At 67.8% G+C, this 56,978-nt stretch carries 49 protein-coding genes (1 of these 49 running past the window's edge); 31 read left to right on the top strand and 18 right to left on the bottom strand.

Going from position 1 to position 56,978, the window contains the following annotated elements; all coding sequences use genetic code 11:
* Nucleotides 1-320: 320 nt before the first annotated feature.
* From ACOQFS_RS10720 to ACOQFS_RS10730, 3 genes are read right to left on the bottom strand one after another with little or no spacing between them, the layout of a single operon-like run.
* Complete coding sequence (locus ACOQFS_RS10720; protein WP_421562864.1) at nucleotides 321-1,247, bottom strand: Fe-Mn family superoxide dismutase; 927 nt, start codon at nucleotides 1,245-1,247, stop codon at nucleotides 321-323.
* A gap of 36 nt (nucleotides 1,248-1,283) precedes the next feature.
* The gene (chrA, locus tag ACOQFS_RS10725) at nucleotides 1,284-2,705 is read right to left on the bottom strand and encodes a chromate efflux transporter (RefSeq protein WP_421562865.1); all 1,422 of its coding nucleotides are present in this window, start codon (nucleotides 2,703-2,705) and stop codon (nucleotides 1,284-1,286) included.
* On the bottom strand, nucleotides 2,702-3,691 hold the full coding sequence (locus tag ACOQFS_RS10730; protein WP_421562866.1) for a chromate resistance protein ChrB domain-containing protein: 990 nt from the start codon (nucleotides 3,689-3,691) through the stop codon (nucleotides 2,702-2,704). The genes chrA and ACOQFS_RS10730 overlap by 4 nt, the downstream gene beginning before the upstream one ends.
* Nucleotides 3,692-3,865: 174 nt before the next feature.
* On the opposite strand from ACOQFS_RS10730, the gene ACOQFS_RS10735 reads away from it, so the two are divergent.
* Nucleotides 3,866-5,812, top strand: coding sequence for a propionate--CoA ligase (locus ACOQFS_RS10735; RefSeq protein WP_421562867.1), 1,947 nt, complete (start codon nucleotides 3,866-3,868; stop codon nucleotides 5,810-5,812).
* A gap of 106 nt (nucleotides 5,813-5,918) precedes the next feature.
* Here ACOQFS_RS10735 and ACOQFS_RS10740 read toward each other — a convergent pair whose 3' ends face one another.
* From ACOQFS_RS10740 to ACOQFS_RS10755, 4 genes are all read right to left on the bottom strand, one after another.
* Nucleotides 5,919-9,755, bottom strand: a complete 3,837-nt coding sequence (locus ACOQFS_RS10740; RefSeq protein ID WP_421562868.1) for an EAL domain-containing protein — start codon at nucleotides 9,753-9,755, stop codon at nucleotides 5,919-5,921.
* Nucleotides 9,756-9,951: 196 nt separating this feature from the next.
* Complete coding sequence (locus ACOQFS_RS10745; RefSeq protein WP_421562869.1) at nucleotides 9,952-10,887, bottom strand: DMT family transporter; 936 nt, start codon at nucleotides 10,885-10,887, stop codon at nucleotides 9,952-9,954.
* Nucleotides 10,884-11,441: a methylated-DNA--[protein]-cysteine S-methyltransferase gene (locus ACOQFS_RS10750; RefSeq protein ID WP_421562870.1), complete on the bottom strand. Its 558-nt coding sequence runs from the start codon at nucleotides 11,439-11,441 to the stop codon at nucleotides 10,884-10,886. The genes ACOQFS_RS10745 and ACOQFS_RS10750 overlap by 4 nt, the downstream gene beginning before the upstream one ends.
* Nucleotides 11,442-11,514: 73 nt before the next feature.
* Nucleotides 11,515-13,086, bottom strand: coding sequence for a DNA-3-methyladenine glycosylase 2 family protein (locus tag ACOQFS_RS10755; protein WP_421562871.1), 1,572 nt, complete (start codon nucleotides 13,084-13,086; stop codon nucleotides 11,515-11,517).
* A 190-nt stretch (nucleotides 13,087-13,276) separates the two neighbouring features.
* Here ACOQFS_RS10755 and ACOQFS_RS10760 point away from each other — a divergent pair, with 190 nt between their 5' ends.
* The 3 genes from ACOQFS_RS10760 to ACOQFS_RS10770 all read left to right on the top strand — a co-directional run bounded on the left by ACOQFS_RS10760 (nucleotide 13,277) and on the right by ACOQFS_RS10770 (nucleotide 16,928).
* Nucleotides 13,277-14,665, top strand: a complete 1,389-nt coding sequence (locus ACOQFS_RS10760; RefSeq protein ID WP_421562872.1) for a phosphomannomutase/phosphoglucomutase — start codon at nucleotides 13,277-13,279, stop codon at nucleotides 14,663-14,665.
* Between the two features lie 102 nt (nucleotides 14,666-14,767).
* A complete protein-coding gene (locus tag ACOQFS_RS10765) occupies nucleotides 14,768-15,550 on the top strand; it encodes a carbon-nitrogen hydrolase family protein (protein ID WP_421562873.1) in 783 nt (260 codons plus the stop codon).
* A gap of 13 nt (nucleotides 15,551-15,563) precedes the next feature.
* Nucleotides 15,564-16,928, top strand: a complete 1,365-nt coding sequence (locus ACOQFS_RS10770; protein ID WP_421562874.1) for a 3-deoxy-D-manno-octulosonic acid transferase — start codon at nucleotides 15,564-15,566, stop codon at nucleotides 16,926-16,928.
* Between the two features lie 31 nt (nucleotides 16,929-16,959).
* On the opposite strand, the gene ACOQFS_RS10775 is transcribed toward ACOQFS_RS10770, so the two are convergent.
* From ACOQFS_RS10775 to ACOQFS_RS10800, 6 genes are all read right to left on the bottom strand, one after another.
* The gene (locus ACOQFS_RS10775; protein ID WP_421562875.1) at nucleotides 16,960-18,297 is read right to left on the bottom strand and encodes a TolC family outer membrane protein; all 1,338 of its coding nucleotides are present in this window, start codon (nucleotides 18,295-18,297) and stop codon (nucleotides 16,960-16,962) included.
* 84 nt (nucleotides 18,298-18,381) lie between these two features.
* A complete protein-coding gene (locus tag ACOQFS_RS10780; protein ID WP_421562876.1) occupies nucleotides 18,382-18,723 on the bottom strand; it encodes a rhodanese-like domain-containing protein in 342 nt (113 codons plus the stop codon).
* Between the two features lie 28 nt (nucleotides 18,724-18,751).
* A complete protein-coding gene (locus ACOQFS_RS10785; RefSeq protein WP_421562877.1) occupies nucleotides 18,752-19,468 on the bottom strand; it encodes a protein-L-isoaspartate O-methyltransferase family protein in 717 nt (238 codons plus the stop codon).
* A 26-nt stretch (nucleotides 19,469-19,494) separates the two neighbouring features.
* Nucleotides 19,495-22,680 carry an efflux RND transporter permease subunit gene (locus tag ACOQFS_RS10790; RefSeq protein ID WP_421562878.1) on the bottom strand — a complete coding sequence of 1,062 codons (3,186 nt, stop codon included), beginning with the start codon at nucleotides 22,678-22,680 and terminating at the stop codon, nucleotides 19,495-19,497.
* A 7-nt stretch (nucleotides 22,681-22,687) separates the two neighbouring features.
* Nucleotides 22,688-23,869, bottom strand: a complete 1,182-nt coding sequence (locus ACOQFS_RS10795; RefSeq protein WP_421562879.1) for an efflux RND transporter periplasmic adaptor subunit — start codon at nucleotides 23,867-23,869, stop codon at nucleotides 22,688-22,690.
* 5 nt (nucleotides 23,870-23,874) lie between these two features.
* The gene (locus tag ACOQFS_RS10800; RefSeq protein ID WP_421562880.1) at nucleotides 23,875-24,624 is read right to left on the bottom strand and encodes a TetR/AcrR family transcriptional regulator; all 750 of its coding nucleotides are present in this window, start codon (nucleotides 24,622-24,624) and stop codon (nucleotides 23,875-23,877) included.
* Between the two features lie 264 nt (nucleotides 24,625-24,888).
* On the opposite strand from ACOQFS_RS10800, the gene ACOQFS_RS10805 reads away from it, so the two are divergent.
* The 24 genes from ACOQFS_RS10805 (at nucleotide 24,889) to ACOQFS_RS10920 (ending at nucleotide 49,875) form a co-directional block, all read left to right on the top strand.
* Entirely contained in the window at nucleotides 24,889-25,701 is an 813-nt protein-coding gene (locus ACOQFS_RS10805; RefSeq protein ID WP_421562881.1) for a GntR family transcriptional regulator, read from the top strand.
* Between the two features lie 45 nt (nucleotides 25,702-25,746).
* Entirely contained in the window at nucleotides 25,747-26,949 is a 1,203-nt protein-coding gene (locus ACOQFS_RS10810) for an ABC transporter substrate-binding protein (protein WP_421562882.1), read from the top strand.
* 95 nt (nucleotides 26,950-27,044) lie between these two features.
* Entirely contained in the window at nucleotides 27,045-27,917 is an 873-nt protein-coding gene (locus ACOQFS_RS10815; RefSeq protein WP_421562883.1) for a branched-chain amino acid ABC transporter permease, read from the top strand.
* On the top strand, nucleotides 27,914-28,885 hold the full coding sequence (locus ACOQFS_RS10820) for a branched-chain amino acid ABC transporter permease (protein ID WP_421562884.1): 972 nt from the start codon (nucleotides 27,914-27,916) through the stop codon (nucleotides 28,883-28,885). Before ACOQFS_RS10815 ends, ACOQFS_RS10820 begins: the two co-directional genes overlap by 4 nt.
* Nucleotides 28,875-29,636: an ABC transporter ATP-binding protein gene (locus ACOQFS_RS10825; protein WP_421562885.1), complete on the top strand. Its 762-nt coding sequence runs from the start codon at nucleotides 28,875-28,877 to the stop codon at nucleotides 29,634-29,636. Before ACOQFS_RS10820 ends, ACOQFS_RS10825 begins: the two co-directional genes overlap by 11 nt.
* A complete protein-coding gene (locus ACOQFS_RS10830) occupies nucleotides 29,633-30,370 on the top strand; it encodes an ABC transporter ATP-binding protein (protein WP_421562886.1) in 738 nt (245 codons plus the stop codon). Before ACOQFS_RS10825 ends, ACOQFS_RS10830 begins: the two co-directional genes overlap by 4 nt.
* A gap of 53 nt (nucleotides 30,371-30,423) precedes the next feature.
* Nucleotides 30,424-31,386, top strand: a complete 963-nt coding sequence (locus ACOQFS_RS10835; protein WP_421562887.1) for a tripartite tricarboxylate transporter substrate binding protein — start codon at nucleotides 30,424-30,426, stop codon at nucleotides 31,384-31,386.
* Complete coding sequence (locus ACOQFS_RS10840; RefSeq protein WP_421562888.1) at nucleotides 31,383-32,669, top strand: 3-isopropylmalate dehydratase large subunit; 1,287 nt, start codon at nucleotides 31,383-31,385, stop codon at nucleotides 32,667-32,669. Before ACOQFS_RS10835 ends, ACOQFS_RS10840 begins: the two co-directional genes overlap by 4 nt.
* A complete protein-coding gene (locus tag ACOQFS_RS10845; RefSeq protein WP_421562889.1) occupies nucleotides 32,666-33,166 on the top strand; it encodes a 3-isopropylmalate dehydratase in 501 nt (166 codons plus the stop codon). The genes ACOQFS_RS10840 and ACOQFS_RS10845 overlap by 4 nt, the downstream gene beginning before the upstream one ends.
* Complete coding sequence (locus tag ACOQFS_RS10850; RefSeq protein WP_421562890.1) at nucleotides 33,159-34,859, top strand: hydantoinase B/oxoprolinase family protein; 1,701 nt, start codon at nucleotides 33,159-33,161, stop codon at nucleotides 34,857-34,859. Before ACOQFS_RS10845 ends, ACOQFS_RS10850 begins: the two co-directional genes overlap by 8 nt.
* Nucleotides 34,856-36,928, top strand: a complete 2,073-nt coding sequence (locus tag ACOQFS_RS10855) for a hydantoinase/oxoprolinase family protein (protein WP_421562891.1) — start codon at nucleotides 34,856-34,858, stop codon at nucleotides 36,926-36,928. Before ACOQFS_RS10850 ends, ACOQFS_RS10855 begins: the two co-directional genes overlap by 4 nt.
* Nucleotides 36,925-37,560, top strand: a complete 636-nt coding sequence (locus ACOQFS_RS10860; RefSeq protein ID WP_421562892.1) for a cysteine hydrolase family protein — start codon at nucleotides 36,925-36,927, stop codon at nucleotides 37,558-37,560. Before ACOQFS_RS10855 ends, ACOQFS_RS10860 begins: the two co-directional genes overlap by 4 nt.
* Before the next feature lie 8 nt (nucleotides 37,561-37,568).
* Entirely contained in the window at nucleotides 37,569-38,996 is a 1,428-nt protein-coding gene (locus ACOQFS_RS10865) for an FAD-dependent oxidoreductase (protein ID WP_421562893.1), read from the top strand.
* A gap of 4 nt (nucleotides 38,997-39,000) precedes the next feature.
* On the top strand, nucleotides 39,001-39,864 hold the full coding sequence (locus tag ACOQFS_RS10870; protein WP_421562894.1) for an isocitrate lyase/PEP mutase family protein: 864 nt from the start codon (nucleotides 39,001-39,003) through the stop codon (nucleotides 39,862-39,864).
* 90 nt (nucleotides 39,865-39,954) lie between these two features.
* Nucleotides 39,955-40,497 carry a peptide-methionine (S)-S-oxide reductase MsrA gene (gene msrA, locus ACOQFS_RS10875; RefSeq protein WP_421562895.1) on the top strand — a complete coding sequence of 181 codons (543 nt, stop codon included), beginning with the start codon at nucleotides 39,955-39,957 and terminating at the stop codon, nucleotides 40,495-40,497.
* Nucleotides 40,498-40,720: 223 nt separating this feature from the next.
* Nucleotides 40,721-41,146 carry a Fur family transcriptional regulator gene (locus tag ACOQFS_RS10880; RefSeq protein ID WP_421562916.1) on the top strand — a complete coding sequence of 142 codons (426 nt, stop codon included), beginning with the start codon at nucleotides 40,721-40,723 and terminating at the stop codon, nucleotides 41,144-41,146.
* Nucleotides 41,143-41,817 carry an ATP-binding cassette domain-containing protein gene (locus ACOQFS_RS10885; protein ID WP_421562896.1) on the top strand — a complete coding sequence of 225 codons (675 nt, stop codon included), beginning with the start codon at nucleotides 41,143-41,145 and terminating at the stop codon, nucleotides 41,815-41,817. The genes ACOQFS_RS10880 and ACOQFS_RS10885 overlap by 4 nt, the downstream gene beginning before the upstream one ends.
* Before the next feature lie 5 nt (nucleotides 41,818-41,822).
* A complete protein-coding gene (locus ACOQFS_RS10890; protein WP_421562897.1) occupies nucleotides 41,823-43,061 on the top strand; it encodes an FtsX-like permease family protein in 1,239 nt (412 codons plus the stop codon).
* A gap of 96 nt (nucleotides 43,062-43,157) precedes the next feature.
* Nucleotides 43,158-43,412, top strand: a complete 255-nt coding sequence (locus ACOQFS_RS10895) for a hypothetical protein (protein WP_421562898.1) — start codon at nucleotides 43,158-43,160, stop codon at nucleotides 43,410-43,412.
* Nucleotides 43,413-43,479: 67 nt separating this feature from the next.
* A complete protein-coding gene (locus ACOQFS_RS10900) occupies nucleotides 43,480-44,058 on the top strand; it encodes a hypothetical protein (protein ID WP_421562899.1) in 579 nt (192 codons plus the stop codon).
* Nucleotides 44,059-44,108: 50 nt separating this feature from the next.
* Nucleotides 44,109-44,576, top strand: a complete 468-nt coding sequence (locus ACOQFS_RS10905; protein ID WP_421562900.1) for a hypothetical protein — start codon at nucleotides 44,109-44,111, stop codon at nucleotides 44,574-44,576.
* 223 nt (nucleotides 44,577-44,799) lie between these two features.
* Nucleotides 44,800-46,905, top strand: a complete 2,106-nt coding sequence (locus tag ACOQFS_RS10910; protein WP_421562901.1) for a TonB-dependent receptor domain-containing protein — start codon at nucleotides 44,800-44,802, stop codon at nucleotides 46,903-46,905.
* A 173-nt stretch (nucleotides 46,906-47,078) separates the two neighbouring features.
* The gene (locus tag ACOQFS_RS10915) at nucleotides 47,079-48,704 is read left to right on the top strand and encodes a diguanylate cyclase domain-containing protein (protein ID WP_421562902.1); all 1,626 of its coding nucleotides are present in this window, start codon (nucleotides 47,079-47,081) and stop codon (nucleotides 48,702-48,704) included.
* A 214-nt stretch (nucleotides 48,705-48,918) separates the two neighbouring features.
* The gene (locus tag ACOQFS_RS10920; protein WP_421562903.1) at nucleotides 48,919-49,875 is read left to right on the top strand and encodes an AEC family transporter; all 957 of its coding nucleotides are present in this window, start codon (nucleotides 48,919-48,921) and stop codon (nucleotides 49,873-49,875) included.
* A gap of 61 nt (nucleotides 49,876-49,936) precedes the next feature.
* Here ACOQFS_RS10920 and pdxH read toward each other — a convergent pair whose 3' ends face one another.
* A complete protein-coding gene (gene pdxH, locus ACOQFS_RS10925; protein WP_421562904.1) occupies nucleotides 49,937-50,575 on the bottom strand; it encodes a pyridoxamine 5'-phosphate oxidase in 639 nt (212 codons plus the stop codon).
* A 127-nt stretch (nucleotides 50,576-50,702) separates the two neighbouring features.
* On the opposite strand from pdxH, the gene ACOQFS_RS10930 reads away from it, so the two are divergent.
* The 3 genes from ACOQFS_RS10930 to ACOQFS_RS10940 all read left to right on the top strand — a co-directional run bounded on the left by ACOQFS_RS10930 (nucleotide 50,703) and on the right by ACOQFS_RS10940 (nucleotide 54,375).
* Nucleotides 50,703-51,275 (top strand): TetR/AcrR family transcriptional regulator, encoded by a 573-nt coding sequence (locus tag ACOQFS_RS10930; RefSeq protein ID WP_421562905.1) that lies wholly within the window; start codon nucleotides 50,703-50,705, stop codon nucleotides 51,273-51,275.
* 171 nt (nucleotides 51,276-51,446) lie between these two features.
* The gene (locus tag ACOQFS_RS10935; RefSeq protein ID WP_421562906.1) at nucleotides 51,447-51,911 is read left to right on the top strand and encodes a (2Fe-2S)-binding protein; all 465 of its coding nucleotides are present in this window, start codon (nucleotides 51,447-51,449) and stop codon (nucleotides 51,909-51,911) included.
* Nucleotides 51,912-52,092: 181 nt separating this feature from the next.
* Nucleotides 52,093-54,375 (top strand): molybdopterin cofactor-binding domain-containing protein, encoded by a 2,283-nt coding sequence (locus ACOQFS_RS10940; protein WP_421562907.1) that lies wholly within the window; start codon nucleotides 52,093-52,095, stop codon nucleotides 54,373-54,375.
* Here ACOQFS_RS10940 and ACOQFS_RS10945 read toward each other — a convergent pair.
* The 4 genes from ACOQFS_RS10945 to ACOQFS_RS10960 all read right to left on the bottom strand — a co-directional run.
* Nucleotides 54,362-54,640, bottom strand: a complete 279-nt coding sequence (locus ACOQFS_RS10945) for a hypothetical protein (protein ID WP_421562908.1) — start codon at nucleotides 54,638-54,640, stop codon at nucleotides 54,362-54,364. The genes ACOQFS_RS10940 and ACOQFS_RS10945 overlap by 14 nt on opposite strands.
* Nucleotides 54,641-54,816: 176 nt before the next feature.
* Entirely contained in the window at nucleotides 54,817-55,719 is a 903-nt protein-coding gene (locus ACOQFS_RS10950; RefSeq protein WP_421562909.1) for a haloalkane dehalogenase, read from the bottom strand.
* A gap of 38 nt (nucleotides 55,720-55,757) precedes the next feature.
* On the bottom strand, nucleotides 55,758-56,729 hold the full coding sequence (locus tag ACOQFS_RS10955) for an alpha/beta fold hydrolase (RefSeq protein ID WP_421562910.1): 972 nt from the start codon (nucleotides 56,727-56,729) through the stop codon (nucleotides 55,758-55,760).
* Nucleotides 56,726-56,978: the 3' portion of a hypothetical protein gene (locus ACOQFS_RS10960; protein ID WP_421562911.1), read on the bottom strand. It continues 149 nt past the right edge of the window; 253 of the gene's 402 nt are visible here — the last part of the coding sequence; its start codon lies beyond the right edge, outside the window; it ends in the stop codon at nucleotides 56,726-56,728. Before ACOQFS_RS10960 ends, ACOQFS_RS10955 begins: the two co-directional genes overlap by 4 nt.

A 56,978-nucleotide genomic window follows, 5' to 3' on the forward strand; every position in this document is an offset into this window, starting at 1 on the left:
CCCATGCGGCGCATCCGAGGCATCCACTCATCCCGATTGCGCTCCAACGCGATCCCCTGCGAGATCGTAAACACGTTCTGAGCGCAGCTGCGCACCCGGGCGGTTGCTGAACCGGCATCGTGAAACGGTCGAGGTGGGGCGCCTCGGAGCGAGCCAGGACATGGCACATGCAATGGGCCCCCACACGACGGGTGTTGCGCACCGGCTGTGATGAGGAAATATGGGTATTTTTTGCCTCCAGCGCTTATCCAGTAAGCGCTGATAGCTATCATTTTTATAGAATCAGCCAGGCTGTGGACCGGTGTGCGGTCGGTGGCATCTCAACCAGCGGGCAATGCGGAGGCTTTGACCTGCACCGGTTGGCCTGCCGCGATCCAGCCGTCGATGCCACCTTGCAGATAACGCGCCGGGATGCCTGCGGCACGCAGGCGCAATGCGGTGGAACGGCTGACCTCGTGGCCGTAGACGCAGTACACGACCACCGCTTCGTCGGTCGGTAGATCTCCCGCCCAGGCGTCGACGGCCGCGGGGTCGCGCCAGGGGGCATGGGGCAGGGTGGTGGTGGCCGCGTCGTATACCCCCGCGCGGCGCACATCGATGCGATGGCGGGCCTGCTGCGCGTCTTGTACCGATGCTTCCAGGCCCATGCTGGCGGCGTGGACCGCGCGCTGGTAGCGCTCGTACACGGCAGCCCAGTCGATATTGGCCATGAACGCATCGACATACGCGCCCGCCGCAGCGCCGTGGTCGAGGTGGTAGGCATGTTCATACATGTCCAGCGCGAGGATGGGCACCCCACCGGCAGCCGCCTGGGTGTGGTCGCTGGCCCACTGGTTGACGAGCGAGCCATCGCGCGGCTGAAACACCAGCAGCACCCAGCCCGAACCACCCCCCAGCGCCTTGCCCAGGGCCATGAATTCTTCGCGCCACCGCTCAGCGCTGCCGAAGTTGGCAGTCAGCGTCAGCAGCATTCCGGGTGCGGGAGCGGCGCCACCGCCGCCCAGGCTGCCAAAGTACAGCTCGTGCAGCAGCATGGAGTTGCCTGCCATCAGCTCCTCGCGCTTGAGTCCATTGAGCACAAAGCCGGGCGCAGATGCGAAGTCCAGCCCCGAAAGCTGCGCGCGGATGGCATTGAGCCGCGACACGGCGCCACCATAGTTGTTGTGGTGGTGACTGCGCAGCAGCTTTTCGGACAGGCCGGGCAGCGTGGCCGGGTCGAAAGGAAGGGCTTGGGGGTGTGCTGGCATGGCGAGGCTCCAAGAAGACGTTGGGTGAAAGGCAGCTCAGGCCAGCCAGGGTCGGATCAGCGTCACCGCCAGCCCCACCGCCGCGCAAAGGCCCAGCAGGGGCATCACGCCGAGCTTGAAGCGGAACAGCGCCACCAGCGCGCCCATGGCAATGGCGGCCGACACGGCGTCGAACGCCCCGCCGAAGCCCTGCGGCCACAGCAGGTGGTAGGCAAAGAACAGCGCCAGGTTCAGGATCACGCCCACCACGGCGGCTGTGATGGCCGACAGTGGCGCCGTGAAGCCCAGCTTGCCGTGGGTGGCCTCCACCAGCGGGCCACCCGCCAGGATGAAAACGAACGAGGGCAGGAAGGTGACGAAGGTCACGACCGCAGCCGCTGCGGCGGCGCCCGCGAACAGCGCATCGGGCCCCCACACCTGCTGCAGCCAGCCGCCGACAAAGCCCACGAAGGCCACCACCATGATCAGCGGGCCCGGCGTGGTTTCGCCCAGGGCCAGGCCGTCGATCATCTGGGGGCCGCTGAGCCAGTGGTAGTGCTCCACGGCGCCCTGATAGACATAGGGCAGGACGGCATAGGCGCCGCCAAACGTGACCAGCGCGGCCTTGGTGAAGAACCAGCCCATCTGCGTGAGCGTGCCCTCCCACCCCTGGGTGGCGACCAGCGCCGCCATGGCGGCCAGCCACAGTGCCGCCCCCGCCGCCAGCACCCGCGCCAGGTGGCCGCGCGAGAAGCGGGCATGGGCCGGCGGCGGGGTGTCGTCGTCGATGAGTGCCGGACCATAGCCCTTGTGCCCGTTGGCATGGCCGCCGCCCAGCGCAAACACGGCGGGCCAGCGGCGGGCGCCGAAGTAGCCCATCAGCCCGGCGGCCAGCACGATGGCCGGGAACGGCGTGTTCAGCGCAAAGATGGCCACAAACGATGCGGCGGCGATGCCCCACATCCATCCGTTCTGGAGCGCGCGGGTGCCGATGCGGTGCGCGGCGTGCAGCACCAGGGCCGTCACGGCAGGCTTGATGCCGTAGAAGATGCCCGCCACCAGGGGCACATCGCCAAAGCGCAGGTACACCCACGACAGGCCGATCAGGATGAACAGCGAGGGCAGCACGAACAGCGCCCCGGCCACGATGCCACCCCACGACCGGTGCAGCAGCCAGCCGATGTAGGTGGCCAGCTGCTGGGCTTCGGGGCCCGGCAGCAGCATGCAGTAGTTCAGGGCATGCAGAAAGCGCTTCTCGCTGATCCAGCGGCGGCGCTCCACCAGCTCGGCGTGCATGATCGCGATCTGGCCCGCTGGGCCGCCAAAGCTGATGAAGCCGAGCTTGAGCCAGAAGCGCAGGGCCTGGCCGAAGCCCACGGGGCCGGGGCGGTCATCGGGGGGCGAGGCTGCCGTGCTGGTGGGAGCCGGCGCGGTCTCGGTCGCGGATTCGGGCACTGCAGCAGGTGTGTCGTGGGTCATGGCGTCGCCCTGGGTGTGGCTGGAGTGCGGGGGGCGGCGGCGGAGGCCGATGCGGGGGGCTGGCAGGGCAGCGCGTGCAGCGCGTCGAACACCTGCGCGGCCGCCTGGGCCAGGGCGTCGTCGTCGGCATGCACCTCGCGCAGGCCGGCGAGCACGGCCTCCAGGCCCGCTGCCTCCGGCACCGGAATGCCGCCCACATCCAGATAGTGGACGGCACGGGCCATGCGCTGCAGGCGGGGATCGGTGTCCAGCCCAAAGCTGGCCATCAGCACCTCGAAGGTCACGAGCGCGCCCACGTGGGTGAAGCGGGCACCGTCATAGTCGAACCCCAGCACGTCGTCCGGCGCCAAGGCAGGGTCGTCCAGCCAAACCAGCGTGGCGCCCGGGTCAATGAAACGCCGGATCAGCCATGCGCTGGCGAGGCGGTCCACCCACGGGCGCGCGCGGGTGGCCCAGCGACGGTTCTGAAACTGCTGGGCCTGCAGCTGCGGCAGGCCGTGCGCAGGGAGCGGGGCGGGCTCGCCCCGCGAAAAGCAGGCATCGAACGCCTGGCGCAGGCCCGCCAAGTCGGCGTCGGCCTGCGTGGCGGCGGCGTTGGGGTAGTAGTCGATGCGGTGCAGGGCCTGCAGCGCGTCGCCCACGCTGCGCAACCGGCGCCTCGCCTCGGTTTCGCTCAGCGCGGGCAGGTCGGCTTGCACGGCAGCGGCCGACTCGCGCCATTGGGCAAAAGCGTCGGTGCGGTCGAACAGGGCTTGTACCTGCTCGCGCTGCTGGCTGTCGGTGGCAGACAGGGTCATCAGCAGGGCGGTGCCGCCATGCGCACGCACTTCGTCAGCGATGGGTGCCAGCAGCCCAGCATGGTCGAGCGGCAACACGTAAGCGCCGTCCCTGAGCGCCGCACAGCCCAGCGCCTTCAGGTTGCGCCAGACGCGCAAGCGCACGGCGCTGGGCTGCGTGGGCAGGGTCAAGATCAGAATGGACCACATGTATTGAAGTATATGTATTGCCACATGAAACATCGATATCTAATTTTGACGATCCAAAGGTTGCGCGGCGCCGATATTCGTCATACAACCGCCAGCGGCATCTGCCGCCCCAGGCTCGCACACACGGTGCAGCGCCTGGAGCGTCAGCTTGCCGCAAGTCCGTCATGAATAATTATGAATTCAGAAACCGTGCATGCACGGGCCCATGATGCCGAGGAGACCACCATGACCGCCTACGCTGATTTCTATCGCCAGTCGCTCGACCACCGCGACCTGTTCTGGAACGAACAGGCCCGGCTGATCGACTGGCAGACGCCGCCCACGCAAATCTGCGACTACAGCAACCCACCGTTCGCCCGATGGTTTGTGGGCGGAACCACCAACCTGTGCCACAACGCGGTCGACAGGCACCTGGCCACGCGGGCCGACCAGGCGGCGCTGGTGGCGATATCCACCGAGACGGGCTCCGAGCGCAGCTACAGCTTCGCCGAGCTGCATGCCGAGGTGCAGCGCATGGCGGCCGTGCTGCAGAGCCTGGGGGTGAAGAAGGGTGACCGGGTGCTCATCTACATGCCCATGATTGCCGAGGCCGCGTTTGCGATGCTGGCCTGCGTGCGCATCGGGGCGCTGCATTCGGTGGTGTTCGGTGGCTTCGCCGCGGGCTCGCTGGCCTCGCGCATCGACGATGCCGAGCCCGTGGCCGTGGTCAGTGCCGATGCGGGGTCGCGCGGCGGCAAGGTGGTGCCCTACAAGCCGCTGCTGGACGAAGCCATTGCCTTGTCCAAACACAAGCCCGCCGCTGTGTTGATGGTGAACCGGGGCCTGGCCCCCATGCACCTCCAGCCGGGCCGCGACCATGAATGGGCGCCGCTGCGCGAGCAGCACCTCAACACCGAGGTGCCCTGCGTCTGGGTGGAATCCACCCACCCCAGCTACACGCTGTACACCAGCGGCACCACCGGTAGACCGAAGGGCGTGCAGCGCGACACGGGCGGCTACGCCGTGGCGCTGGCCGCGAGCATGAAGCACATCTTCGACGCCAAGGCGGGTGACACCTACTTTGCAAGCAGTGACATCGGCTGGGTGGTGGGGCACAGCTACATCGTCTATGGCCCGCTGATTGCCGGCATGACGACCATCATGTACGAAGGCCTGCCCACGCGGCCCGACGCGGGCGTGTGGTGGAGCATCGTCGAGAAATACCAGGTCACGCACATGTTCTCGGCGCCCACAGCGGTGCGGGTGCTGAAAAAGCAGGACCCGGCCTACCTGGCCAAATACAACGTGAAGAGCCTCAAGGCGCTGTGGCTGGCCGGCGAGCCGCTGGACGAGCCCACGGCGCAGTGGATCAGCGATGCCCTGCAGGTGCCCATCATCGACAACTACTGGCAGACCGAAACCGGCTGGCCCATCCTGACGCTGGCCAACGGCGTCGAGAAGCAAAGCGCGCGCTTCGGCAGCCCTGGCAAGCCCATGTACGGCTACCACGTCAAGCTGATCGACGAGATCAGCGGCGAAGAGCTGACCGGCGCGAACCAGAAAGGTGTGGTCGCCATCGAGGGCCCGTTGCCCCCGGGCTGCATGCAGACCGTGTGGCGCGACGACGCCCGCTTTGTGAACACCTACTGGAAGAGCATTCCCGGCCGCCTGATCTACAGCACCTTCGACTGGGGCATCCGCGACACCGATGGCTACCACTTCATCCTGGGTCGCACCGACGACGTGATCAACGTGGCCGGCCACCGCCTGGGCACGCGCGAGATCGAGGAAAGCATTGCCTCGCACCCCAACATCGCCGAGGTGGCGGTGGTGGGCGTGGCCGACAGCCTCAAGGGCCAGGTGGCCATGGCGTTCGCCGTGGCGCGCGATGCCTCGGGCCTCTCGGACGACGCGGCGCGCCTGAAACTGGAAGGCGAGGTGATGAAGCTGGTGGACAGCCGCCTCGGCGCGGTGGCTCGGCCCTCGCGCGTGCACTTTGTGACGCTGCTGCCCAAGACCCGCAGCGGCAAGCTGCTGCGCCGCGCCCTGCAGGCCGTGGCTGAGCGGCGCGACCCGGGCGACCTGACGACGATGGAAGACCCGGCGGCGCTGCAGCAGGTGAAGGACCTGGTGGGCCCGTGAACCCGGCGCAAGATCAGCGCAGTATGCTATAAAAAATATAGCTTCAAGCGCTTACCCAGTAAGCGCTGAAGCGTGTTTTGATGATTGCCTTGGGTGTAAAACCCGATCACACCGGCCGATTCCGCTGCCACCCCGCTGGCGGCTGCCACGCCGGCACCCAGGCCACAAAGTCGGCCAGCGGCATGGGCCGTGCAATGCAATAGCCCTGGGCCTGCGTGCAGCCCAGTTGCAGCAGCATCTGGCCTTGCTCCACGGTTTCTACGCCTTCGGCGATCACGCGGTAGCCGAACGAGCGCGACAGGCCAATCACGCCCTGCACGATGGCCAGGTCGCCGGGGTCGCCCATCATGCCGTGCACAAAGCTCTGGTCGATCTTGAGCGTGTCCATGGGCAGGCGCCGCAGGTAGGTCAGTGACGAGTAGCCGGTGCCGAAGTCGTCCAGCGCCACGGTGAGGCCCAGGGCGCGCAGGGCCGTGAGCGCGGCGGCCACGGCAGCCAAGTCATACAGTGCGGCGCTTTCGGTGATCTCGATCTCCACGAGGTGCGGCGCCACCTGCGGGTGGCGCTGCAGGCATGCGGCCATCCATGCGGCGAAGGCCGGGTGCTGCAGTTGCTGGGCGGCGATGTTGATGCTGACCGGCAGGGGCATGGCCTGCGCCTGCAGCCGCTCCAGCAGCACCAGGGCGGCCTCGATGACCCATTCGCCAAAGCGGATCTCCAGCTCGGTGCCTTCGAGCAGGGGCAGGAATTCGCCCGGCGGCACCACGCCGCGCGCCGGGTGCTGCCAGCGGGCCAGCGCTTCGGCGCCCACCACGGCGCCGCTCTTCATGTCCACCTTGGGCTGCAGGAAGAGGACGAACTGTTCTCCCTCCAGCGCTTCGCGCACGTGGCGGCCCTGCTCGCGCAGCGTGAGCAGCGCACGCTCTTGCGCAGAGTCGAACTGGTGGAACCGGTTGCGGCCGGCCTGCTTGGCGGCGTACATGGCCTGGTCGGCGTGGCGCAGCAGGGTGTCGGCATCGGCATCGTCCTGCGGGAACAGGGTGTAGCCGATGCTGGCGGTGACCACCACGCGCTCGGTTTCCAGCGTGTAAGGCGCAGAGATGCTTTCCATCAGCCGGTGCAGCCGCTCTTCGCAGTCGGCCACCGAAGCCAGCTCGGGCATCAGGATCACGAATTCGTCGCCGCCCAGCCGGGCCACGGTGTCCAGCGCGCGCAGTGCCCGCGTCAGGCGGCCGGCCACCACCACCAGCAGCCGGTCGCCCGCGCCATGGCCCAGGCGGTCGTTCACGGGCTTGAAGCCGTCCAGGTCGAGGTAGGCCACACCCAGCAGGGTGCCCTTGCTGCGCGCCACGGCCATGCTCTCCTGCAGCTTGCGCGCCAGCAGCACGCGGTTGGGCAGGCCCGTCAGCGCGTCATACAGCGCCAGGCGCTGCAGCAGCACCTCCTGCTCGCGCTGGGGCGTCACGTCGATGGACACGCCCAGCATGCGTTCGGGTTGTCCCTCCCCATCGGTGCTCACGATCTTGCCCAGGTTGCGCACCCAGCGCGCGGTGTCGCCCGTGGCGATGCGCCAGGTGACATCGAACGGCGTGGCCGGGCGGGCCGTGTGGCGCGCAAGCTCGGCGGAGATGCGCTCCAGGTCTTCGGGCGCCACGTCGCGTGTCCATTGCATCGGGGGCAGGGGGCCGTCCGTGGGCACCAGGCCGCGCATGGCCTGCCAGCGCGGGTCGCCGGTGATGGTGCCGGTCTGCAGGTTCCAGTCCCACAGCCCCAGCGACGCGGCCGCGATGGTCAGCGACAACAGTTCCTCGCGCTCGCGCACCTGCATCTCGTTGCGCTTGCGGTCGGTGATGTCGTGCACCGAGAACAGCCAGCACGGCTCGCCGTCGAATTCGGTGGCGCGCATGGACTGCAGCACGGTACGGGTGCCGCCACCGCGCACGGTCAGCGTCAGCTCATAGCCGCTGAGCTGGCCGTCCGGGTCGGTCGCGTCCATCATCCGCTGGCGGTCTTCGGCGCTGAAGAGCCCCATTTCGACCGCGGTGCGGCCGATGGCTTCCTCGCGCGAAATGCCCATCATCTCGACCCACGCAGGGTTGATGTCCACGTAGCGGCCGTCCTTGCGGCGCGACAGGCCCATGGGGTAGGGCATGAGGTGGAAGATGCGCGAAAAGCGCTCTTCGGACTGGCGCAGCCGCTGCTCGGCACGCTTGGCTTCGTCGATGTCCTGCATCACGCCGCGCACGTGGGTCACGCGGCCGTTGTCGATCACCGGCTCGCCCATGGCACGCACCCACACCAGCCGCCCGCTGGTGTGCAGCACCTCGATCTCCATGCTCCACTCGCGCCGCTCCAGGATGCTCAGGCGAAGGTTGTTGCGCAGCGGCTCGCGGTAGGCGGGGGCCACATGGCGGTCGATGTAGTCATGCGGCAGGGGCGAGCCCGGAGGCAGTCCGTGGATGTCGAAGCACACGTCCGACCAGTACACCAGGCCCTTGCCGCGCTGGTCTTCCCACGCGCCCAGGCGGGCCAGGCGCCCGGCCTGCTGCAGCAGGCTGTTCAGGGCGCGCAGCTCGTCGCTGGTGCGGTGCGCTTCGGTCATGTCGTTGAAAACGAAGACAAAACAGTTTTCGCCATCCACAAGCACGGAGCGTGCCGACATCAGCCCGGGGATGCGCGTGCCCGCGCGCTGGGCCACCAGCGGCAGGCGGTCCACCTTGCCGTCGCGCCGGAAGGTGGCCAGCAGCCGCTCGCGCTCGTGCTCGGTCGCCCAGATCCTGAGCTCGGTGGACGTGCGCCCGATGACCTGTTCGCGCGCCAGGCCCAGCACTTCGCAGAACGCGGGGTTGATGTCGATGTAGCGGCCGTCCGAGATGCGCGAGATGCCCGCCGGGTCGGGCAGCGTCTGGTAGAAGGTGGTGTACTTGGCCTCCGAGTCGCGCAGTGCGTCTTCCACCTCGCGGTGGGCCGTGATGTCCACGTCCATGCCGATGAGGGCCGTGGGTCGGCCCTGGGCGTCACGCCGCGCCACCGTGCCGCGCGACATCAGCCAGCGCCAGCGGCCTTCGGTGTCCTTCACGCGGAACTCGGCTTCGTAGTTCTCGTCCAGGCCATCCATGGCCAATGCGAGACGGGCGGCGTTGCGTTCGGCGTCCAGCGGGTGGCGCAGCGCATACCAGCGCTGCCACAGGTCGGGCGCCTCTTCGTCGTCGGCCTCTATGCCGAAGGTCTGGTAGAAGCTGCCGTAGCACCGGAACCGGCGTTGCTCCACGTCCCATTCCCACCGCCCGCCACCCAGCGAATCCAGGGCCAGGCGCAGTTGCTGCTCGCGCGACTCGAGCGTGTCGTGCGCCGCCTGCAGGGCCACGGCGGCGTGCGCCTTGGCCGCCAGCAGCTGCCGCCCCGTGCCGAGGATCATGATCCCGGCGCCGTGGTACCACGGCAGTTGCACCAGCCAGTCGGTGACCGAGGCTGGCTGCGCCGCGCCGCCCGACAGCATGTGGCACAGGCTGATCACGGCAGGCAGGCTGATGGCCATGCCGGCCATGGTGAGCCAGGGCTGGTCGGGCCGTTTGGCATCCACCAGCCGCCAAAGCACCGCCAGGGCAAACGCGCCCGCCAGCACGCACAGGGCGGCCGTCCAGTCGGGCGCAGCCCCGGTCCAGCCGAGGGCCAGCAGGGCAATGCCCGCCGTCACCAGCGCCGACAGCGGCCCGAAATACAGGCCCACGAACGCCGTGGCCGTGGGGTAGGCCACCACGCCGAGCTGCGGTGCATTGAGCGTGAGCACCAGCAGTATCAGGGCCGACACCGCCCCGCCCAGCAGCCCCACCAGCAGCTGCGTGGGCAGCGACGGACGCAGCAGCTCCCTGGGCGGCAGATGCGCCAGCGCCAGCACCATGAGAATCAGCAGGCCACCGGCCAGCAGCGCGTTATGGGCCATCGACAGCAGGGTGGAGGATGGCGGACGGGGGCGCGGACAAAGGCGGTGACGAGCGCGGTGTTGCCGTTGCAGCGCTGTGGTGGCAGGGGGCGGTGGCCGCACCCAAGGCAGCCCGAGGCGCTGTGAAACCCGCCCCCCAGGGCGGCTGAGTGGCCTCGGTGAGGGGGTGAACCGGCGCTGAATCCATGCGCCGAGTTTAGGTCCTCTGCACAGGGGCGGCGCGGGCGCGCGCCATACTGACAAGTCCCGTTGACAACATCGTGCCGCAGACGATCACCGCCGCGCAGCCCACCATCCAGGGCGTGATGGTTTCGCCCAGGAACAGCGATCCGTACAGCACGGCAAACACGGGCGTGATGAACGTGACGGCCAGCGCACGGCTGGGCCCCGTGTGCGCGATGAGCCGAAAGAACAGGATGTAGGCAATGCCGGTGCACAGCACCGCAATGGCCACGACGGCGCCCCAGGCGCGCGGACCCGGCATCTGCGCCGGCCACAGCCAGAGGGTGGGCAGGGCCAGGCCGAGCGCGGCGCCCAACTGGCTGCCGGTGGCGGTGGCCAGCGGCGGCACGCCCGTGAGGTGGCGGCGCGTGAAGCTCGCTGCGATCGCATAGAACGCAGATGCCAGCAGGCAGGCGCCAATGGCCCAGTGCGCGCTGTCGGTCTTGAAGCCCGTGCCGGCGGGTGCCCGCCAGGCCAGCAGGGCCACGCCCACGAAGCCCAGGGCCAGGCCCGCCCAGCGCAGGCGGTTGATGCGGTCGCCCAGCCAGATCCAGGCCACCAGCGCGCCGAACAGGGGCACGGTGGCGTTGAGGATGGAGGAGAGCCCCGTCTGTATGTGCAGCACCGCCCACGAAAACAGCGCGAACGGGATGGCGGAATTGATGACGCCTGCAAACATGATGGGCCGCCAGTGCGCCTTGAAAGCGGCGTAGTGGCCCTGGCGCAGCATGATGGGCCACAGGAACACGGTGGCCAGTGCCACGCGCAGCCCGGCCGTGGGCAGCGGACCAAACTCGGACGCGCCCAGCCGCATGAACATGAAGGATGCGCCCCACAGCGCGGCCAGCAGAACGAATTCGCCGATCCAGGTGGGGGCGGGGTGGTGGGAAACGGTGGCGGGGGTGCTCATTGAATTCCTTGGGTAGCGGCTGCGAGGGGGGTGCGCGCGCAGAGGGGCGCATTCTCCAGGGTCAGCAAGGCCCTTTTGCGGTCAAGGCCACCGGCATAGCCGGTCAGGCTGCCGTCGGTGCCCACCACGCGGTGGCAGGGCACGACCACGCTGAGCGGGTTGCGCCCCACGGCCGCGCCCAGCGCGCGCACGGCGCGGGGGCAGCCCAGCTGGCGGCTCAATGCGCCGTAGCTGGTGGTGGCACCGTGGCCGATGGCCAGCAGGCCGCGCCACACGCTCTGCTGAAAGGCCGTGCCGCCCGACAGGTCCAGCGGCAGGTCGACGAACGTGCTGCGCTGTCCGGTCAGGTACTGCTGCAATTGCAGCGCGGCGGCCCGCAGCACCGGGTGCGCGGGGGCCTGCGGCCAGGCGCGCACGCCGTAGAGGCGCTCGGCCGGTTCGTGGCACTGGCCCTCGAACCAGACGCCGCACAACCCGGCAGGCGACGCGGCCAGGCGCACGGGGCCCAATGCGCTGCCGGTGGAGAGCTGAACGGTGTGGGGGTGGAACTGCATCACTGGAATCCGTCTGGATGGGAAAAAATTGAATAAAAATCGCCTTCAGCGCTTTATGGATAAGGGCTTGCAGCTATGTTTTTGATAGTTCCTGGGGGTGCACGGCACCGGCCGACCAGGCGCGCAGCACGGCGTAGCTGCGCCAGGGCCGCCAGGCCTGCGACGCCTCGGCGGCGGCGCGCGCGGGGTTCTTGAGGCCCGACACACCCAGCGCCTTGTGCAGCGCCACGTCCCCGGCCGGAAACGCGTCGGGCCAGCGCAGCACGCGCATGGCGATGTACTGCGCGGTCCAGTCGCCAATGCCGGGCAGCGCGCACAGGGCGGCGGTGGTGTGCCCCACATCGGCGCCCGGGTGCAGGGCCAGCGTGCCGCCATCCACCGCGCGCGCCAGCGCCACGATGGCGGCTTGCCGCTGGCGCACGATGCCGAGCTGCCCCAGCGTGTCGCCGCTGGCCGCGGCCAGCGTGGCCGGTGTGGGGAACAGGCGGTTCAGCGTGGGCCACGGGGTGGCCAGGGGCTCGCCCAGGCGTTCCACCAGGCGCTGGCCCAGGGTGCGTGCTGCCGCCACGGTGATCTGCTGGCCCAGCACGGCACGCACGGCCAGTTCAAAGCCGTCGAACGCGCCGGGCACGCGCAAGCCGTCGCCGTCCGGAAAGTGCGGGTGCAGCACGGCGTTGATGGCGGCAGGGTCGGCGTCCAGGTCGAGCATGGCGCGCACGCGGCGGATCACCAGGGGCAGCACGGGGTAGAGGCTGTCGCTGGTCTGCAGCAGCACCTGGTGGCGCGCCAGGTCAAAACGCGCGCTGAGCCAGCCCGTGGTCTCCTGCGCAAGCCCGGTGCAGGCCGCAGACAGGCGCACGGTGCGCCGCAGCGTGGCCTCCTGGGGCAGCACCCACTCCACCCCGTGAAACTGCCGCCGCTCGAAGAACGCGAGCAGGGCGGCTGCATCCAGCGGCGGCCGCCACCCCAGGCGCAGGGTGTTGGCACCGTGCATTCCAGCGGCCGCGCCGCTGCGCCGCAGCTGCGTGGGGTTGAGCCCGTAGTGCTGCGAAAACGCGGCATTGAACCTGCGCACGCTGGCAAAGCCGCTGGCCAGCGCCACCTGGGTCACGGGCAGCAGGGTGTCGGTCAGCAGCTGCTTGGCCGTCAGCAGGCGCCGGGTCTGCAGATACTGCAAGGGCGACACGCCCAGCGCTGCCTCAAAGATGCGGCGCAGGTGCCGGTCGCTCACCCCCAGGCGCTGGGCCAGGCGGGCCACGGTGGGGCCCTCGCCCGGTGTGGCCGCGCCGGGCCACAGGTCGGGCGCATCCAGCAACCGCACCGCCTGCTGCACCAAAATGCCGCTGGCGTCCTGCACCGACCACACCACCGCGCCCGGTGCCAGTTCCGGTCGGCAGCGCAGGCAGGGCCGAAACCCCGCCAGCTCGGCCTGGGCCGCCAGCGCGAAGAAGCGGCAGTTCTCCCGCCGTGGCGCACGCACCGCGCACACCGGGCGGCAATAGATGCCGGTGGAGGTCACGCCCGTGAAGAACTGCCCGTCAAACCGCGCGTCGCGCGCCAGCACGGCCAGGTAGCGGCCCTCGTCCGCAGCGGCTTCGGCAGCGATGGCAGCGGTGGGAGCAACAGGCTGCGTCGGAGAGGTCATGGCGCCGATGATAGGAGCCCGACGCGCCAGGACTGGCCGTTTTCGGACCTGTGCCTGAGCGGCCATGCGGCGTTGGCCGACACGGGCGCCACCAGCGCGCACCTACAATTTGGCGGCTTCGGCCAGCCCCTGTGCGCCCCCCTGCGGCCACCCCTCGTGCCCGCACCTCCTCCTTGAAAGGCTCCTCTCCGTGCAAGTGACTCCCGCCATCTTCAAAGCCTATGACATCCGCGGCATCGTGCCGAGCACGCTCACCGAGGATGTGGCCCGCGCACTGGGCCGCGCGTTCGGCACGGCTGCCCGTGCCGAGGGGCAGGGCACCGTGGCCGTGGGGCGCGACGGCCGCCTGTCGGGGCCCGCGCTGTCGGCGGCGCTCATCGCAGGGCTGGTGGACGCGGGCCTGGAAGTCATCGACGTGGGCATGGTGACCACGCCGATGCTGTACTTTGCAGCCAGCACACTGTGCACCAGTGGCATCCAGGTCACGGGCAGCCACAACCCGCGCGACTACAACGGCTTCAAGATGGTGCTGAACGGCCGCGCCATCTACGGTGACGACATCCAGGCCCTGCGCCGCACCATGGAACAGGAAAGCTGGCAGCTGGCGCCCGGCGGCTCGGTGCGCAGCGCCGACGTGCTGCCGGCGTACACCGAGCGCATCGTGGGCGACATCCGCCTGGCCCGGCCCATGAAGATCGTGGTGGACTGCGGCAATGGCGTCGCAGGCGCATCGGCCCCGGGCATCTTCCGCGCCCTGGGCTGCGAGGTGGTCGAGCTGTTCTCCGAGGTGGATGGCAACTTTCCCAATCACCATCCCGACCCGAGCAAGCCCGAAAACCTGCGTGACCTGATCGACGCCCTGCAAACCAGCGGCGCCGAGCTGGGCTTGGCGTTTGACGGCGACGGCGACCGCCTGGGCATCGTCACCCAGGACGGCCACAACATCTTCCCGGACCGGCAGATGATGCTGTTTGCGCAGGATGTGCTCAGCCGTGTGCCGGGCGGCGAGATCATCTTCGACGTGAAGTGCACCCAGCGCCTGGCCCCGGCCATCACGGCCGCAGGCGGCGTGCCCGTGATGTACAAGACCGGCCACTCGCTCATCAAGGCCCGCATGAAGGAGACCAATTCCCCCCTGGGTGGCGAGATGAGCGGCCACATCTTCTTCAAGGAGCGCTGGTACGGCTTTGACGACGGCACCTATGCCGGCTGCCGCCTGCTGGAGATCGCAAGCCGCAGCAGCGACCCGAGCGCGCTGCTGAACGCGCTGCCCACCAGCCATTCCACCCCCGAGCTGAACGTGGCCTGCGCCGAAGGCGAACCCCACCGCCTGACGGCCGAGCTGCAGGCCCTGGCCGCCGACGCCTTTGCCGCGCCCGCCGCCATCAACACCATCGACGGCCTGCGCGTGGACTGGCCCGACGGTTTCGGCCTGATCCGCGCGAGCAACACCACGCCCGTGCTGGTGCTGCGCTTTGAGGGCCACACGCCCGAGGCGCTGGCCCGCATCGAGGCGGCCATGCTGGCGCTGCTGCACCGCGTGAAGCCGGACGCGCACGTGGGGGCGGCCAGCCACTGAGAGGCTGAGAGTCCCGGCCCACTGCGCCGTCGGGAAAGCAGGCAGGCACAATCCGGCCTGCTTTTTCTTTTGCGCCATCTCTTTTTTCCTTCGCTGTCCGGCATGTCCCTTCCTGCCTCTCCGCTGCGCGTCGCCGCAGCCCAATGTCCTGCAGCGCCTGGCGATGTGCAGCGCAACCTGCAGACGCACCTGCGCTTTGTGCACGCTGCCGCGCGGCTCGGCGTGCAAGTGCTGCTGTTCCCCGAGCTGTCGTTGATGGGCTATGAGCCCGACCTGCTGGCCGCCCACGTGATGGACCCCAGCCACCCCGCGCTGCAGGCCTTGCAGCAGGCGGCCCGCGACCACCGCATGGCCCTGGTGGTGGGCGGCCCGGCGGCGCCGCTTGCGGCGGGGGCACACCCCGCGATCGGCGCGTGGATGCTGGAGGCCGACGGAAGGGTGGCCCTGTACCGCAAGCGCCACCTGCATACCAGCGAAGAATGCTTTGCCAGCCCGGGTGCCGACGACGCCCTGGTCCTGCCCCTGGCGGGCGAGCCTGTGGGCCTGGCGGTGTGTGCCGACCTGACCCATGCCGCGCATGCCCAGGCCGCGCGCGCCGCTGGCGCCACGCTGTACGCGGCGGGTGCGCTGATCTCCGCCAATGGCTACCCCGCCGAATCCGCCCTGCTGCAAGGCTATGCGCGCGACCACGGCATGGCCGTGCTGCTGGCCAACTACAGCGGCCCTTCAGGGGGCTACGTAAGCGCGGGCCGCAGTGCCTTCTGGGCACCCGGTGGCCGGTGCGTGGCCGCCGCGCCGGACGATGCGCCCGGTGTGGTGTGGGCCCAGCGCAGCAGCCAGGACGAGTGGACGGGCGGCGTTCTGGGCGTGGCCCTTTCGGCATGAGCGCTGCACCCGCATGAACGCCACACGGGCCTTGTACTCGCTGCTGACCTGGTGCGCCCAGCCGCTGCTGCGCCGCAAGCTGCGGCGCCGCGCCGCGGCCGAGCCCGGCTATGCCCATGCCGTGGGCGAGCGCTTCGGGCGCTATCCACCCCCTGTGGACAGCCTGGTGCCCCACAGCACCACCGACCCGCTGGCGCGCTTTGTGTGGATCCATGCCGTCTCCCTGGGCGAAACCCGTGCCGCCGCCATCCTGCTGGCGCAGTTGCGCCAGCAACTGCCCGGCATGCGCCTGCTGCTGACCCATGGCACGGCCACCGGCCGCGCCGAGGGCGAGAAGCTGCTGCTGCCCGGCGACATGCAGGTGTGGCAGCCCTGGGACACGCCCGGCGCGGTGGCCCGGTTTCTGCGCAAGTTCCGCCCGGCCATCGGCATCCTGATGGAGACCGAGGTGTGGCCCAACCTGGTGGCGGGGTGCCGCGAGCGCGGTGTGCCGCTGGTGCTGGCCAACGCGCGCTTCAATGCCAGGTCGCTGGGCCGTGCGCTGCGGCTGGCGCCGCTGGCGAAGCCGGCCTATGCGGGCCTCACAGCCGCCTGGGCGCAGACCGACGACGACGCCGGGCGCCTGCGCGCTGTGGGCGCTCCGGTGCGCGGCGTGTTTGGCAACCTCAAGTTCGACGTGGTGCCCGACCCCGCCCAGATCGAACAAGGCCGCCAATGGCGTGCCCGGCTGGCGCGCCCCGTGGTGCTGCTGGCCAGCAGCCGCGAGGGCGAAGAGGCCTTGTGGCTTGAAAATTTCAGGAAAAAAATGGCTTCCGCGCTTACCAGTAAAGCGCCGACAGCTATCAATAGTGAAGCAGATGGCGCTGCAGCGCCGCTGGCCGGCGTGCAGTGGCTCATCGTGCCCCGACACCCCCAGCGCTTTGACGAGGTGCACCAGTTGCTGCAGCAAGCGGGGCTTTCGGTGTCGCGCCGCAGCAGCTGGGCCGTGCAGCCCGATGCGGCCGATGTGTGGTTGGGAGACTCGCTGGGCGAGATGGCGTTGTATTACGGCCTGGCCGACGCCGCCCTGCTGGGTGGCAGCTTTGCGCCGCTGGGCGGGCAGAACCTGATCGAAGCGGCGGCCTGCGGCTGCCCGGTGGTGCTGGGCCCGCACACCTTCAACTTTGCCGAAGCCGCAGAGCTGGCCTGCGCCGCCGGCGCGGCGCAGCGGGTGCCCGACATGGCAGTGGGGCTGGAGGAGGCCGTGCGGCTGGTGTCAGACCCCGCCGCACAGCTGGCCGCCAGCGAGCGGGCCACCCGGTTTGCAGCGGCCCACCGGGGTGCGGCAGCGGCCACGGCCCGGGCGGTGCTGGACGTGCTGACGCGTCAGCAGCCGTAGCCCGACCGCAAGGTTGGGCTCGCGGCCAAGCTCAAGGCCGCGCCAGCAGCGCGTTGATGGCCTCGATGTCCTGCTGCGTGAGGGTGCCCGCCGCCTGACGCAGCTTGAGCGTGCCCAGCAGCACGTTGTAGCGGGCCACGGCCAGGTCGCGCTTGGTCTGGAACAGCTGGCTTTGTGCATTGAGCACGTCGATGTTGATGCGCACGCCCACCTGGTAGCCCAGCTTGTTCGCGTCCAGCGCGCTCTGGCTCGATGCCTCTGCGGCCTGCAGCGCCTGCACCTGGCCCTGGCCGGACTGCACGCCGAAGAAGGCGCTGCGCGTGGCCTGCGCCACGTTGCGCCGGGTGGTCTCCAGGTCGGCAGCGGCCTTTTCCTCCAGCGCCAGGGTTTCCTTGATGCGGTTTTGCACCGCGAAACCGGCAAACAGCGGCAAATTGAAGGCCACGCCCACGCTGGCGCTGTTGGTGCGGCTGTTCACGCCGGGCGACGAAATAGTGCCGTGCGGGTTGCGGGTGACGTTATAGCCGGCCTGCAGGTCCACCGTGGGCAGATGCCCGGTCTCGGCCTTTTTGGTTTCGAGCCGCGCAATGTCGAGCGCCACCTGGGCCTGGCGCACGCCGGGTTGCAGCTCGCGGGCCGTGTCCACCCAGGTGTTCACGTTGTCGGGCTGCACGGTGGGCAGGCTCACGGGCAGGGCCAGTGGCCGGGGCTGGGTGCCGGTGATGCCCACCAGCTGGTCCAGCGCCAGCCGTTTCACGCGCAGGTCGTTCTCGGCCGCAATCTCCTGCGCGATCACCAGGTCGTAGCGGGCCTGGGCCTCGCGCGAGTCCGTCACCGTGGTGGTGCCGACCTCGAAGTTGCGCTTGGCGGCCGCCAGCTGTTCAGACACGGCTGCCTTCTGGGCCTGCACGAAGGTGAGCGTGTCCTGCGCGGCAAGTACGTCGAAATAGGCCTGGCTCACGCGCACCAGCAGGTCTTGCGTGGCCGCATCCAGCTGGGCCTGGGCCACGTCCACGCCGCGCTCGCCCTGCTGCAGGGTGATGCGGTTGGCGGGGCGAAACAGCGGCTGCGAGGCCTGCACGCCCACGGTCTGCTGCGTGCCGGTGTTCTCCACGGGCGGGCGGCTCAGCTCCACATTGGCGCGCGACAGGCCCGCCGTGAGTCCTGCGGTGGGCAGCAGGCCGGCGCGGGCCTGGTCGGCGCGGCGGCCGGCGGCGTCGAGCTGTGCGCGCGCGGACTGCCAGGCGGTGTCGTAGGTGCGGGCCGATTCCACCATTTCCAGCAGGCTCTGCGCCTGTGCGGGGGCGGCCAGCACGGCGCCCAGTGCCATGGTCAGAAGCGGCAGGGAGAAAGGCCGGAACGGGGTCATGAATGTCCTTCGGAAGGGGCTGCGGATGAGGGGAAAGCGGGGCGGGCAGGCACCGGCCTTTACACAGGCCATGCGCGACTCAACTCAATAGCGGGGCACGCCGGGGTCGCTTTCATGCGACCAGGCGTCGATGCCGCCGGAGATGTTGGCCAGATGCTCAAAACCGTTGTGCTGCAGGAACGCGGCCACCCGCAGGCTGCGTGCGCCGTGGTGGCACAGGCAGGCGATGGGGCGGGCGGGGTCCAGCTCATCCAGCCGCGTGGGCAGCTCGCCCATGGGGATGGCCACGAGGTCAAAACCCTCAGCGCGCACGCTGGCGGTCTGCAGCTCCCAGGGTTCGCGCACGTCCAGCACCAGGGGCCGGCTGCCTGCGGGCGCAGTGGCAAACCAGGCAGACAGCTCGGCGGGGCGGACGTGATCGATCATGCAGAACTCCGAAGGGCGAGACGAAAAATCAGAAGGTGAAGCCCGAAGGCTCGGGGAAGTGCGCGAGGCGCGGCGCGATGGTGTCCCAGGGCGAGGTGGTCTCGAACCGGTCGCCCGTGCGGCGCGTGACGGTGAAGCGCATGACGGGGTCATTGCCCACGATGGCGCCCAGGCGGCCACCGTCCTTGAGCAACGCCAGCAGGCTGTCGGGCACCTCGGCCACGGAGCCGCTGAGCAGGATCACGTCGAAGGGGCCGTCGGCAATGCCCACGTCGCGCGCACCATCGGCCTGGCGCACCTCGGCGTTCTGCACGCCGGCGTCGCGCAGGTTTTCGCGGGCCATTTCTGCCAGCTCGGGGTGGATTTCGAGCGACACCACCTGGTGGGCGCGGTGGGCCAGCAGTGCGGCCATGTAACCCGAGCCTGCGCCGATCTCGAGCACGCGGTCGGTGGGCAGAACCTGCAGGTCCTGCAGCATGCGGGCCTCGACGCGGGGCTGCAGCATGCTGTGGCCGCGGCGCACGGCTTCTTCGGCATCGGTGCCCAGCAAGGGCACCTCGATGTCCATGAACGCCATGCTGCGGTAGGCCGGGGGCACGAAGTCCTCGCGGCGCACCACGGCCAGAAGGTCCAGCACATCGGCGTCGAGCACGTTCCAGGGGCGGATCTGCTGCTCGATCATGTTGTAGCGGGCCTGGGCGACGGGGTCGCTGGTGTTGGCGAGGGTGTTCAGGGGCAGGTTCATGGAATTTCTCCCGGGGAGGGCGTGGGTCAGGACAAACCCTCGATTTTAGGGGGCGTTGCGTGTGCCGACCCGAACTTGCGGCGCGCCCAGGCGGCCAGGTCGTCCATGTAGCAATACACCACGGGCACCACCACCAGGGTGAGCAGCGATGACGTGATGACCCCGCCGATCACCGCCTGCCCCATGGGGGCGCGCTGCTCCGAGCCTTCCGACAGCGCAAACGCCAGCGGCACCATGCCGAAGATCATGGCCAGCGTGGTCATGAGGATGGGGCGCAGCCGGACGCGCGCCGCCAGCAGCAGGGCGTCGGCGCGGGGCAGGCCGGGCACCATGCGGCCCTCGTCGTCCAGGTGTTCCTCGCGGGCGCGGATGGCAAAGTCCACCAGCAGGATGGCGTTTTTGGTGACCAGCCCCATCAGCATCACCACGCCGATGATGGAGAACATCGACAGCGTGGAGCCGAACATCAGCAGCGCCAGCACCACGCCGATCAGCGTGAGCGGCAGCGAGGTCATGAGCGCGAGCGGCTGCAGGAAGCTCTTGAACTGGCTCGCCAGGATCATGTAGATGAAGATGATGGCCATGGCCAGCGCCGAGATGGCGTAGCCAAACGATTCGGCCATGTTCTTGGTCGAGCCGCCAAACTGGTAACGGTAGCCGGGCGGGAAGGCCACGGTGTCCAGCGCCTTCTTGATGTCGTTCGACACCTCGCCCGCAGAGCGCCGCGCCACGTTGGCGTTCACGGCCACTTCGCGGGTCAGGTCGCGTCGGTTGATCTGGTTGGCGCCGGTGGACTCGGTCACCGTGGCCACTTGGTTCAGGCGCACGATGCGCGTGCTGCCGTCGGCGCCCGTGAGCGAGAACGGCAGGCGCTCCAGGTCCTGCGGCGCCGTGCGGGCCTCGGGTGCGAGGCGCACGTTCACGTCGTAGGTCTGGTCGTCGGGCGCGCGCCAGTTGCCCACCGTGCTGCCTGCCACCAGCGTGCGCAGCGACGCCGCCATGGGCGCCACCGACAGGCCCAGGTCCGACGCCACGTCGCGCTTCACTTCCAGCGCGATCACCGGCTTGTTGGGCTTGAGGCTGGTGTCCAGGTCCACCAGGCCGGGGATGTCGCGGATCTTTTCGGTGACCACCTGGGTCAGGCGCTCCAGCTCCTGCAGGTCCGGGCCCTGCAGCGAGAACTCCACCTGCTTTTGGCCGCCCACGGCGTCCAGCAGTCCCACATGGGTGATGGTGATGCCGGGCACGGTCTTCAGGCGTTCGCGCAGCACGTCGGACATCTGGTCCACGCTGCGGCTGCGGTCCTTGCGGTCCACCAGGCGCACGTAGATATTGGCGTAGATCTTGCCCTGGGCGCTGCCGGTGTTGATGGTGGCCAGGGTGTAGCGCACCTCGGGCATCTCGCGCAGGATGCCTTCCACCTGCTTCGCCTTGGCCTCGGTGGCCTCCAGCGACGAGCCCACGGGGGTGTAGAAATTGAGGCTGGTCTCGGAAAAATCGGCCTTGGGCACGAATTCGGTGCCCAGCAGTGGCACCATGAAGATGCTCAGCACAAAGATGGCCAGCGCGATGCCCATGGTGGCCAGCTTGTGCACCAGTGACCACCGCAGGATGTGCTGGTAGCCCTCGGCCAGCGAATCTGTGGCGCGGTCGAACCAGCCGGTCACGCGCCCGACGGTCTTGTCGTAGAAGGTGACGGGCTGGGTGCGCTGCCCGTGCGCGTGGATGCTCGGGTCATGCCACACGCTCGACAGCATGGGGTCGAGCGTGAAGCTCACGAACATCGAGATCATCACCGCCGCCACGATGGTGATGCCGAATTCGTGGAAAAACTTGCCGATGATGCCGCCCATGAAGCCGATGGGCATGAACACCGCCACGATGGACAGCGTGGTGGCCAGCACCGCGAGGCCGATCTCCTGCGTACCGTCCATGGCGGCAGCGTAGGCGCCCTTGCCCATCTGCACGTGGCGCACGATGTTCTCGCGCACCACGATGGCGTCGTCGATCAACAGGCCCACGCACAGGCTCAGCGCCATCAGCGTGATCATGTTGATGGTGAAGCCGAACATGTTCATGAACAAAAAGGTGCCGATCAGCGCGATGGGCAGGGTGAGCCCCGTGATGACGGTGGAGCGCCAGGAGTTCAGGAACAAAAACACGATGAGCACCGTGAGCACCGCGCCTTCGATCAGCGTCTGGCGCACGTTGTTCACCGCCACGCGGATGGGGCGCGAGCTGTCGCCGATGGTTTCGAGCCGCACGCCCGGGGGCAGCTGGTTCTTCAGCTCGGCCACGGCCGCGTTCAGGCCGTCCACCACCTCGATGGTGTTCTCGCCCTGCGACTTCTGCACCGACAGCAGCAGCGTGCGCTGGCCGTTGTAGAGGGCCAGGCTTTCCACCTCTTGCGCACCGTCGTTCACGCGGGCGACCTGGTCCAGGCGCACCGGGGCCCCGTTCTTGCGGGCGACGATGATGCGGCCGAAGTCCTCGGGACGCTGCATGCGTGCGTCGATCTGCACCACACGCTCCTGCGCCAGCGAGCGGATCGCGCCCACGGGCAGGTCCTGGTTTTCGCTGCGCACGGCTTGCGCGACCTGGTCGGGCGTGACGCCGAAGGCTTCGAGCGCCTGCGGGTTCAGATAGATGTTGATCTCGCGCTTGGTGGCACCCACCAGGTTCACGGCGCCCACGCCGCGCACGTTCTCCAGTCGTTTTTTCAGCACCTGCTCGGACCAGGTGGTCAGCTCGACAGCGCTGCGGCCGGAGTCCGCTTCGGGCAGTACGGCCAGCGACCAGACGGCGCGGCTCGCGGGGTCAAAGCGCAGCACGCGCGGCTCCTTGACTTCGGTGCGCAGGGTGGGGCGCACGGTGGCCACCTTCTCGCGCACGTCCTCGGCGGCCTTGCGGCCGTCGATGTGCAGCTGGAACTCGATGATGACGACGGCCGTGCCCTCATAGCTGCGCGAGGTGAGGGCGTTGATACCGGCAATCGAATTGACGCCTTCCTCGATTTTCTTGGTGACCTCGCTCTCCACGATCTCGGGCGAGGCACCCGGGTAGTCCACGGTGACCACCACGACGGGGAAATCGATGTTGGGAAACTGATCGACCTTGAGGCGCTGGTACGAAAACAGGCCGAGCACGACGATGGCAAGCATCACCATCGTGGCGAACACGGGGTTCTTCAGGCTGACTTGGGTGAACCACATGGCGCGGTCAGGGCTTGGCGGCCGATGCTGCCGCACTGGCGGCGGGGCGCGCTGCGACTGCGGCCCCGGCGGCCACGGCAGTGCCTTCACGCAACGGGCCGATGCGCCCGGCAATGGCCTGGGTGCCCGCAGGCGCTCCTTCCACGGCCACCAGCGTCTGGCCGTCTGCCACCGTGCGCAGGCCCAGCTTCACGGGCACATGGGCCACACGGCCGTCTTGCACGGCCTGCAGGTACGGGGTGGGCTTATCGGTGCGCACGGCGTCCAGCGGCACCGCCAGCACCTCGGCGCGGCCGGTGGCCAGCGTGCCTTGCACAAACAGCCCCTGGCGCAGGGCTGCAGCGCCCGCCGGCTGTTCGATGCGCAGAAACACGGGCACGGTGCGGCTGCCGGCCTGGGCGCTCGGGCTGATGCGGGCCACGGTGGCGGTCACGGGCGCGGGGACGCCCTCGATCGACAGCTGCGCCGTCTGGCCCACGCGCACGGCCACGGAATCGGCCGGGGTGATCAGCGCTTCAAGCTCCAGGCGCGACAGGTCGACCACCTCGACGATGCGTGCGTCGACCGACACGCGCTCGCCTGGCTGGGCCAGGCGCTGCGCCACCTGTCCGCTGATGGGACTCCTGAGCACCGTGTCCTCCAGCGCCTTGCGCGCCACGTCTGCGGCCGCCACGGCGGCCTGGTAGGTGGACTGCGCCGCTTCGAGGCTGGCCTGGGAGGTGACCAGCGCCGTGGGCGAAATGAATCCCTGGTCCACCAGGGCGCGGTTGTTGGTGTACTGGCGCTGATTGATGTCCACCTGCGATTTGGCCGCATCGGCCTGCTGCTGTGCCTGGCGCAGCCGGGCCCGTGCCTCGGTGGGGTCGATGCGGGCGATCTCCTGGCCTGCCTTCACGGGGTCGCCTTCGCGCAGGGTCAGCCCCTGCAGTTCACCGCCCACCCGGGCCTTGACCATGGCGGTTTCGACCGCGCGCAGCGACCCGGAAACCGGCACCCCCAGGTTCAGCGTGCGCTGTTGCACCGTCACCAGTTCGTCGGCCGCCAGTTGCAGCGGTGCGGCGGCCGCAGCGCGGGCTGCAGAGGCCGCCTGGGCCTGCTGTGCCTGCCGCGCCGCCATGGCACGCCACACGCCAGCGCCCAGCGCTGCCAGCACGGCGGCAGCCACCACCCAGGAGATCCAGCGTTTCATGGTGTTCAGAGCGAAGAAGAAGAAAGAGGGGGGGGAGAAGAAGGGGAAAGCGGCGATGCGGGCACGACGCCGGTCCCGTGCGGTGCGGCGCACAGGCCGTGCAGCAGGGCTTCCAGATGTGCGGCGATGTATTTCTCCGGCACGAACCCGGCGCCCTCGGGCACGCAGGCGCCCACCGAGTGCTTCCACATCATCAGGAAAATCATGGGCGCCACCACCACATAGGCGACATGGGTCAGATCGAGGGCGCGGAACTCGCCGCTGTCGATGCCGCGCTGCAGGATGCGGCGCAGCAGCGCCTGCGCGGGCTGGATCACCTCGTGCTGGTAGAACAGCGTGAGTTCGGGGAAATTCTGGGCCTCGCTGATCATCAGCTTGGTGATGCCCGACGCCTTGGTGCAGCCGATGCGCTCCCACCACACTTTGTAGCAGTAGCGCAGCAGGTCGCTGGCGCTGCCTTCGAAGCTCTCCAGCTCGTCATTCCATTCGGCAAAGCGGCCGGCGATGTTTTCGCGCACCACCGCCTTGAACAGCTCTTCCTTGCTGGGAAAGTACAGAAACAAGGTGCCCTTGGACACGCCGGCGCGCGATGCCACTTCGTCCACGCGCGTGGCAGCAAAGCCCTTCTCGACAAAAAGCTCCAGCGCCGCTTCCAGCAGCTCGCCGGGGCGCGCTTCCTTGCGCCGCTCGCGCTTGGAGGCGGCCGCAGCGCCCGTCGGAACGGTGGAGGAGGGGGGTGGGGCAGAGGAAGGCAACGCGGGTGTTCTTAATGACTGACCGGTTAGTAATGTAGTCAATGTGCCGAACAGCGTCAACGGTGCGTCTGGCGTCTACCGAAAAATACCCCTCAGCGTCGTCGCTGCGAGGCGTGGCAATTCGCAGATAGTCCGCTTTGGCACGAGGGTTGCTTCAGGTGGCAGGTCCGCCGCGCTGAAATCGGACGCATTGCAAATGTCTACCCCACAACGAACATTTGCCCTTAAATGTCTTATTGACAGGACATTAGAACTATTTCTACTATGACCGCCATGTCTGCCAAGAACCTGCCGCTGCCCAAGTACCACCAGATCTATCTGGTGCTGCGCGAGCAGCTGCAGGAGGGGCAGTTTGCCGATGGCCTTCCCGGTGAGCTGGCGTTGATGCAGCAGTTCGCTGTGGCGCGTGTGACGGTGCGGCGGGCGCTGGAGTTGCTGGAAGGCGAGGGCATGATTTCGCGCGAGCCCGGCAGAGGCACTCGGCCATTGGCGCCAGCGGCGGCACCGGCCACCGTGGACGGTACCGACGGGCAAGGCAGCCGCGCCCGTTTGACCGGACTGCTGGAGAACCTGGTCAGCATGGGTCTGCGCACTTCGGTAAAGGTGCTGGATGTAGATACCGTGACGGCATCCCGTGCGGTGGCTGACGCGTTGCAGCTCGCTGTGGGCGATTCCGTGCAGAAAGCGGTACGCGTGCGCAGCACCAAGGAAGGGCCACTGTCCCACATCACCACCTATGTGCCCGCTGAAATCGCCCGCCAGTTCGGGCGGCGTGAACTGGCACGCAAACCCATCCTGTTGCTGCTGGAAGAGTCCGGCGTGAAGGTCGGTCGCGCGCACCAAACCATTTCGGCCAAACTGGCCGATGCCGTGGTGGCGCGGCACCTTGATGTCTCGGTGGGCTCTGCACTGCTGGCGGTACGCCGTCTGATCTATGACGACCAGGAGCGCCCCGTGCAATGGCTGCACGGCCTGTACCGGCCGGACCGCTACGAATACGAAATGCAGCTGTCCCGCGTGGGCAGCATCGACGCCAAGGTCTGGGTCAGCAAAGAGCTCTCCGCCCAGTTCCACTGAATTCCTTCCCCACCTCAACCCAACCTACCTGACAGGAGAATGCCCATGAGTACTCGCCGCCATTTCATGACCCAGTCGGCCGCCGCCGCGTCGGCACTGGCCTTCCCCCTGGTGGGCGGCGCGCAGGCCAGGTCCGTCAAGGTGGGGGTGCTGCACCCCGTGACGGGTGCACTGGCCTATTCGGGCCAGCAGTGCCGCGAAGGCGCGATGATGGCCATCGAAGACATCAACAAGGCGGGCGGCATCAAGGCGCTCGGTGGCGCGAAGATCGAACCGCTGCTGGGCGACGCGCAGTCCCAGCCCCAGGCAGGCGCGGCCGAAGTCGAGAAGATGAATGAAGCGGGCGTGTCGGCCGTCGTGGGTGCCTTTGCTTCAGCCATCTGCCTGGCCACCACCCAGGCTGCTGCCAAATACAACCTGCCGCACATCGTGGATGTGGGGGTGGCAGACCAGATCGTCGAACGCGGGCTGAAAAACACATTCCGCTTCGGCCCCGGATACAGAAAATGCGCCGAGACGGCCGTGGCCAATCTGCACGTGCTGAACACCGCCGCCGGCAAGCCGGCCAAGACGGTGATGATCATTCACGAGGAATCGTTGTTCGGCACCGGCACGGCGCAACTGCTGGCGCGCGAGCTGCCGGGCTATGGCTACGAGGTCAAGGAGATCGTCAAGCACGCCAACCCCACGCGCGACTTCAACAACATCGTGTTGCGCATGAAGGCGATCAACCCCGACATCGTCATCCCCGCCAACTACTACAACGAGTACGCGTTGCTGGTGCGCACCATGCAGCAGCAGAAGGTCACGCCCAAGGCCATCTATTCGGTGCTGGGCGGTGCGGCGTCGAGTTACAAGTTCGTCAAGGAGTTCCCGGACGCGGCCAACGGCATCATCGACTGCAACCACTGGTTCAACCCCAAGGACAAGCGCGCACAAGACCTGAAGAAGCGGGTGGAGGCCAAGGGCCTGTTCTTCAGCTACGAGCTGTTCATGACGTACACATCGATGTGGCTGCTGGCCGATGCGCTGGAGCGCGCCAAGTCCATGGACCGCGCAGCCCTGATCGACGCGCTGGAAAAGAGCACCTTTGCCGACCACATCATGCCGTACGGCCCGACCCAGTTCGTCAATGGACAGAACCAGGGGGCGCAGCCGCTGATGACCCAGGTGCTGAACAAGGACATCAAGGTCATCATCCCGCGCGACTACCGCGAAGCGGATCCGCTTTTCCCACTGAAGGCCTGACACCCACCACTTTCGGCCCTGAATGCAGGGGCTGCGGGGTGCTCCCACGCGGGGCGCCAGGCCGCGCCTTTGCCCGAACGCCGGACTCCACACACATGTTCGAGCTCAGCATCCTCTTCCCATCCGTCCTGAACGGCCTGACGACCGGCGCGGTCTATGCCCTGATCGCGCTCGGGCTCACGCTGATCTACGGCGTGCTGCACATCATCAACTTCGCGCATGGCGCATCGCTGATGCTGGCGCTGTACGCGGTGTACCTGCTCAAGCAGCACTTCGGGCTGGACCCTTATCTGGCGCTGCCCATCCTGGTGCCCGGCATGTTCGCCCTGGGCTACGCGCTGCAGCGCCTGGTCATCAACCGCGCCAGCCATGGCAAGGACGAGAACATCCTGCTGGTCACGCTGGGCATTTCCATCGTGATGGAGAACCTGGCGCTGCTGTTTTTCAAATCCGACACGCGCACCATCGAGACGGCCTACACGCTCACCACCGTGGCGGTGGGCCCGGCCATGATCGCCTTGCCCAAGCTGGTCGCATTTGTCGGCGCTCTGGTGGTGTCGGCCGTGCTGCTGTGGATCGTGGGTCGCACCGACCTGGGCCGTGCCATCCGCGCCGTGGCCAAGGAAAAACACGGCGCCAAGCTCATGGGCATCAACGTGGACCATGTGTATGCGATGAGCTTTGGCATCGGCCTGGCCTGCCTGGGCGCGGCCGCGTGCTTTTTGCTGCCGGCGTACTACGTGAACCCCCAGGTAGGCAGCGGCTTTGTGCTGGTGGCATTCACCATCGTGGTGCTGGGCGGCATGGGCAGCTTTGCCGGCGCGCTGGTGGGTGGTTTGCTGATCGGCGTGGTGGAGTCGCTCGGCGGCCTGTACCTGGGCGAATCACTGGGGCAGATCGGCATCTTTGCCATCTTCATCGCCGTGCTGCTGTTCCGCCCGCAGGGCTTGTTTGGAGCCAAGGCATGAAACAGCTTGCAAGCATTGGATTGTTTGCCGTCGTCGTGGCGGCCATCGCGGCGTTCTCCGACTCCGGCGTCTTGCTCAACTTCGTGATGATGTCGCTCTACGCGGCGCTGCTGGCGCAGGCGTGGAACATCCTCGGGGGCTTTGGCGGCCAGTTCTCGTTCGGGCACGCACTGTTCTTCGGCACGGGGGCCTATATCCAGGCCATTGCGCAGATGCAGGGCGGCATCAACCCCTGGATGGCCTTGCCCATGGCGGTGGCTGGCAGCGCGCTGGTGGGGCTGTTCGTGGGTGGTCTGTCGTTCCGCTACGGGCTCAAGGGCTCGTACTTCGCGCTGGTCACGCTGGCGTTTGCCGAGGTGTTTCGCATTCTGGCGCTGTCGGTGCCGTTCACCGGCGCCGGTGTGGGTCTGATGCTGCCGCTCAAGGAGTCGCTCTCCAACATGCAGTTCGGCTCGCGCAAGGGCTTTGTATATCTGATCCTGGCGCTGGTCACGCTGGCGCTGCTGGTCAGCTGGTGGCTCAAGAACTCGCGCTTTGGTGCGTGGCTGCAGGCCGTGCGCGACAACGAGGACGCGGCGCGCGCCATCGGCGTCAACCCCTTCGGCGTGAAGATGGGCGCCATCGCCATATCCGGCGGATTCATGGGTGCGGCCGGGGCGTTTTACGTGCAGGTGTTCCAGTACATCGACCCGGGCATCGCCTATGGCTCGGCCACCTCGGTGGAGGCGCTGGTGGCCGCGATCGTGGGGGGCATCGGCACCGTCTGGGGCCCGGTGCTGGGGGCGCTGGTGCTGCACGTCCTGGCCGACATCACCCGCAACCTGTTCGGCCAGCTGCCGGGCATCAACATGGTGATTTACGGCGTGGTGCTGGTGCTCATCGTGATGTTCCTGCCCCGTGGCATTGCGGGCATCGGGCAGTCGGTGGTGGCGGTGTGGAAACGTTCGGGAGGCCGCCATGGCGAATGAACTGTTGCAGCTCAGCGCGCTGAGCAAATCGTTCGGGGGCCTGAAAGCCGTGCAGAACGTGAGCCTGGCGGTGCCAGAAGGCTCGCTGACCGCGCTCATCGGCCCCAATGGCGCGGGTAAGACCACGCTGTTCGCGCTGATGTCGGGCTTTGTGCGGCCGGATGCAGGCACGGTGCGCTTTGCGGGCCAGGACATCACCGGCCAAGCCCCGCACCTGAACGCCCGTCTCGGCATGACGCGCACCTTCCAGATCGTGCAGCCTTTCGCGGCGCAGACCGTGCGCGAAAACATTGCGGTGGGCGCGCACCTGAAGGAGCCCAGCCGCCGCGCCGCGCTGGCGCTGGCCAGTGACGTGGCAGCCCGCGTGGGCCTGGCCCCTCAGCTGGACAAACCTGCAGCCGACCTGACCGTGGCCGGCCGCAAGCGTCTGGAGCTGGCGCGCGCGCTGGCGACCCGACCGCGCCTGCTGCTGCTCGATGAAGTGCTGGCCGGCCTCAATCCCCAGGAGATTGCCGAGATGATTCCCGTGGTGCGCGGTATTGCCGAGGGCGGCGTGACCGTGTTGATGATCGAACACGTGATGCAGGCCGTGATGAACCTGGCCGAGCATGTGTGGGTGCTGGCCCAGGGCCAGCTGATTGCCGAGGGCAGCCCTGGCGCGGTGACATCGGACGAGCGCGTGATCGAGGCCTACCTGGGGCACGGCACGGCGGCACGCCTGCGCGCGGCGGCAGCGAAGGACACGGCATGAGCAATACCCGTACTTCGCCGGCATCCAGCCCTTTGCTCAGCGTGACAGGCCTGCGCGGCGGCTATGGCCGCGTCGAGGTCTTGCGCGGTGTGGACCTTCAGGTCCAGCCCGGCGAAACCGTGGCCCTGCTGGGCAGCAACGGCGCGGGCAAGTCCACCTTCAACAACGTGGTCTGTGGCATCTACAAGGCCTGGGCTGGTTCCGTTGCTTTCGGCGGTGCCGACCTGAGCGGTGCCCACTACACGGAGGTCGTCCAGGCCGGCCTGATCCAGGTGCCCGAGGGGCGCAAGATTTTCCCCAACCTCAGCGTGCTCGAGAACCTGGCGCTGGGCAGCTTCACCCGGGCGCGAGAGCGCCGGGCCGACAACATCGAGAAGGTCTTTGCGACGTTCCCGCGCCTGAAGGAGCGCACCTCCCAGCTGGCCGGCACCATGAGCGGCGGCGAGCAGCAGATGCTGGCCATTGGCAGAGGCTTGATGGCCGAACCCCGCTTGCTGATCCTGGACGAGCCCTCCCTGGGCCTGTCGCCCCTGCTGGTCGAGGAAATGTTCGGCCTGATTCGCCAGCTGCGCGCAACCGGCCTGGCTGTGCTGCTGGTCGAGCAGAACGTGGGCCAGTCGCTGGAGATCGCGGACCGCGCCTACGTGATGGAAAACGGGAGCATCCGCTTTGCGGGCGCGCCGGATGAGCTGTTGCGCAGCGACGATCTGCGGCGCGCCTATCTGGGGATGTAGACAACTGTCCGAAGGCACGCCGAGGCCTGCACGCTGATTCCAGGAGACACCACATGATCCAACGCCGTCACGTCCTCAAAGCCGTCGCTCCCCTGTCTGCCGCACTTCTCGGCGGTCGGGCATGGGCGCAGTCCACGCCCATTCGCATCCTGGTCGGTGCGCCAGCGGGAGGCTCCACCGACACCCTCGCGCGCACCTTGTCGCAAGAAATGGGGCGCCTTCTGGGGCGCACCATCATTGTCGAAAACCGGCCCGGAGCGGGCGGCAACATTGCCGCCGATGCGGTGGCCAAGGCTGCACCTGATGGCAACACGCTGCTCATGAGCTTTACCAGCCATGCGATCAACGCCAGCCTGTACAAGACGCTGCCCTTCGACCCCGTCAAGGACTTCACGCCCCTGACCTGCGTGGCCACCTCGCCCTCGGTGCTGGTGGCCCATCCCTCATTGCCCGCCAACAATGTGCGCGAGCTGATCGCGCTGGCCAAAGCCAAACCGGGCAAGCTCAACTTCGCGATCGGCGCGGTGGGCTCATCGCTGCATCTGGCAGGTGACGCCTTCAAGATGCAGTCGGGCGCCTATATCGTGAACATCCCGTACCGGGGCACGGCGCCGGCCCTGCAGGATGTGCTGGCCGGGCAGGTGGAGCTGATGTTCGCCGCCGTGGGGAACGCGCAGGCCCAGGTGCGTGCCGGCAAACTGAAGGCGCTGGGGGTGACGAGTGCGCAGCGGCTGCCGGCCTTTCCGGATGTGCCGGCCATTGCGGAGGTGCTGCCCGGCTACGAGTCCAGCGCGTGGTTCGGCCTGTTCGGCCCCGGCCAGATGCCGCCCGAACTGGCTCGGCGCATCAGCGACGCAGCCCGCCAGGCCATCGCATCGCCCGATGTGAAGAAGCGCCTGGAGCACGAGGGCGCCGTTCCCGTGGGCAACAGCCCCGAAGAATTCGCGCGCTTCGTGCAGGCCGAGATCCCGCGCTGGGCCAGGGTCGTGCAGTTTTCGGGGGCCAAACCCGAATGAGCCTTTCCATCCGCTCTCCGAGCACGCTGGCGCAGAAGCTGGTGGCCCGCGCCAGCGGCCGTGCCAGCGTCACGCCGGGTGAAATCGTCAACTGCCGTGTGGACCTGGCCATGTTCCACGACTCGTCCGGCCCCCGGCGCCTCAAGCCCATGCTCGACGAGCTGGGGGCACAGATCTGGGACAAGTCCCGCGTGGTCCTGGTCATGGACCACTACCTGCCCGAGCGCGACGATGAATCCCGCCGCATCGTGCGCATCGCCCGCGATTGGGCGCGCGAGCAGGCCTTGCCCCATGTGTATGACGGCCAGGGCATCTGCCATGTGGTGGTGCCCCAGCACGGCCACATCCGGCCCGGCATGTTCTGCGTGGGCGGCGACTCGCATTCGCCCACGGGCGGCGCCTTTGGCGCCTACATGTTCGGCATTGGCAGCACCGAAATGCTGGGTGTCGTCGTCACCGGCGAAATCTGGCTGCGCGTGCCCCACACCCTGCAGATGCACTGGAGCGGCCAGCTGGCCCCGGGCGTGACCGCCAAGGACATGATGCTGCACATGATTGGCCGCTTTGGCATGAATGGCGGCCAGTACCAGGCCGTGGAATTTGCCGGGCCGGCCGTGCAGGCGCTGGGCATGCAGGAGCGCATGACCCTGTCCAACATGAGCGCCGAGCTGGGTGCCCAGGCCGGGCTGATTGCCCCCGACGCCACGACAAGCGACTGGCTACGGGCGGCGGGTGTGTCTGATGCGGACCTGCAGGGGCTGGAAACCTGGCGCACGGACGAGGGCGCGGCCCTGACGCGCCACACGTTTGATGCCAGCACGCTCACGCCGCAGGTCGCCGCGCCGCACAGCCCCGCCAACGCCGCGCCGGTGGCGCAGCACGCAGGGCAGGGCATCGACGTGGCCTACATCGGCGCCTGCACCGGTGCCAAGCTCGATGACCTGCGCGCCGCTGCGGCCGTGCTGCGCGGAAAGCAGGTGGCCAGTGGCGTGCGCCTGATGGTGGCACCCGCCAGCCAGCAGGACCAGGCCGCTGCGCGCGCCGAAGGCGTGCTGCAGGTGCTGCAGGACGCAGGGGCCGAGCTGTTCCCCACCACCTGCGGTGCCTGCGCGGGCTATGGCGACACGGTGGGCGATGCCACCACCGTCATCTCCAGCACCGCGCGCAATTTCAAGGGCCGCATGGGCTCACCCACGGCGCAGGTGTACCTGGCTTCGCCTTACACCGTGGCGGCGTCGGCGCTGCGTGGCTGCATCACCGACCCCCGGGAGGTTCTGGCATGACGAACCTCCATCGCGTCTGGAAGCTGGGTGCCGACATCGACACCGATGTACTCGCCCCCGGCCACGCCATGAAGCACGGCATTGACGTGCTGGCGCGCCACTGCCTCGAATCCGTGCGCCCCGACTTTGTGGGGGGCGTGCGCAAGGGCGACGTGATCGTGGCCGGGCCCAACTTCGGCATCGGCTCGTCGCGCGAGCAGGCGGCTGCTGTGCTGGTGCGCCTGGGCGTGGCGGCGGTGATTGCGCCGTCGTTCAGCGGCCTGTACTTTCGCAATGCGTTCAACCTGGGCCTGCTGCTGCTGACCTGCCCCGAGGCCGAGGCCATCGGGGAGGGGGAGGGCATCACTCTGAACGAGCAGACACCATCGGTCACCACTGCCCAGGGGCGGGTGCTGGCCTGCGACCCGATTCCCCCGTTTCTTTTGGACATGGTGCGCGCCGGTGGGCTGATGAACCAGCTGCGCGCCCGCTTTGGCAAGGAGCCCCTGCATGGCTGAACACACACCCACCCCGCCGCCCATGGACCCGGTCACCCTGGCCGTGTTGCGCGGCCGCCTGGAACAGATCGCCGACGAGATGGACGCCACGCTGTACCGCAGCGCGTTCAACCCCATCATTGCGGAGGCGCACGATGCCTGCCACGGCCTGTACGACGCCACCACGGGTGACACGCTGGTGCAGGGCAAGTCGGGCCTGCCGGTGTTTGTCGGGGCGATGGCCTTTGCCGTGCGCGCGGCCATGCGGGCGGCGGGCGAGCGCGGCGGCATCACGGCGGGGGATACCTGGTTGTTCAACGACCCCTACGAGGGCGGCACCCACGCCAACGACTTCAAGCTGGTGCGCCCGTTCTTTCGCAACGGCCAGTTGTTCTGCTTTCTGGCATCGGCCGCGCACTGGCACGACGTGGGCGGCAACGTGCCCGGCAACTACAACCCGGCCGCCACCGAATGCTGGCAGGAGGCGGTGCAGATTCCGCCCGTGCGCATCGTGCGCGGCGGGGTGTTTGACGACGACGTGCTCGCCATCCTCAAGGCCAACACCCGGCTGCCGGACAGCCTGTGGGGCGACCTGAACGGCCAGCTCGCGGCCCTGGATCTGGGCGAGCGCCGCCTGCACGACCTGCTGGACCAGTACGCCGATGCCCAGGTGCAGCAGGCCATGGGCGAGCTGCGCACGCGCGCCGTCAAGCTCATGCAGTCGCATATCGCGGCGCTGCCCGACGGTCGATACAGCTTCAGTGACATCCTGGACAACGACGGCGTCAAGGACGAGCCGCTGACGATTGCGCTCGACATGACGGTGCAGGGCGAGCGCCTGACGCTGGACTTTTCCCGCACCTCGCCCCAGTGCGCGGGGCCGGTCAACATCTCGCGCGCCACGGCGATTGCCGCGTGCTACGTGGCGCTCAAGCATCTGTTCCCCGATGTGCCCGCCAACGCAGGCGTGCTCGATGCGGTGGACTTTGTGCTGCCCGAGGGCCTGGTCATCAGCGCCGCACGGCCGCGCCCCGTGGGTGGCTACACCGAAACCATCCTGCGCATGATCGACGTGATCTTCAGCGCCGCCGCGCAGGCCGCCCCGCAGCGCGCCATGGCCCAGGCGTACGGCACCATCAATGCCCTGTCCATCGCCGGGCTGCGCACCGACGCCGCGCGCAAGGGCCAGCGCTGGGTGATGTTCAGCTTCTTCGGCGGCGGCCATGGCGGGCACAGCGATGGCGATGGCCTGAGCCACGGCAACGCGCCCATCTCCACCGCCACCATTCCGCCGCTCGAAATTCTGGAGGCCGCCTACCCGGTGCGCTTCACGCAATGGGCACTGCGGCCCGATTCGGGCGGCGACGGCCAGCACCGGGGCGGCCTGGGCGCGATCTATGAGATCGAGTTGCTGGAGCAGGACGCCGAGGTGTTCATCTTTGGTGAACGTGGCAAGGCATCGCCTCAAGGGATTTCGGGCGGTAGCGCTGGTGCATCCAACGTATTCAGCTATGAAAACAGTAGTGAATGGAAGCAGCCACCCATGCGCTCCAAGATGATTGGCATCCGCCTCCAGCAAGGCGAGCGCGTGCGGCTGGAAACCCCTGGCGGTGGCGGCTACGGCGCCCCGGCTGCACGGAGCGCGACAGCGCGTGAAAAGGATCTGGCGATGGGCTACGTCACAGCCCCCGCCGCAGCGAAAGGCAAGGCATGAGCGACAGCAAGGGTTTGGACGGCGCGTCGTACGTCGTCGGCGTGGACGTGGGCGGCACCTTCACTGACCTGTTCGTGCTGGACGAGCGCGACGGCAGCGCCCGCATCGTCAAGGTGCCCAGCACACGGGGCGAGGAGGCGCGCGGTTTCATGAACGGTGTGGCGCGTGTGGCTGACTCGGCCGCGCAGATCGCCACCATCGTGCACGGCACCACCGTGGGCACCAATGCGCTGCTGGAGCGCAAGGTGGCACGCACCGGCATCATCACCACACGCGGCTTTCGCGATGTGCTGGAGATGCGCCGCCGCGACCGGCCGCAGACCTGGGGCCTGCGCGGCAGCTTCGAGCCCATCGTGCCGCGCAACCTGCGGCTGGAGGTGGACGAGCGCGTGCTGGCCGATGGCACGGTGCACGCGCCGGTGGACATCGAGCAAGTCCAGGCCCAGGCCCGCGCGCTGCTGGAGGCCGGTTGCGAGGCCGTCTGTGTGTTCTTCATCAACACCTACGCCAACCCGGCCAACGAACAGGCCGCCGTGGCCGCCGTGCGCAGCGTGTGGCCCAACCCGCATGTGACGGCCGCCAGCGAGGTGCTGCCCGAAATCCGTGAGTTCGAGCGCTGCTCCACCGCCACGCTCAATGCCGCCCTGCAGCCCGTGGTGGGCAGCTACCTGCAGCGGCTGGAGGGCGACCTGCGCACGCAGGGCTTTGGCGGCGAGCTGCTCATCGTGCAGAGCAACGGCGGCGTGATGTCGCGCCAGACGGCCTGCGACGTGCCCGTGCGCACCGCGCTCTCGGGCCCGGCGGCGGGCGTGATCGCCTGCGCGGCCATTGCACGTGCGGCAGGCTTCCCCGATGTGATCACCGGCGACATGGGCGGTACCTCGTTCGACGTGTCCCTCGTGGCCAAGGGCGAGGCGGCCTTGGCCGCGCAGACGGCCATCGAGTTCGGCATGGTCGTGCGCTCGCCCATGATCCAGATCGAGACCATTGGTGCGGGTGGTGGCTCCATTGCCTCGGTCGACGCCAGCGGCATGCTGCAGGTGGGCCCCGAGTCGGCCGGTAGCATCCCGGGCCCGGCCTGCTATGGCCGGGGCAACACCCGCCCCACGGTGACGGATGCGAATGTGCTGCTGGGCCGCATTGCTGCCGACCGGCCGCTGGGCGGTGGCCTGCTGGCCGCCATGGACGCGCAAAAGTCGCGCGACGCCATCGCAACCCATGTCGCCCAGCCGCTGGGCCTGGACGTGATGGCGGCCGCCGAAGCCATCCTCACGGTCGCCAATGCCAAGATGGCGGGCGCCGTGCGGGTGGTGTCCATCGAGCGCGGGCACGACCCGCGCCAGTTCGCCTACATGCCCTTTGGCGGCGGCGGCGCGCTGCATGTGTGCGCCATGATGCGCGAAGTGGGCGTGGGCACGGGCATCGTGCCGCGCTACCCCGGCGTCACGTCTGCCCTGGGCTGTGTGATGGCCGACATGCGCCACGACGCGGTGCAGACGCTGAACAAGCCCCTGGCCGACCTGGACGTGGCCGACCTGCGCCAGCGCGTGGCCACCCTTGCAGCCACCTGCCAGCAGCGGCTGGATTCGGCGGGTGTGAAGTTTGTCGAAGTGCAGGAGATCATCGCGCTGGACATGCTCTACGCCGGGCAGACCCACACCGTGCAAGTGCCAGTGGCGGCCGACGCGCTGAGCCATGAAGGCATCCGCGCCGCGTTCGAGGCCGCCTACCGCGCTGCCTTTGGCCGCGTTCTCGACGGCATTGCGGTGCGGGTGATGAATCTGCGCTACGCCCGCGTGGGCGTGCGCCCCAAGTTTGATCTGACGGTGCTGGCCCCGCAGACCACCACGGTCAACCCGTCGCTGGGCGTGCAGCGCGTGTTCCACGCCGGCCGCTGGTGGGACGCCGCGCGCCACGCACGGCTGGACCTGCCCGTGGGCACCCGCATCGACGGCCCGGCCATCCTGGAGCAGCCCGACACCACGGTGTGGCTGGAGCCTGGCTTCAGCGCCACGGTCGATCCGCTGGGCAATCTGCTGGTGCGGGCCGGCGGGGAGGGCGCGGCATGAGTCACGCTGCTGTCGACCCGCGCCACACGGCGCTGGTCATCATCGACCTGCAAAACGACTTTCTGGCGCCGGATGGTGCCTACGCACGCGGCGGCGCGGTGAGCGCTGCCGCCCAGGCCTTGCCGCCCCGGGTGGCGGCGGTGGCCAAGGCACTCAAGGCGGCGGGCGGCATGGTGGTGGGCAGCCAGTTCACGCTGTGGCCTGACGCACAGGGCGAGCCCATGGTGTCGCCCCACCTCAAAGCCTTGCGCCCGTTTCTGCGGCGCGGCGACTTTGCCCCCGGCAGCACCGGACAGGCCCATGTGCCCGAGATCGCAGCGTGGGTGGATGTGTCGGTGTGCAAGGTGGCGTATTCGGCTTTCTTCAACACCCAGCTCGACTGGGTGCTGCGCCGCGCGGGCATCACCACCGTGGCGGTGTGCGGCATCGTCACCAACGGCGGCGTGGCCAGCACGGTGCGCGATGCGCACATGCGCGACTACCAGACGCTGGTGCTGTCCGACGGCTGCGCCGCCTTCAAGCAAGAGGTGCACGACACCTCCCTGGCCGACATGGCCAACGTGGCCCAGGTGCTGACCTGTGCCGACTTTGCGGGCGCCGTGACTGCCGCTGTTGCGGCCCCTTCCGCATGAATGCACCCATGTTCACGCCTGCGACCACGCCCCGCATCTGCCATGCCGAGCACTTGCCCGGCACCGTGGCGCAAGACGCGCATGTGCCGGTGCTCATCGTGGGCGGCGGTGCCTGCGGGCTGACGGCGGCGCTGATGCTGCACGACGCCGGCGTGGACTGCGCCGTGCTGGAGCGCGACGCCACGCCGCTGGGCTCCTCGGCCCTGTCATCCGGCTTCATCCCCGCGCCTGGCACCCAGGCGCAGCGCGCAGCGGGCATTGACGACGACAGCCCGACTCGGTTCGCCGCCGACATCAGCGCCAAGGCCCAGGGCAGGGCGGCGCCCCATTTGGTGCAGGCGTATGCACAGGCCATCGCCCCGGCGCTGGATGCGCTGCAAGACCGCCACGGCCTGCAGTGGCAGGTGCTCGATGGATTCTTGTACCCCGGCCACAGCGTGCGCCGCATGCACGCCACGCCTGAGAAAACCGGCGTGGGCCTGATGGGCCGCCTGGCCAACGCGGTAACGGCGGCGGACATTCCGCTGATCACCGAGGCCACGGTGCGCGAGCTGTGGGTCAACGCCCAGCAGCGCGTGATCGGCGTGGGCTGCGAGCGGCCCGATGGCACGCTGGAGCACCTGGCCTGCGACGCCCTCATCCTGGCCTGCAACGGCTTTGGCGGCAACCCGGTCATGGTGCGCGAGCTGCTGCCCGAGATGCGCGACGCGCTGTTCGCCGGCCACACCGGCAACGATGGCAGCGCCATCACCTGGGGCCGGGCGCTGGGCGCCCGGCTGGCCGACCTGGGCGGCTACCAGGGCCACGGGTCTTGGGCCATTCCGCAGGGCGCGCTGATTTCGTGGGCGCTGATGATGGAAGGCGGCATCCAGGTCAATGCGCTGGGTGAGCGCTTTCACGATGAAACGCAGGGCTACTCCGAGGCGTCCGTGCATGTGCTGGCGCAGCCTGGCGGCGTGGCGTGGAATGTGTTCGATGCGCCCATCCTGGCACTGGCGCGCGGCTTTCCGGACTTTGTGGACGCCGAGGCCGCCGGTGCGGTCAAGCACTGCGACAGCGTGCCGGCGCTGGCACGTGTGATCGGCTGCGAAGAATCAAAATTGATAGCTACTCTTTCAAGCCTGACAAGCGGTGACGGCCAAAATGACCGCAATCGCCGCACATTCGCCCGTCCACTGCAGGCACCGTTCTGCGCCGTCAGGGTGACCGGCGCGCTGTTCCACACCCAGGGCGGGCTGGACATCGACGCCCAGTGCCGCGTGCTGGGGCAGGACGGCCAGCCGTTTGCCAACCTGCTGGCGGCCGGTGGCGCCGCGCGCGGCGTGTCGGGCAACGCCGTGTGGGGGTACCTCTCGGGCAACGGGCTGCTCAGCGCCGTGGCCGGGGGCTACATCGCGGCGCACACGGCGGCCGCAATCACGACCAAGACAGTTTGACGCCATGACCGCTCCATTGCTCCAACACCGCCTTCACGAACCCCGCGCCGTGCTGGCCCCCGGCGTGTACGACGCCTTGAGCGCCCTGGTGGCCGAGCAGGCGGGCTTCGAGGCGCTGTACCTCTCGGGCGCATCGATTGCCTACACCCGCCTGGGGCGCTCCGACGTGGGCCTGACCACCTACACCGAGGTGGAAGACACCCTGGCCCGCATCACCGAGCGCGTGCGCACTCCGGTCATCGTCGATGCCGACACCGGTTTCGGCAACGCGCTCAACACCCAGCGCACGGTGCGCGGCTTTGAGCGTGCGGGCGCAGCCATGATCCAGATCGAGGACCAGGGATTTCCCAAGCGCTGCGGGCATCTGGACGGCAAGACGGTGGTGCCGGTGGCCGAAATGTGCGGCAAGCTCCGGGCCGCGCTGGACGCGCGCCGCAGCGCCCAGACGCTCATCCTGGCCCGCACCGACGCGCTGGCCGTGGAGGGCATCGACGCAGCCTTCGACCGCGCCGAGGCCTACCTGGAATGCGGCGTGGACGCGCTCTTCATCGAAGCCCTGCGCACCCCCGAGCAGATGGACGCGGCCTGCCAGCGCTTTGCCCACCGCATCCCGCTGCTGGCCAACATGGTCGAAGGGGGCAAGACCCCCATCCAGAGCGCGGCCGAGTTGCAGCAGCGCGGCTTTCGCATCGTGATCTTCCCGGGCGGCACGGCCCGCGCCGTGGCCCACACGCTGCAGGGCTATTACGCCAGCCTGCACGCGCACCAGACCACGGCGCCCTTCAAGGACCGGATGATGGATTTTGACGGCCTGAATGCGCTGATCGGCACGCCCGAACTGATGGCACGGGGTCGGCAGTACGAGTAGCCCAAGGCCAATGCCCCCGTCCGCGCTGCGGCAGGTAAGGGCGCGTACCATGCCGCCAACGTTCCCACCCCGAACTGCATGGAGACCCACATGGCCCACAACCTGCAAACCATCACCCTGGGCGGCGGCTGCTTCTGGTGCACCGAAGCCGTGTTCGACCGCGTGCGCGGCGTCACCGACGTGGAAAGCGGCTACACCAACGGCCACACGCTCAACCCCAGCTACGAGCAGATCTGCCAGGGCGACACCGGCCACGCCGAGGTGGTGCGCCTCACGTTCGACGCCGACGAGATCAGCCTCGAAGAAATCCTGGAAATCTTCTTCCACACCCACGACCCGACCACCCTGAACCGCCAGGGCAACGACGTGGGCACGCAGTACCGCAGCGGCATCTATTTCGAAGACCCCGCGCACGGCGCAACGGCGAGCGCGATGATCCGCCAGATGACGCAGGACAAGCTGTTTGGCGCACCCATCACCACCGAGGTGAAGCCGCTTGCAAACTACAGCGCGGCCGAGGCCTACCACCAGGACTACTTCGCCAAGAACCCGCATGCGGGCTATTGCGCGTTTGTGGTGGGGCCGAAGGTGGAGAAGTTCAGGAAGACGTTTGCGAAGTACCTGAAGGCGTGAGCCTGCGCCAGCCCAGGGTTGCGTCGTTCGCAGCCTCCGCTGCGCGACGCCATCGGACGCAGAGCATTTCGCCGTCCCCGATGCGGTTCTGACGCGCAGGGGAGCGGGCATAATGCAACCCGTTTGCGTTTGCAGCTCCGTCGGGGGCAGCGCGTTCTCTTTGCCCGCCATGTCCGCCCACCCTTCCTCCCCATCGCGCCTGCCCTGGTCTTTGCCCCCCGGCATGCGCGCCACCCGCGCCAGCCGGGCGCTGGGGGCGCTGTACGAGGCCCGGCCCAACGCGGCTTTGTCCGAACCCGAGGTGGAGGCGGCCCTGGCCGAGGCGGGGGCGGCCGTCAACAAGGTCACCGTGTACCGCATGCTCGACCGCTTTGCCGCCGCCGGCCTGCTGCACAAGCAGGTGGATGCCGCCCGTGTGACGCGGTATGCGCGCGCGCCGCAGGGCGAGGAGGGGGCAGACCCGCGCTTTGAATGCGACGACTGCCACCGGCAGTTCCGCCTGTCCCAGGGTTCGGCCCAGGTGCAGACCGCGCTTCAGCAGGTGCTGCAGGCGCTGGCGTCAGCGGGGCATGAAAACCTGGCGGTGGATGTGGCTGTGCACGGGCGGTGTTCCGACTGCGCCCACCCCGGCGCGGGGGCGGCGGCATGATCCGCACCCGGGGGCTGTCTTACACCTATGCTGCGGGCGGCGCGGCGCCGCTGCGCTTTCCGGACGTGGACCTGCGCCAGGGCGGCACGCTGCTGCTGCGCGGGCGTTCGGGCACCGGCAAGTCCACCTGGCTGGCGCTGGTGGCGGGCCTGCGGGGGGCCAGCGGCGGCCACCTGTTGGTGGCGGGCACCGAGCTGGGCACGCAGCGCGGCAGCGACATCGACGCCTGGCGCGCCCGCAACATTGGCTTTCTGCCGCAAAAGCTCTACCTCAGCAGCGCACTCACCGTGGCCGACAACCTGGCTCTGGTCTACTTCGCGGCCGGACTGCCGCGCGACGACGCCGCCATCACCCGCGCGCTGGCGCAGGTGGGCGTGGCCGAACTGGCAGCCCGCAAGCCCCACCAGCTCTCGGGCGGGCAGGCGCAGCGCGTGGCGCTGGCGCGGGCCGTGCTGCTGGCGCCGCAGTTGCTGCTGGCCGACGAGCCCACGGCCAGCCTGGACGACGAAGCCGCCGCCGATGCGCTGGCCCTGCTGCAGGCGAGTGCCGCCGCCTGCGATGCCAGCCTGGTGATCGCCACGCACGACCAGCGTGTGGTGCAGGCGCTGGCCGCCGCGCAGACGCTGGATTTGAATGAAATTGGCCCTGAGCGCTTGCTGGGCAAGGGCTAGCAGCTATGAATTTTGGAGCACTCAAGCTCGCCCGGCTGTCGTGGCGCTACCTGTGGTCGCGCCCGCTGGCGGCGGTGCTCAACCTGCTGGTGCTCACGCTGGGCCTGGGGGCCATCACGCTGGTGCTGCTGGTGGCCACGCAGCTCGACCAGGCTTTCGAGCGCGACCTGGAGGGCATCGACCTGGTGGTGGGCGCCAAGGGCAGCCCGCTGCAGCTGATATTGGCCGGCGTGTTCCACATCGACGTGCCCACGGGCAACATTCCGCTGCAGGAAGTGCAGGCGCTGCAAAAGCACCCGCAGGTGGCGCAGGTGATTCCGCTCAGCCTGGGCGACAGCTACCAGGGCTTTCGCATCGTAGGCACCACGCCCGACTATCTGGCGCACTACGACGCCCGGTTTGCCGAAGGCGCGGTGTGGCAGCAGCCCATGGATGCCGTGCTGGGCGCCAGCGTGGCGCGCGGCATCGTCAAAAGCAGCCATGCGGGTGCGCCGCTGGTGGGCGCCACGTTTGTGGGCAGCCACGGCCTGGGTGGGGGAGGGCACGCGCACGGCGACCACCCCTACCGCGTGAGCGGCGTGCTCGCGCCCTGTGGCTGCGTGCTGGACCGGCTGATTCTGACCAGCCCCGAATCGGTCTGGCTGGTGCACGAGACGGCCACCGCCACCGATGCCGAAGACCTGAAGATCCTGAAAGAAGAGCGCGAGGTCACCGTGGCCCTGGTGCGCTACCGCACGCCGCTGGCCGCAGTGACCATGCCGCGCCAGATCAACAGCGGCACCAGCATGCAGGCCGCGGCCCCGGCGATTGAAGTGACCCGGCTGCTGCGCCTGCTGGGCGTGGGCGCCGATGTGCTGCGCGCCTTTGGTGGCGTGCTGCTGGCCGTGGCGGCGCTCAGCGTGTTCATTGCGCTGTGGAACGCCGTGCGCGAGCGCCGCACCGACCTGGCCATGCTGCGCATGCTGGGCGCGCCCCCGGGCCGCGTGGCCGGGCTGGTGCTGTGGGAGGCGCTGTGGCTGGCCGCCATGGCCTCGGTCCTGGGCCTGCTGCTGGGCCACGCCCTGGCGCACGGGCTGGGCTGGGTGCTGCAGGCGCAGGGGCTGGTGCCGGTGACGGGCTTCGTCTGGCTGGCTGCCGAGGCCGGTGTGCCGCTGCTGGCTGCAGGCGTGGCCGCCCTGGCGGCGCTGCTGCCGGCCATGCAGGCCTATCGCACCGATGTGGCCGACCTGCTGTCGCAGCCCTGAAAGGCGCAACGATCCGCCGCACACCCTTCCGCCGACTCATCAATTCAGCCATTTTTTTCATCCCCCAATCACCCAACACACACCGAAAGGACTTCCATGAACAAGCGCTTTTTCGCAGTCGCCCTGGCCCCCATGCTGTTGCTGGCGGGCGCGCTGGCCCATGCGCAAGCCCACAGCGACAAGGAAACCAAGGCCGACATCGAGCGCCACCGCGCCATGGCCGCCGCGCACGAAGCCGCCGCCAAATGCCTCGAATCGGGCAAGGGCCACGACACCTGCCAGAAGGAACTGCAGGTCGCATGCAAGGGTCTGGCCATCGGCAAGTACTGCGGCATGCGGCACGCACACTGAGTGCTGGCGCGCCCACGGGCACTGCCCGGCGCCCTTTCAAACCGCATTTGCATTCAAGGAGATGGTGATGCTCTTTATTCGAAGGCTTGGCCCAGCGCTGGCATGGCTGCTGGCCTGTGCTGCGGCCGGCGCGCAGCCGCAGCCTCAATCGCCGTCGCAGGCCGCGCCGGCGGCGCCGGTGCTCAGCTCGCCGGTGCCGCCCGGCGTCACGGCAGGCACGGCAGGCACGGCAGGCACGGGGGCCGGGCACCACAGCCCCAACAGCCCCATCGCGCCGCTGCCGCAGCGCAATGATGTGCTGCCCTGGTCGGTGCTGACCGACATCAAGCGCAAGACCACCCCGAACGGCATCCTTCCGGTGTTCAACGCCCAGCAGCAGGCCATGCACAACACGGTGCAGCGCGTGCAGGGTTTCATGATGCCCATGGTGCCGCGCGGCGTGCAAAAGCACTTTCTGCTCACCTCCGTTCCGCTCACCTGCTCCTTCTGCATTCCCGGCGGGCCGGAAAGCATGGTCGAGGTGAAGGCCGACACCGCCGTGCGCTACACCCTGGAGCCCGTGGTGATGGAGGGCCGCCTGATGCTGCTGGCCGACGACCAGTACGGCCTGTACTACCGCATGGTCAACGCCCAGCCCGTCAAATAAGACCCGCTCTCAGAGCCTGTTCAATGTCTTTTTGGAGTCGCACAAGGTCCTTGCCGGGATGGGATGCCAAGCGCGGCCCAGCGCGGTGGCGCGTCCGACTGGCGCTGTGGTGGTTGCTCAGCGCCCTGGTGCTGGTGCCCGCACTGGGCCGGCTGCACCAGCTGGCGCACGGGCATGTGATCGACCAGACCCATGCCGGCCACCTGCCGCATGACGCCTCGCACCGGGCCGGTGCCGGGCAGGCCCAAGATCACGCCCAACATCACACCGAAGCGCAGGGTGGTGATCACGCAGGTGTCCCGCTGGCCCTGCTGCTGGCGTCGCACGCACCGGCCGACTGCCTGGTGCTGGACCAGCTGGCCCTTGCCGACGCCTTGCACGCCACACCGCCCGCGCTGCGCGCTTTGGCCCCGGTGCAGGCAGCGCCCCTGGATGGCGCCAGCCCGCGCGCTTGCGCCAGCGCTGCGGCCTTCCTGGCACGCGGCCCGCCCGTGCCCCTGTCTGTGCCCGCTGCCTGAACGCCAGCGCGAAGGCCTGCGGCCCGCGGCCCGCGGCACGCGTTTTTGCCTGCGTGGCTTGGCACTAGCACCCCCGCATCTTGGGCGTGCTTGATGGCCTTTACTCCTGTTTTTATAGCTTCCAGCGCTTTACCAATAAGCGCTGGAGGTGTTTTTTATTGATATTTTGTTGCCGGACTGCCTCTTCGCGGGTGGCCGGCGCGTTGCCGAGCGCATTGTTCCCATGACACACACTTCGATTGCCCCCATGCCCGCCGCCGTGCGGCACCCCATTGCCCTGGCCGCCCTGCTGGTGCTGGCCGCCCCGGGTGCGGCGCTGGCCCAGGCCTCTGCCCCTGCCGCGCCAGCGCCCGCTGCGCTGCCCACCGTCACCGTGTCCTCCAGCGGCCTGCAGCTGGGCGTGGCCGACATGACCACCCCCACCACCGTGCTCGAAGGCGATGCGCTGGTGCGACGCCGCGAGGCCACGCTGGGCGAAACGCTGAACAGCGAGCCCGGCATCACCAGCAGCCACTTTGGCGCGGGCGCCAGCCGCCCCATCATTCGCGGCATGGACGGCCCGCGCGTCAAGGTGCTGAGCGACGGCGCCGAGCTGCACGACGCGTCCACCATCAGCCCCGACCACGCCGTGGTGTCCGAGCCCCTGCTCGCCACGCAGATCGAAGTGCTGCGCGGCCCCTCGGCACTCATCTACGGCAGCGGTGCCGTGGGCGGCGTGGTGAACGTGCTGGACGGCAAGGTGCCCACCGCCATCCCGCAAAAGGGACTGGAGGGCAGTGCCGAGTTGCGCGCCAACACCGGCGCCCGCGAAGGGGCTGGCGCCTTCTCGCTGACGGGCGGCACCGGCAACCTGGCCGTGCATGTGGAAGGCGTGGCGCGCGACGCCGGCGACTACCGCGTGGGCAAGGGCTGGGCGCCCGAAGGCGAAGCCACCCGCAAGGTGCTGGGCAGCTTCAATCGCACCAACACGGGCAGCGTGGGCCTGTCGTGGGTGGGCGAGCGCGGCTACCTGGGCGCGGCGTACACCCGGCAGGCCGCCAAATACGGCCTGCCCGGTCACAACCACAGCTTTGAGGGCTGCCATACCCACGGCAACCACCTGCACTGCGGCGCGCACGAAGGCGAGGAGGGCGAGGACGCCCATGACCACGATCACGACCATGACCACGGCGGGGTGCCCGTGGTCGATCTGCGCAGCGAACGCTTTGACATCCGGGGCGAGCTGCGCAACCCTTTTGCGGGCTTCTCGGCACTGCGCCTGCGCGCGGGCGTGACGGACTACGTGCACGATGAAGTCGAAGGCGGCAGCATCGCCACCACCTTCAAGAACAAGGCCTACGACACCCGCATCGAACTCCAGCACGAGCCCATTAACGGATTCAAAGGCTTGATCGGCCTGCAGACCTCGCAGCGCAAGTTCAGAGCCGAGGGTGAAGAAGCCTACGTGCAGCCCACCGTCACGCGCCGCACGGGTCTGTTCGTTTTGGAGGAGTACCGTCTGGGCGACTGGCGCTTTGAAGCCGCGCTGCGCCACGACCGCCAGACCGCCCGCGCCGAGACCAGCGACATCGAGCGCAGCCACAACGGCACGTCGGCATCGCTGGGCGCGGTGTGGAAGTTCACGCCGGGCTACCAGGTGGGTGCATCCTTCACCCGCGCCAGCCGCGCGCCGTCGGCCGAAGAGCTGTACGCCCGTGGCCTGCACATGGCCACCAGCACCTACGAACGTGGCGACGCCAGCCTGCGCTCCGAAACCTCGCAGAACCTGGACGTGAGCCTCAAGAAGACCTCCGGCGACACCACGTTTGGCGTGAGCGTGTTCAGGAACCGCATCCACAACTACATCTACGGCCGCACCCTGGACGAGCTGGACGGCCTGCAGCTGCTGCAATATGCCCAGGCCGACGCCACCTTCACCGGCATCGAAGGCCAGGTGCGCCAGCGCCTCACGCGCAACCTGGGCGTCACCCTGTTTGGCGACACGGTGCGCGCCCGCATCGCCGGCGGCGGCAACCTGCCCCGCATCCCGGCCAGCCGCGTTGGCGTGCGCCTGGATGCGAACTGGAACGCCTGGGAAGGCCAGGTCGAATGGGTGCAGGTCGCCCGCCAGAACCGTGTTGCCGCGTTCGAAACCGCCACCCCCGGCTACGGCATGCTGAACCTGGGCGTGGCCTACAACGGCCAGCTGGGCAACGGCACGCCGTGGCAGGTGTACCTGAAGGGCACCAACCTGACGGACCGCCTGGCGTACGCCCACACCTCGTTCATCAAGAACGCGGCGCCGCTGATGGGGCGCAACCTGACGCTGGGGGTGAAGGTGGCGTTCTGACACATGACGCTGCCGTGACGTGAGGGAGCGGCAGGGCGGGGCGCCAGGGAATCCGGGGATTGGTATGTATGCATGCCATACTCGCTGGTATTGCGCTTGTATTGGATTGACATTCCGGGCCCGTGAAGGCGTCGCTGGCCCGGATACTTTTGCCCCCTTCGCGATAGCTTTGCATGCCGCCCACCGCTCCCACGCCGTCCGCCAACCTGCTGCAACTGCTTCCTGAAGCGGTGGTGCAGACCGACGCGCTGTGGCAGATCACCTATCTCAACCCCGCGTGGCACCAGCGCACCGGCCATCCGGTGGCGGCGGCGCTGGGCAGGTCCTTGCTCGACTTTGTGCATCCCGACGACGTGGGTACCCTGCGTTCAGGCATGCCGGTGTTTCGCCTGCGCTTTGCTGGCGCCGACTACCGCTGGGTGCGCCTGCAGTTTCACCCCGAGACGGATGCGGCCGAGCGGGTGATCAGCCGCCAGGGCGTGCTGATCGAAATCACCGAAGTCACCGAGCAGGTGCTGGTGGAAATCCGGCAGCGCTTTCTGCGTTTGCTCGAAACCATCGACGGCGTGGTGTGGGAGGCCGAGATTGGCGTGGGCAACACCTTCCTGAGCCCGCAGGTCGAGCGCCTGTTCGGCTATTCGGTGGAAGAGTGGCGGGCCGACCCGGGCTTCTGGCGCGCGCATGTGCATCCCGATGACCTGGAAGAAGCCCTGCGCATCGACGACGGGGCCTACAACGCCACGCACAGCCATGCCTACGAGATGAGCTACCGGCTGATCGCCAAGTCGGGCAAGGTCGTGTGGGTGCGCGACCTGTGCCGCGCGGTGGTCGAGCCGGGGCGGCCGAACCGCATGATCGGCCTGATGATCGACGTGACGCAGCAGAAGAACACCGAGCTGGAGCTGGTGCGGTCCGAAATCCGCTATTCGCTGGCCACCCGGGGGTCCAATGACGGCATCTGGGATTGGGACTTGCGCACCGACGCCCTGCATGTGTCCGCGCGCTTCCTGCAGATTGTCGGGCTCTATGGCCACGATCAGGTGCATGCGGGTGGCTGGCGCTTTCTGGAGCAATTCATCGACCCCGATGACCGCACCCGTGTGCAGGAGGCCTGGCGCAGGCACCTGTCCGGTGGCAGCCCCCATTTTTCGGTGGACTTTCGGGCGTTCCACGGGTCGGGGCGGTTGGTGTGGGTCAACTGGCGCGGGCTTGCCGAGTTGGAAGACGGCGTGGCGGTGCGCATGGCGGGGTCGCTGAGCGATCTGGCAGAGCGGGGCAGCTCCTACGATGCGCTCACCAACCTGCCCGGCCGGCCCTTGTTCCGCGACCGCCTCGCGCAGCTGATCGCGCTGCACCAGAACGAGGCCGTCAACGGCAGCTGCGGGCCGGCGCGCGATGGCGCCACGATGTTCGCCGTGCTGCTGCTGGATCTGAACGGGTTCAAGGCCGTGAATGACAGCTACGGGCACCAGGTGGGCGACCAGCTGTTGCAGCAGGTGGCGCGGCGGCTCGAATCCTGCGTGCGGGCAGTGGACCTGGTTGCCCGCATGAGCGGCGACGAATTCAACGTGCTGCTGGAGTCCATCAACGCCGCGGAGGCCCTCCAGCGCGCCGAGCAGATTGCCGCGGCCTTGGCAGCGCCTTATGTGATTGGCGGGCACACCGTGATCAGTGGCGCGAGCATCGGCCTGGCCAGCAGCGCGTCCGGGCTGGCGACGGTGGACGACTACCTGCGCGCGGCAGACACCGCCATGTACCGGGCCAAAAGCCAGGCCTTGGGCGTGTGCGTGTTTGCGTGAAGCCTCTCGTCATGGGCCTCCCGCCATCGCTGAAGCCCGGTTATTTGATTAAAAATGGCCGCCAGCGCTTTCTGGATAAGCGCTGACAGCTATTGAATGAATAGCAAAACGATGCCAATTCGATGGCCGTGCAGGCCACAATAGCGCCTCTTTGCTGGTTTGTTACCCCCTCCCGCTTGCCCTTTCATTTCGCCCTCGCGCGCCGGCCCGCACCGTGAACTCCCCCGTCCTCACCTCGCTGATCCCCGTCATCCTGTTCATTGCGCTGGGCTTCTATGTGGGGCGGCGCGGCTGGATACGCGCTGCGTCGGTGAAGGACCTGGCTAATCTGGTGTTCATGGTGCTGACCCCGGCGCTGCTGTTTCGCACCATGAGCACGGTGCGCATCCAGGACCTGAACTTCGGCCCCGTGGGCATCTACTTCGTGGCCTTTGGCGTGGTGTACGCGGCCACGTTGGCGCTGCAGGGGTTCAACACGTTGGCGGCGGCGCGGGCGCTGGCCAACACCTTCAGCAACACCCTCATGATCGGGGTGCCGCTGGTGGGCCTGGTGTTTGGCGATGCGGGCCTGGTCACGCTGTTCACGCTGATCTCGGTGCATTCGCTGATCCTGCTCACGGCGGCCACCGTGGTGTTCGAGCTGGCCGCCGCGCGCGAGCACGCGGGGCAGGCGGGCGGCACGCAGCAGCCCATGTGGCGCACGGTGCTGCAGGCCGTGCGCAACGGCATCGTGCACCCGGTGCCGCTGCCCATCATCGCGGGCCTGGTGTTCGCGCAGACAGGCCTGGTGGTGCCCCAGGTGGTCGACAAGCCCCTGCTGCTGCTGGGCCAGGCGCTGGGCCCCATCGCCCTGTTGCTGGTGGGCGTGACCCTGGCCTTCACCAAGGTGGGCCACCATTTCAAGGCCGCCCTGCGGATTGCGCTGGTGAAGTGCGTGGTGCACCCGGCGGTGCTGGCCGCGCTGGGCTGGCTGCTCGGCCTGTCGGGCCTGCCGCTGGCCGTGATGATCGTGGCGGCATCGCTGCCCACGGGGGCCAATGTGTTCCTGTTCGCGCAGCGCTACGCGGTGGCCGAAGACGAGGTGACCGCCAGCGTGGCGGTGTCGACGGCATTGGGGCTGTTGACGATGCCGGTGGTGATATTGGCGGTGACGCGGTGGGTGGTGGGCTGACCCCGTCAGATGCGATGCTCAGCGCGGGCCATTCCCGGCTGTTGAAGGCCGCGCAATGCGATCACGGCGCCAGTCGCTCGCGCACCCACTCGCCGCCATCCAGCCGATACCGCAGCCGGTCGTGCAGGCGGCTCTTGCGGCCCTGCCAGAACTCCCACTGCTCGGGCTTGAGGCGGTAACCTCCCCAGTGCGGCGGGCGCGGCGGGTTCAGCAAGAACTGCGCACCGTACTTGGCCGCGTTGGCCACCAACACGCTGCGGCCGGCAATCACCTGGCTTTGCGGGCTGGCCCAGGCGCCGATGCGCGAATCCAGTGGGCGGCTGGCAAAGTACGCGTCGCTTTCCTCGTCGCTCACTTTCTCCACCGTGCCCTCGATGCGCACCACACGCTCCAGCTCCACCCAGTGAAACTGCAGCGCCGCGAACGGGTTGCCTGCAATCTGGCGGCCCTTGCGGCTGTCGTAGTTGGTAAACCAGACGATGCCGCGCTCGTCATAGCCCTTGATGAGCACGATGCGCGTGCTGGGCCGCAGGTCGCTGCCCACGGTGGCCAGGGTCATGGCGTTGGGCTCAGGAATCTGGGCCTTGATGGCCTCTTGCAGCCACTGGTCAAACTGCTGCAGCGGTGCGGGGTGCGAGGCGTCTTCGTTCAGCTCGGCGCGTTCGTAGCTCTTGCGCAGGTCGGCGATGGAGGTGTTCATGGCGCGATTGTGCATGGCGGCGTGCAGCGGCTGGCGCTGCTGCCCTGTCCGTTCTCAGCAGCCTCCGGATGCGCGCCTTGTTGCCGAATAGAAATTCGCTTACAGTGCCGCATTCGGCAGCGCCCCCATGAAACCCAAAGACGACGAAAAGCAGCGCGCCATCGCGCAGGCCACCTTTGAACTGGTGGCCCAGACGGGCCTGAGCGGCCTGACGATGGCCCAGATCGCCCGCGCCGCCGGGCTGGCCACGAGCACGCTGTACGTCTACTACCCCTCCAAGGACGAACTCATCAGCCAGCTGTACCAGGACGCCAAGACCGTGACGGCTGCGCGCATCATGGACGGCATAGCGCCCGGCATGCCCTATCGAGCGCGTGTGCGCAGGGCCTGGGGCAACCTGCTGCGCCACCGGCTGGACCAGTATGCCGAGGTGGTGTTTCAGGAGCAGTACTACAACTCGCCCTGGTTCACCCAGGGCAACCGCGAGTTTTCGACGCGCCTGATGGCCGGCTTCTTTGCGCTGATGGAAGAGGGCCAGCAGCAGGAGATTTTGAAGGCCGTTCCCATTCCGCTGCTCACCGCCAGCCTGGTGGGATCGGTGCGCGAAACCGGCAACCTCATCCGCACCCAGGTGCTGCCCGACGAAGAGGCCGTGCACCAGATGGCCTTCGGGCTGTGCTGGGACGCCATCAAGGCCTGAGCCGCGCACATTGCCCTGCGCCGGATTTTGATTTTTAATCGAATGAAAATTCTTTTAACAAGCACAACAATGGGCGGGTCGCCTTGGCCGCGCGCCCGCACACCCCGCATCCCGCCCCATAGCCTGCGCTGGGCTGTTCAGCGCTGATCCACCCCCCAGGAGAACCCCACGATGCCCACCCTGAACATCAACGGCAAAGACACCCCCGTCAACGCCGACGACTCCACCCCCATCCTCTGGGCCCTGCGCGACACGCTGGGCATGACCGGCACCAAGTTTGGCTGCGGCCAGGCGCTGTGCGGGGCCTGCACCGTGCACCTGAACGGCGCGCCCATCCGCTCCTGCGTCACGCCGATCTCGGCCGCGGCCGGGCAGAAGATCACCACCATCGAAGCCGTGGCCGCCAACGACAAGGTGGGCAAGGCCGTGCACGCCGCCTGGGTCAAGCACGACGTGGCCCAGTGCGGCTATTGCCAAAGCGGCCAGATCATGAGCGCCACCGCGCTGCTCAAGGGCAAGAAGAAGCCCACCGACGCCGACATCGACGCCGCCATGGCGGGCAACGTGTGCCGCTGCGGCACCTATGTGCGCATTCGCGCCGCCATTCACGACGCTGCCAAGTCGCTGACTGCTTAAGCAGAGGTCAAGCACGCATTACCGCCACGGCCGTCCCCCAACCGTTCGGGCTGAGCCTGTCGAAGCCAGGGCACTCCCGATTCCAAGCCCGTCGACAAGCGCAGGGCGAACGGTGACAAAAAGGCCACGCCCCCAAGCACATCGTCAAAGACAGATACACAGATACGAGCAGGAGAACACCATGCATTTCGACGCTCAAACCGCCCGCGCCAACATGCCAAAAGGCCTGCTAGCGCTTATGGATCAAGCGCAAGACGCTATCAATAGTGAAGCAATCGCCACCGCCCCTGACGGCGTGGCGCGCCGCACCTTCCTCAACGCCGCTGCCGCATCCGGCTTTGCGCTGGGGGCCTACCCGCTGGTTGCCACCGCGCAGGGCGCACCCGCAGCAGGCGCTGCACCCGCCGGGCTCAAGCCCTTCGAGCAGCCCTCGGCCTTTGTGCGCATTGACACCGATGGCACCGTCACCGTCACCATCAACCGCCTGGACTTTGGCCAGGGCGTGCAGACCGGCCTGCCCATGATCCTGGCCGAAGAGCTGGACGCCGACTGGGCCAAAGTGCGCAGCGTGCACGGCGACGCCAGCCCTGCCTATGTCGACCCCGCCTTTGGCATGCACCTCACCGGTGGCTCCAACGCGCTCAAGAACTCGTACACCCAGTACCGCGAACTCGGTGCCCGCACCCGCGCCATGCTGGTGTCTGCCGCTGCCGCGCAATGGGGCGTGGACGCGTCCACCCTGCGCACCAACGCAGGCTTTGTGGTGGGCCCCGGCGGCAAAAAATTGAGCTACGGCGCGCTGGCCGAGGCCGCCATGCAGCAGCCCGTGCCCGAGAAGGTCACGCTCAAAGACCCCAAGCAGTTCCGCATCATCGGCAAGCCCACGGGGCGGCTCGATGCCCAGGCCAAGTCCAGCGGCCAGCAGGACTACGGCATCGACGTGAAGCTGCCCGGCATGCTCACAGCCGTGGTGGCGCGCCCCCCGGTGTTTGGCGCCAAGCTCAAGTCGCTGGACGACAGCGCCGCCAAGGCCATCAAGGGCGTGAAGGCCGTGCTGCGCGTGCCCACCGACCGTGGCGGCGAAGGCGTGGCCATCATTGCCGAAGGCTACTGGCCCGCCAAGCAGGGGCGCGATGCGCTCAAGGTGGAATGGGACACCGCCAGCGTCGAAAAGCCCGACACCGCCCAACTGCTTACCCAATACCGCAGCCTGGCAAAACAAACGGGCGCCATCGCCATCCCTGGCGACGTGGCCCCGCTGGCCAACGCGCCGCAAAAAATCAGCGCCGAGTTCACCTTTCCGTACCTGGCCCACGCGCCCATGGAGCCGCTGAACTGCACCGTCAAATGGGACGGCGACAAGGCCGAACTGTGGATGGGCACCCAGATGCCCGGCCTGGACGCCATGGCCGCCGCCAAGGTGCTGGGCGTGCAGCCGCAAAACATCAAGGTGCACACGCAGATGGCCGGTGGCGGCTTTGGCCGCCGCGCCATCCCCACCAGCGACTACGTGGTGGAAGCCTGCGGCGTGGCCAAGGCCGCGCGAACCGCAGGCATCACCGCCCCCGTACGCACCCTGTGGAGCCGCGAGGACGACATCAAGGGCGGCTACTACCGCCCCATGCACGTTCACCGCGCCGAAATCGGTTTTGACGCCCAGGGCAACATCCTGGCGTGGGACCACGTCATCGTCGGCCAGTCCATCACCAAGGGCTCGCCGTTCGAGGCCTTCATGGTCAAGAATGGCGTGGACGCCACGGCGGTGGAGGGCATGAAGGAGCCCTACAACATCCCCATGCGCCTGTCGGTGCACCACCCGCAGGTCAACGTGCCCGTGCTGTGGTGGCGCAGCGTGGGCAGCACCCACACCGCCTACGCCATGGAAACCCTGCTGGACGACGTGGCCCGTGCGACAAAGCAAGACCCCGTGGCCTACCGCCTGCGCCTGATGGGCGACAAACACCCCCGCCACAAGGCCGCGCTGCAGCTGGCGGTGGACCGGTCTGGCTACGGCAAAAAGAAGCTCGCCGCAGGCCGCGCCTGGGGCGTGGCGGTGCACGAGTCGTTCAGCTCGGTGGTCGCGTACGTGGTGGAAGCATCCGTGAGCAAAGACGGGACGCCCAAGCTGCATACCGTGACGGCCGGCGTGCACTGCAACCTGGCCGTCAATCCCAAGAGCGTGGAAGCCCAGGTGCAGGGCGGGGCTCTGATGGGCCTGTCCATGTGCCTGCCCGGTGCGGCCATCACCTTGAAGGACGGCGTGGTCGAGCAAAGCAACTTCGGCGACTTCGCCGTGCCCCGCATCACCGATATGCCCCAGGTGGCCGTGCACATCGTGCCAAGCGCCGAGCCGCCTACGGGGATGGGCGAGCCGGGGTTGCCACCGCTGGCACCTGCGTTTGCGAATGCGGTGGCGCGGTTGACGGGGAAACCGCCGCGGGAGTTGCCGTTTAAGGTGGTTTGATCGGGTTGGATGGCATGAAAGCGCCGGGTTTGAAAAAGCCCGGCGCTTTTTTATGGCTCATTCGGTTGCGCCAGTTCGGCGTGCGGGGCATTGCCAGGGCTGTGTTTCGCGAGCGGCTTTTGGCCTGCTTCAAACGGTGGTGAATGTGGTGGGGAGGTCGCTGCAATGCAGCGATACCAGTCATACTTTTTTGGCATGTATCCGACTTGCAAACGCCGCCAAAACCTTTGCTTTGATCGTCAGCAACCAAGAACTCAAAGCTCATTGCAGAAGGATGGACACTGCTTGATGGATTCAGCGACCGACTAGCCGACCACTTTTTTCTGTAACCGCTACAGCTTGATCAACGGTCAATCTGGTCTTATCCGCTGAATCGCCCTCAAGGAATTGGGCACTTGCCCATACTGGCGATCAATCAGCAACAGCTTTTGGGAAGCTCCCTCAAAGCAAATTCCGCAATGCCTCGTGTGCGATCCGCCCTCCATGCTCTTGCACGAAGTGTCCGCCTTCAGCAATCAGCATCGGCGGTGGACATCCGCGGATTTGCAGTCGTAGTCGCTCCATGGCCTCTGGAGTAAAAACCGGGTCTTTACCGCCGATCGCCATCATCGAGCGCCCTCGCCAATGTTCGCGCCAAAAGACGGCGGCTTCACGCGATACTTCAACGCCGTCATCTTCGGGGTGCTCGGGCACCAGATCAGGAAATGCCTGTGTAGCTGCTCGATATTCGAGAGAGGGAAACGGGGCATCGTAGCCAGCACAATCCTCAGCACTCAAATGCGAATTGCTGCGGGCAAATAGGCGCGAGATAGAGAAATCCGGCTTGTTTCGGCACATCGCGCGCCAACTCAAGAAGCCCTCGGGAAGCGGGAACTCAGCCGTGGCAAGGTACGTGTTCATGATCAGCAATCCTGAGTACCGCTCAGTAGCAGCCATTGGCAGCGTCAACCCGAGTAAGCCACCCCAATCCTGCACAACAAGGTGGACACGCTGCAGGTCCATAGCCTCGACGAGTTCCAGGAGCACCTGGCGGTGCCAACCAAAGGTGTGTTGGCGTATGTCGATGGGTTTGTCGCTTTTACCGAAGCCTGGCATATCAGGTGCCAGCACACGATGGCCAGCGCCAATGAACACCGGGATCATGTGCCGGTATAGGTAACTCCACCCCGGATTTCCGTGCAAACACAGCCACGTCACTGGAGCGTCCCGAGGACCTTCATCCAGATAGTGCATCTGCAAACCCCCCAGGGCTGGAAGCACGGTCGTGTAGTTAGAGCGCCAGGGATACCCGGGCAGTTCACGGAAGCATTCATCCGGTGTTCGGAGATGGTTGATAGAGGTCATAGGTTTCCCATTCAAATGGGCTGATGGAACACCGCGTGTCAGCCACCCGCTTTGGCGATGAATTGAAGGATGCGCTGTACTGCGGCGTTCGGATTGACCGGATACCAAATGTGCGGTGCGCCAGGAATCACGAAACGTTCGCTACCCGAAGGCAGGCACTCCATTAATCGGTCATTCGTGACCCGAAAACCGGCAACTGTTTGCTCACCTTCCAAAACCAGCACCGGCATCGGAAGTCTCCCCAGCAACTCACAAGGAGTCGAAGGCAACTGCGGCGCTCTCGCCAGCGCCAACCAACTCTTCTGGTTGTCCAAGAAACGCTGTTTGCGGTCAGCAGCCAATTGGTCCCAGGCCGTGGGCGACCCGTACACGGCGTTTACAAGCCGAACAGTGGCGCCCACCGTGTCACCAGTCTTCATGGGCTCTGCAATGAGTCCGAGGTCGTCAGCCAATTGCTTCGCCTGCCACATTGACCAAAGACGCCAAACCGCAGGGCGTGTGATTGCTGCTTCGCTTGCAGATACCGTCTTGAACAACTCGGGGCGTTGCACTGCGGCTTCGAGCACGACCCGTGCACCATACGAACCACCTACAACGTGAACCGGCCCTGATCCCACGGCTTGCGCGAAAGCGATGAGATCGCGCGCCTGCTCCGGCACCGTGTAGGGCTTGCCATTGCCGAGGTGATCGTTGGGCCAGTGGTAGCGTCGGCTATAGGACACAAATCGGTGATGTTCAGCGATTCCAGCGCGTAAGGGTTCCCACGTTCTCCAGTCGCCCCCTGCACCATGCACAAAAATGACCGGCGTTCCGATTCCTTGTTCTACGTATTGAAGCCGAGTGTCTCCAACATCCATCTCCCGAACAGCTGGCGATACACCCGACGCAACATGCGTAGGTGATGTTTGAGCGTTTGCGCCAATAGCAAAAAGGCTTGCTAGCGTTAGTCCTGCAGCAGTCAGTCTGAGGATGATGCGAGCCGTTTTTGAAGATTGCGTTAACTTGTTCATCGCACCTCCCTCCTGGCTTCACTGATGTAGAGGACGCGTGCCCACATTGCACACAAGCCGATGGAGCCAGTGCAAATCACTGCCACAAGCCATGGAAGTGGCCGCATGCCTAGCTCACGCGCGCGTGGCACCAAAAGCGTCCAAGCAATACCCGCTGCTAACAAAAGATCGAACCAGATTTGATTTCCCCACAGATTACGTGTGTGTTCAGTCCAGAAGCCCATTGGGCCTTCTTGAATGACGGCGGTG

The organism is Paracidovorax sp. MALMAid1276, assembly GCF_049198005.1.
Taxonomy (GTDB): domain Bacteria; phylum Pseudomonadota; class Gammaproteobacteria; order Burkholderiales; family Burkholderiaceae_C; genus Acidovorax.

Coding starts and splice junctions, on each gene's coding strand:
- ACOQFS_RS10855 (WP_421562891.1), top strand. CDS start 34,856: ATGAGCGACAGCAAGGGTTTGGACGGCGCGTCGTACGTCGTCGGCGTG.
- ACOQFS_RS10910 (WP_421562901.1), top strand. CDS start 44,800: ATGACACACACTTCGATTGCCCCCATGCCCGCCGCCGTGCGGCACCCC.
- ACOQFS_RS10720 (WP_421562864.1), bottom strand. CDS start 1,247: ATGCCAGCACACCCCCAAGCCCTTCCTTTCGACCCGGCCACGCTGCCC.
- ACOQFS_RS10955 (WP_421562910.1), bottom strand. CDS start 56,729: ATGAACAAGTTAACGCAATCTTCAAAAACGGCTCGCATCATCCTCAGA.
- ACOQFS_RS10860 (WP_421562892.1), top strand. CDS start 36,925: ATGAGTCACGCTGCTGTCGACCCGCGCCACACGGCGCTGGTCATCATC.
- ACOQFS_RS10735 (WP_421562867.1), top strand. CDS start 3,866: ATGAATTCAGAAACCGTGCATGCACGGGCCCATGATGCCGAGGAGACC.
- chrA (WP_421562865.1), bottom strand. CDS start 2,705: ATGACCCACGACACACCTGCTGCAGTGCCCGAATCCGCGACCGAGACC.
- ACOQFS_RS10930 (WP_421562905.1), top strand. CDS start 50,703: ATGAAACCCAAAGACGACGAAAAGCAGCGCGCCATCGCGCAGGCCACC.
- ACOQFS_RS10780 (WP_421562876.1), bottom strand. CDS start 18,723: ATGATCGATCACGTCCGCCCCGCCGAGCTGTCTGCCTGGTTTGCCACT.
- ACOQFS_RS10945 (WP_421562908.1), bottom strand. CDS start 54,640: ATGAGCTTTGAGTTCTTGGTTGCTGACGATCAAAGCAAAGGTTTTGGC.
- ACOQFS_RS10835 (WP_421562887.1), top strand. CDS start 30,424: ATGATCCAACGCCGTCACGTCCTCAAAGCCGTCGCTCCCCTGTCTGCC.
- ACOQFS_RS10850 (WP_421562890.1), top strand. CDS start 33,159: ATGGCTGAACACACACCCACCCCGCCGCCCATGGACCCGGTCACCCTG.
- ACOQFS_RS10845 (WP_421562889.1), top strand. CDS start 32,666: ATGACGAACCTCCATCGCGTCTGGAAGCTGGGTGCCGACATCGACACC.
- ACOQFS_RS10795 (WP_421562879.1), bottom strand. CDS start 23,869: ATGAAACGCTGGATCTCCTGGGTGGTGGCTGCCGCCGTGCTGGCAGCG.
- ACOQFS_RS10940 (WP_421562907.1), top strand. CDS start 52,093: ATGCATTTCGACGCTCAAACCGCCCGCGCCAACATGCCAAAAGGCCTG.
- ACOQFS_RS10890 (WP_421562897.1), top strand. CDS start 41,823: ATGAATTTTGGAGCACTCAAGCTCGCCCGGCTGTCGTGGCGCTACCTG.
- ACOQFS_RS10815 (WP_421562883.1), top strand. CDS start 27,045: ATGTTCGAGCTCAGCATCCTCTTCCCATCCGTCCTGAACGGCCTGACG.
- ACOQFS_RS10935 (WP_421562906.1), top strand. CDS start 51,447: ATGCCCACCCTGAACATCAACGGCAAAGACACCCCCGTCAACGCCGAC.
- ACOQFS_RS10750 (WP_421562870.1), bottom strand. CDS start 11,441: ATGCAGTTCCACCCCCACACCGTTCAGCTCTCCACCGGCAGCGCATTG.
- ACOQFS_RS10805 (WP_421562881.1), top strand. CDS start 24,889: ATGACCGCCATGTCTGCCAAGAACCTGCCGCTGCCCAAGTACCACCAG.
- ACOQFS_RS10915 (WP_421562902.1), top strand. CDS start 47,079: ATGCCGCCCACCGCTCCCACGCCGTCCGCCAACCTGCTGCAACTGCTT.
- ACOQFS_RS10830 (WP_421562886.1), top strand. CDS start 29,633: ATGAGCAATACCCGTACTTCGCCGGCATCCAGCCCTTTGCTCAGCGTG.
- ACOQFS_RS10790 (WP_421562878.1), bottom strand. CDS start 22,680: ATGTGGTTCACCCAAGTCAGCCTGAAGAACCCCGTGTTCGCCACGATG.
- ACOQFS_RS10880 (WP_421562916.1), top strand. CDS start 40,721: ATGCGCGCCACCCGCGCCAGCCGGGCGCTGGGGGCGCTGTACGAGGCC.
- ACOQFS_RS10840 (WP_421562888.1), top strand. CDS start 31,383: ATGAGCCTTTCCATCCGCTCTCCGAGCACGCTGGCGCAGAAGCTGGTG.
- ACOQFS_RS10870 (WP_421562894.1), top strand. CDS start 39,001: ATGACCGCTCCATTGCTCCAACACCGCCTTCACGAACCCCGCGCCGTG.
- ACOQFS_RS10745 (WP_421562869.1), bottom strand. CDS start 10,887: ATGAGCACCCCCGCCACCGTTTCCCACCACCCCGCCCCCACCTGGATC.
- ACOQFS_RS10950 (WP_421562909.1), bottom strand. CDS start 55,719: ATGACCTCTATCAACCATCTCCGAACACCGGATGAATGCTTCCGTGAA.
- ACOQFS_RS10820 (WP_421562884.1), top strand. CDS start 27,914: ATGAAACAGCTTGCAAGCATTGGATTGTTTGCCGTCGTCGTGGCGGCC.
- ACOQFS_RS10900 (WP_421562899.1), top strand. CDS start 43,480: ATGCTCTTTATTCGAAGGCTTGGCCCAGCGCTGGCATGGCTGCTGGCC.
- ACOQFS_RS10785 (WP_421562877.1), bottom strand. CDS start 19,468: ATGAACCTGCCCCTGAACACCCTCGCCAACACCAGCGACCCCGTCGCC.
- ACOQFS_RS10740 (WP_421562868.1), bottom strand. CDS start 9,755: ATGGCCCATAACGCGCTGCTGGCCGGTGGCCTGCTGATTCTCATGGTG.
- ACOQFS_RS10755 (WP_421562871.1), bottom strand. CDS start 13,086: ATGACCTCTCCGACGCAGCCTGTTGCTCCCACCGCTGCCATCGCTGCC.
- ACOQFS_RS10885 (WP_421562896.1), top strand. CDS start 41,143: ATGATCCGCACCCGGGGGCTGTCTTACACCTATGCTGCGGGCGGCGCG.
- ACOQFS_RS10865 (WP_421562893.1), top strand. CDS start 37,569: ATGTTCACGCCTGCGACCACGCCCCGCATCTGCCATGCCGAGCACTTG.
- pdxH (WP_421562904.1), bottom strand. CDS start 50,575: ATGAACACCTCCATCGCCGACCTGCGCAAGAGCTACGAACGCGCCGAG.
- ACOQFS_RS10895 (WP_421562898.1), top strand. CDS start 43,158: ATGAACAAGCGCTTTTTCGCAGTCGCCCTGGCCCCCATGCTGTTGCTG.
- ACOQFS_RS10765 (WP_421562873.1), top strand. CDS start 14,768: ATGTCCCTTCCTGCCTCTCCGCTGCGCGTCGCCGCAGCCCAATGTCCT.
- ACOQFS_RS10825 (WP_421562885.1), top strand. CDS start 28,875: ATGGCGAATGAACTGTTGCAGCTCAGCGCGCTGAGCAAATCGTTCGGG.
- ACOQFS_RS10770 (WP_421562874.1), top strand. CDS start 15,564: ATGAACGCCACACGGGCCTTGTACTCGCTGCTGACCTGGTGCGCCCAG.
- ACOQFS_RS10810 (WP_421562882.1), top strand. CDS start 25,747: ATGAGTACTCGCCGCCATTTCATGACCCAGTCGGCCGCCGCCGCGTCG.
- ACOQFS_RS10730 (WP_421562866.1), bottom strand. CDS start 3,691: ATGTGGTCCATTCTGATCTTGACCCTGCCCACGCAGCCCAGCGCCGTG.
- msrA (WP_421562895.1), top strand. CDS start 39,955: ATGGCCCACAACCTGCAAACCATCACCCTGGGCGGCGGCTGCTTCTGG.
- ACOQFS_RS10775 (WP_421562875.1), bottom strand. CDS start 18,297: ATGACCCCGTTCCGGCCTTTCTCCCTGCCGCTTCTGACCATGGCACTG.